General features: G+C 63.1%; 57 protein-coding genes and 1 pseudogene (1 of these 58 running past the window's edge). 30 read left to right on the plus strand and 28 right to left on the minus strand.

The window, feature by feature from the left end; translation table 11 throughout:
• The 5 genes from NKI17_RS08755 to NKI17_RS08775 form a co-directional block, all read right to left on the minus strand.
• A partial coding sequence (locus NKI17_RS08755; RefSeq protein ID WP_352905705.1) for a phosphotransferase occupies positions 1 to 612 on the minus strand: 612 nt, incomplete at its 3' end.
• Between the two features lie 119 nt (positions 613 to 731).
• Positions 732 to 1,181 (minus strand): DNA polymerase III subunit chi, encoded by a 450-nt coding sequence (locus tag NKI17_RS08760; RefSeq protein WP_352569687.1) that lies wholly within the window; start codon positions 1,179 to 1,181, stop codon positions 732 to 734.
• Positions 1,182 to 1,219: 38 nt separating this feature from the next.
• Positions 1,220 to 2,716: a leucyl aminopeptidase gene (locus NKI17_RS08765; RefSeq protein ID WP_352569821.1), complete on the minus strand. Its 1,497-nt coding sequence runs from the start codon at positions 2,714 to 2,716 to the stop codon at positions 1,220 to 1,222.
• Between the two features lie 49 nt (positions 2,717 to 2,765).
• Entirely contained in the window at positions 2,766 to 3,119 is a 354-nt protein-coding gene (locus NKI17_RS08770) for a VOC family protein (RefSeq protein ID WP_502894455.1), read from the minus strand.
• Positions 3,120 to 3,222: 103 nt separating this feature from the next.
• The gene (locus NKI17_RS08775) at positions 3,223 to 4,389 is read right to left on the minus strand and encodes a flavin-containing monooxygenase (protein WP_352569686.1); all 1,167 of its coding nucleotides are present in this window, start codon (positions 4,387 to 4,389) and stop codon (positions 3,223 to 3,225) included.
• Between the two features lie 354 nt (positions 4,390 to 4,743).
• Between NKI17_RS08775 and lptF the strand changes: the two genes are divergently transcribed.
• From lptF to NKI17_RS08810, 7 genes are all read left to right on the plus strand, one after another.
• On the plus strand, positions 4,744 to 5,946 hold the full coding sequence (gene lptF, locus NKI17_RS08780) for an LPS export ABC transporter permease LptF (RefSeq protein WP_352569685.1): 1,203 nt from the start codon (positions 4,744 to 4,746) through the stop codon (positions 5,944 to 5,946).
• Positions 5,943 to 7,028, plus strand: coding sequence for an LPS export ABC transporter permease LptG (gene lptG, locus NKI17_RS08785; RefSeq protein ID WP_023677695.1), 1,086 nt, complete (start codon positions 5,943 to 5,945; stop codon positions 7,026 to 7,028). The genes lptF and lptG overlap by 4 nt, the downstream gene beginning before the upstream one ends.
• Positions 7,028 to 9,445 (plus strand): LPS-assembly protein LptD, encoded by a 2,418-nt coding sequence (locus NKI17_RS08790; RefSeq protein ID WP_352454408.1) that lies wholly within the window; start codon positions 7,028 to 7,030, stop codon positions 9,443 to 9,445. Before lptG ends, NKI17_RS08790 begins: the two co-directional genes overlap by 1 nt.
• Before the next feature lie 116 nt (positions 9,446 to 9,561).
• Positions 9,562 to 10,488 (plus strand): peptidylprolyl isomerase, encoded by a 927-nt coding sequence (locus NKI17_RS08795; RefSeq protein WP_023677697.1) that lies wholly within the window; start codon positions 9,562 to 9,564, stop codon positions 10,486 to 10,488.
• A gap of 12 nt (positions 10,489 to 10,500) precedes the next feature.
• The gene (pdxA, locus tag NKI17_RS08800) at positions 10,501 to 11,520 is read left to right on the plus strand and encodes a 4-hydroxythreonine-4-phosphate dehydrogenase PdxA (protein WP_352569683.1); all 1,020 of its coding nucleotides are present in this window, start codon (positions 10,501 to 10,503) and stop codon (positions 11,518 to 11,520) included.
• A 68-nt stretch (positions 11,521 to 11,588) separates the two neighbouring features.
• Positions 11,589 to 12,428 (plus strand): 16S rRNA (adenine(1518)-N(6)/adenine(1519)-N(6))-dimethyltransferase RsmA, encoded by an 840-nt coding sequence (gene rsmA / locus NKI17_RS08805; protein WP_023677699.1) that lies wholly within the window; start codon positions 11,589 to 11,591, stop codon positions 12,426 to 12,428.
• 75 nt (positions 12,429 to 12,503) lie between these two features.
• A complete protein-coding gene (locus NKI17_RS08810; protein WP_352569682.1) occupies positions 12,504 to 12,797 on the plus strand; it encodes a DUF1330 domain-containing protein in 294 nt (97 codons plus the stop codon).
• On the opposite strand, the gene gmk is transcribed toward NKI17_RS08810, so the two are convergent.
• From gmk to fabD, 7 genes are all read right to left on the minus strand, one after another.
• Complete coding sequence (gene gmk, locus NKI17_RS08815; RefSeq protein WP_023677701.1) at positions 12,798 to 13,454, minus strand: guanylate kinase; 657 nt, start codon at positions 13,452 to 13,454, stop codon at positions 12,798 to 12,800.
• A gap of 33 nt (positions 13,455 to 13,487) precedes the next feature.
• Positions 13,488 to 14,378 carry a YicC/YloC family endoribonuclease gene (locus NKI17_RS08820; RefSeq protein ID WP_352569681.1) on the minus strand — a complete coding sequence of 297 codons (891 nt, stop codon included), beginning with the start codon at positions 14,376 to 14,378 and terminating at the stop codon, positions 13,488 to 13,490.
• A 138-nt stretch (positions 14,379 to 14,516) separates the two neighbouring features.
• Positions 14,517 to 15,737, minus strand: coding sequence for an endolytic transglycosylase MltG (gene mltG / locus NKI17_RS08825; RefSeq protein ID WP_352569680.1), 1,221 nt, complete (start codon positions 15,735 to 15,737; stop codon positions 14,517 to 14,519).
• Between the two features lie 93 nt (positions 15,738 to 15,830).
• Entirely contained in the window at positions 15,831 to 17,093 is a 1,263-nt protein-coding gene (fabF, locus tag NKI17_RS08830; RefSeq protein WP_352467164.1) for a beta-ketoacyl-ACP synthase II, read from the minus strand.
• A 34-nt stretch (positions 17,094 to 17,127) separates the two neighbouring features.
• A complete protein-coding gene (locus tag NKI17_RS08835; protein ID WP_127851501.1) occupies positions 17,128 to 17,364 on the minus strand; it encodes an acyl carrier protein in 237 nt (78 codons plus the stop codon).
• Positions 17,365 to 17,551: 187 nt separating this feature from the next.
• Positions 17,552 to 18,289 carry a 3-oxoacyl-[acyl-carrier-protein] reductase gene (fabG, locus tag NKI17_RS08840; RefSeq protein WP_352453223.1) on the minus strand — a complete coding sequence of 246 codons (738 nt, stop codon included), beginning with the start codon at positions 18,287 to 18,289 and terminating at the stop codon, positions 17,552 to 17,554.
• 60 nt (positions 18,290 to 18,349) lie between these two features.
• Positions 18,350 to 19,315: an ACP S-malonyltransferase gene (gene fabD, locus NKI17_RS08845; protein WP_352454401.1), complete on the minus strand. Its 966-nt coding sequence runs from the start codon at positions 19,313 to 19,315 to the stop codon at positions 18,350 to 18,352.
• A gap of 247 nt (positions 19,316 to 19,562) precedes the next feature.
• On the opposite strand from fabD, the gene NKI17_RS08850 reads away from it, so the two are divergent.
• Entirely contained in the window at positions 19,563 to 21,488 is a 1,926-nt protein-coding gene (locus NKI17_RS08850) for an LTA synthase family protein (protein ID WP_023677707.1), read from the plus strand.
• A 755-nt stretch (positions 21,489 to 22,243) separates the two neighbouring features.
• On the opposite strand, the gene NKI17_RS08855 is transcribed toward NKI17_RS08850, so the two are convergent.
• Positions 22,244 to 23,017, minus strand: coding sequence for a Tad domain-containing protein (locus NKI17_RS08855; RefSeq protein WP_352905869.1), 774 nt, complete (start codon positions 23,015 to 23,017; stop codon positions 22,244 to 22,246).
• On the opposite strand from NKI17_RS08855, the gene NKI17_RS08860 reads away from it, so the two are divergent.
• The 16 genes from NKI17_RS08860 to NKI17_RS08935 all read left to right on the plus strand — a co-directional run bounded on the left by NKI17_RS08860 (position 22,941) and on the right by NKI17_RS08935 (position 36,118).
• Positions 22,941 to 23,129: a hypothetical protein gene (locus NKI17_RS08860; protein WP_352905706.1), complete on the plus strand. Its 189-nt coding sequence runs from the start codon at positions 22,941 to 22,943 to the stop codon at positions 23,127 to 23,129. The genes NKI17_RS08855 and NKI17_RS08860 overlap by 77 nt on opposite strands.
• Before the next feature lie 391 nt (positions 23,130 to 23,520).
• Entirely contained in the window at positions 23,521 to 24,021 is a 501-nt protein-coding gene (gene rpsF, locus NKI17_RS08865; protein WP_352795732.1) for a 30S ribosomal protein S6, read from the plus strand.
• Positions 24,021 to 24,269 (plus strand): 30S ribosomal protein S18, encoded by a 249-nt coding sequence (gene rpsR / locus NKI17_RS08870; RefSeq protein WP_006203718.1) that lies wholly within the window; start codon positions 24,021 to 24,023, stop codon positions 24,267 to 24,269. Before rpsF ends, rpsR begins: the two co-directional genes overlap by 1 nt.
• A gap of 273 nt (positions 24,270 to 24,542) precedes the next feature.
• On the plus strand, positions 24,543 to 25,127 hold the full coding sequence (rplI, locus tag NKI17_RS08875) for a 50S ribosomal protein L9 (protein ID WP_254820243.1): 585 nt from the start codon (positions 24,543 to 24,545) through the stop codon (positions 25,125 to 25,127).
• Between the two features lie 153 nt (positions 25,128 to 25,280).
• Complete coding sequence (locus tag NKI17_RS08880) at positions 25,281 to 26,570, plus strand: cyclopropane fatty acid synthase (RefSeq protein ID WP_352905707.1); 1,290 nt, start codon at positions 25,281 to 25,283, stop codon at positions 26,568 to 26,570.
• Between the two features lie 81 nt (positions 26,571 to 26,651).
• Positions 26,652 to 26,975, plus strand: a complete 324-nt coding sequence (locus tag NKI17_RS08885; protein ID WP_352467171.1) for a YnfA family protein — start codon at positions 26,652 to 26,654, stop codon at positions 26,973 to 26,975.
• Positions 26,976 to 26,978: 3 nt separating this feature from the next.
• The gene (locus NKI17_RS08890) at positions 26,979 to 27,947 is read left to right on the plus strand and encodes a small ribosomal subunit Rsm22 family protein (RefSeq protein WP_352905708.1); all 969 of its coding nucleotides are present in this window, start codon (positions 26,979 to 26,981) and stop codon (positions 27,945 to 27,947) included.
• Between the two features lie 206 nt (positions 27,948 to 28,153).
• Positions 28,154 to 29,644, plus strand: coding sequence for a replicative DNA helicase (locus tag NKI17_RS08895; protein ID WP_023677714.1), 1,491 nt, complete (start codon positions 28,154 to 28,156; stop codon positions 29,642 to 29,644).
• A gap of 21 nt (positions 29,645 to 29,665) precedes the next feature.
• A complete protein-coding gene (locus NKI17_RS08900) occupies positions 29,666 to 30,271 on the plus strand; it encodes a hypothetical protein (protein ID WP_023677715.1) in 606 nt (201 codons plus the stop codon).
• Positions 30,271 to 31,689 (plus strand): DNA repair protein RadA, encoded by a 1,419-nt coding sequence (gene radA / locus NKI17_RS08905; RefSeq protein ID WP_352453216.1) that lies wholly within the window; start codon positions 30,271 to 30,273, stop codon positions 31,687 to 31,689. Before NKI17_RS08900 ends, radA begins: the two co-directional genes overlap by 1 nt.
• A 47-nt stretch (positions 31,690 to 31,736) precedes the next feature.
• A complete protein-coding gene (locus tag NKI17_RS08910) occupies positions 31,737 to 32,408 on the plus strand; it encodes a CvpA family protein (protein ID WP_023677716.1) in 672 nt (223 codons plus the stop codon).
• A gap of 125 nt (positions 32,409 to 32,533) precedes the next feature.
• A complete protein-coding gene (gene purF / locus NKI17_RS08915; protein ID WP_023677717.1) occupies positions 32,534 to 34,003 on the plus strand; it encodes an amidophosphoribosyltransferase in 1,470 nt (489 codons plus the stop codon).
• Between the two features lie 14 nt (positions 34,004 to 34,017).
• Complete coding sequence (locus tag NKI17_RS08920; RefSeq protein WP_352905709.1) at positions 34,018 to 34,293, plus strand: hypothetical protein; 276 nt, start codon at positions 34,018 to 34,020, stop codon at positions 34,291 to 34,293.
• Positions 34,294 to 34,309: 16 nt separating this feature from the next.
• On the plus strand, positions 34,310 to 35,056 hold the full coding sequence (locus NKI17_RS08925; RefSeq protein ID WP_352905710.1) for an SDR family NAD(P)-dependent oxidoreductase: 747 nt from the start codon (positions 34,310 to 34,312) through the stop codon (positions 35,054 to 35,056).
• 80 nt (positions 35,057 to 35,136) lie between these two features.
• Positions 35,137 to 35,766 (plus strand): hypothetical protein, encoded by a 630-nt coding sequence (locus NKI17_RS08930; RefSeq protein ID WP_352637888.1) that lies wholly within the window; start codon positions 35,137 to 35,139, stop codon positions 35,764 to 35,766.
• Positions 35,767 to 35,896: 130 nt separating this feature from the next.
• Positions 35,897 to 36,118, plus strand: a complete 222-nt coding sequence (locus NKI17_RS08935) for a hypothetical protein (protein WP_254820234.1) — start codon at positions 35,897 to 35,899, stop codon at positions 36,116 to 36,118.
• A gap of 154 nt (positions 36,119 to 36,272) precedes the next feature.
• Here the strand turns inward: NKI17_RS08935 and NKI17_RS08940 are convergent, their stop codons facing one another.
• Positions 36,273 to 36,779 (minus strand): OsmC family protein, encoded by a 507-nt coding sequence (locus NKI17_RS08940; protein WP_352905711.1) that lies wholly within the window; start codon positions 36,777 to 36,779, stop codon positions 36,273 to 36,275.
• Positions 36,780 to 37,118: 339 nt separating this feature from the next.
• On the opposite strand from NKI17_RS08940, the pseudogene NKI17_RS08945 reads away from it, so the two are divergent.
• Positions 37,119 to 38,008: pseudogene (locus NKI17_RS08945) on the plus strand (DMT family transporter).
• 196 nt (positions 38,009 to 38,204) lie between these two features.
• Here NKI17_RS08945 and NKI17_RS08950 read toward each other — a convergent pair.
• Positions 38,205 to 39,059, minus strand: a complete 855-nt coding sequence (locus NKI17_RS08950; protein WP_023677724.1) for a LysR substrate-binding domain-containing protein — start codon at positions 39,057 to 39,059, stop codon at positions 38,205 to 38,207.
• A 114-nt stretch (positions 39,060 to 39,173) separates the two neighbouring features.
• Between NKI17_RS08950 and NKI17_RS08955 the strand changes: the two genes are divergently transcribed.
• Complete coding sequence (locus NKI17_RS08955; protein ID WP_023677725.1) at positions 39,174 to 39,581, plus strand: tautomerase family protein; 408 nt, start codon at positions 39,174 to 39,176, stop codon at positions 39,579 to 39,581.
• Positions 39,582 to 39,722: 141 nt separating this feature from the next.
• On the plus strand, positions 39,723 to 41,945 hold the full coding sequence (locus tag NKI17_RS08960; RefSeq protein ID WP_352905712.1) for an AMP-binding protein: 2,223 nt from the start codon (positions 39,723 to 39,725) through the stop codon (positions 41,943 to 41,945).
• A gap of 123 nt (positions 41,946 to 42,068) precedes the next feature.
• Here NKI17_RS08960 and NKI17_RS08965 read toward each other — a convergent pair whose 3' ends face one another.
• The 3 genes from NKI17_RS08965 to NKI17_RS08975 all read right to left on the minus strand — a co-directional run bounded on the left by NKI17_RS08965 (position 42,069) and on the right by NKI17_RS08975 (position 44,098).
• Positions 42,069 to 42,332 carry a hypothetical protein gene (locus NKI17_RS08965; RefSeq protein ID WP_352578953.1) on the minus strand — a complete coding sequence of 88 codons (264 nt, stop codon included), beginning with the start codon at positions 42,330 to 42,332 and terminating at the stop codon, positions 42,069 to 42,071.
• A gap of 248 nt (positions 42,333 to 42,580) precedes the next feature.
• The gene (locus NKI17_RS08970) at positions 42,581 to 43,396 is read right to left on the minus strand and encodes a CDP-alcohol phosphatidyltransferase family protein (RefSeq protein ID WP_023677728.1); all 816 of its coding nucleotides are present in this window, start codon (positions 43,394 to 43,396) and stop codon (positions 42,581 to 42,583) included.
• 3 nt (positions 43,397 to 43,399) lie between these two features.
• On the minus strand, positions 43,400 to 44,098 hold the full coding sequence (locus tag NKI17_RS08975; RefSeq protein ID WP_023677729.1) for a phosphatidylserine decarboxylase: 699 nt from the start codon (positions 44,096 to 44,098) through the stop codon (positions 43,400 to 43,402).
• A 264-nt stretch (positions 44,099 to 44,362) separates the two neighbouring features.
• Between NKI17_RS08975 and NKI17_RS08980 the strand changes: the two genes are divergently transcribed.
• Positions 44,363 to 45,229: an SMP-30/gluconolactonase/LRE family protein gene (locus NKI17_RS08980; protein WP_352905713.1), complete on the plus strand. Its 867-nt coding sequence runs from the start codon at positions 44,363 to 44,365 to the stop codon at positions 45,227 to 45,229.
• A 5-nt stretch (positions 45,230 to 45,234) separates the two neighbouring features.
• On the opposite strand, the gene NKI17_RS08985 is transcribed toward NKI17_RS08980, so the two are convergent.
• From NKI17_RS08985 to NKI17_RS09000, 4 genes are all read right to left on the minus strand, one after another.
• Positions 45,235 to 45,582, minus strand: a complete 348-nt coding sequence (locus tag NKI17_RS08985; RefSeq protein ID WP_352905870.1) for an antibiotic biosynthesis monooxygenase — start codon at positions 45,580 to 45,582, stop codon at positions 45,235 to 45,237.
• An 89-nt stretch (positions 45,583 to 45,671) separates the two neighbouring features.
• Entirely contained in the window at positions 45,672 to 47,558 is a 1,887-nt protein-coding gene (locus NKI17_RS08990; RefSeq protein WP_023677732.1) for an ABCB family ABC transporter ATP-binding protein/permease, read from the minus strand.
• 20 nt (positions 47,559 to 47,578) lie between these two features.
• Positions 47,579 to 47,953 (minus strand): ArsR/SmtB family transcription factor, encoded by a 375-nt coding sequence (locus NKI17_RS08995; protein ID WP_352905714.1) that lies wholly within the window; start codon positions 47,951 to 47,953, stop codon positions 47,579 to 47,581.
• Positions 47,954 to 48,013: 60 nt separating this feature from the next.
• Positions 48,014 to 49,519 (minus strand): LysM peptidoglycan-binding domain-containing protein, encoded by a 1,506-nt coding sequence (locus NKI17_RS09000; RefSeq protein ID WP_352905715.1) that lies wholly within the window; start codon positions 49,517 to 49,519, stop codon positions 48,014 to 48,016.
• A 114-nt stretch (positions 49,520 to 49,633) separates the two neighbouring features.
• Between NKI17_RS09000 and NKI17_RS09005 the strand changes: the two genes are divergently transcribed.
• Entirely contained in the window at positions 49,634 to 50,245 is a 612-nt protein-coding gene (locus NKI17_RS09005) for an LOG family protein (RefSeq protein ID WP_352454388.1), read from the plus strand.
• A gap of 83 nt (positions 50,246 to 50,328) precedes the next feature.
• Here the strand turns inward: NKI17_RS09005 and NKI17_RS09010 are convergent, their stop codons facing one another.
• Entirely contained in the window at positions 50,329 to 51,216 is an 888-nt protein-coding gene (locus tag NKI17_RS09010) for a LysR family transcriptional regulator (RefSeq protein WP_352905716.1), read from the minus strand.
• Positions 51,217 to 51,334: 118 nt separating this feature from the next.
• Between NKI17_RS09010 and NKI17_RS09015 the strand changes: the two genes are divergently transcribed.
• Positions 51,335 to 51,625: a muconolactone Delta-isomerase family protein gene (locus NKI17_RS09015; RefSeq protein WP_352569658.1), complete on the plus strand. Its 291-nt coding sequence runs from the start codon at positions 51,335 to 51,337 to the stop codon at positions 51,623 to 51,625.
• Positions 51,626 to 51,680: 55 nt separating this feature from the next.
• On the opposite strand, the gene rarD is transcribed toward NKI17_RS09015, so the two are convergent.
• From rarD to NKI17_RS09040, 5 genes are all read right to left on the minus strand, one after another.
• Positions 51,681 to 52,613 carry an EamA family transporter RarD gene (rarD, locus tag NKI17_RS09020; protein WP_352569656.1) on the minus strand — a complete coding sequence of 311 codons (933 nt, stop codon included), beginning with the start codon at positions 52,611 to 52,613 and terminating at the stop codon, positions 51,681 to 51,683.
• A gap of 83 nt (positions 52,614 to 52,696) precedes the next feature.
• Positions 52,697 to 54,319, minus strand: coding sequence for a citramalate synthase (gene cimA / locus NKI17_RS09025; RefSeq protein ID WP_198023571.1), 1,623 nt, complete (start codon positions 54,317 to 54,319; stop codon positions 52,697 to 52,699).
• Entirely contained in the window at positions 54,316 to 55,272 is a 957-nt protein-coding gene (gene pip, locus NKI17_RS09030; protein WP_023677740.1) for a prolyl aminopeptidase, read from the minus strand. The genes cimA and pip overlap by 4 nt, the downstream gene beginning before the upstream one ends.
• Positions 55,269 to 55,745, minus strand: coding sequence for a GFA family protein (locus NKI17_RS09035; protein WP_352569652.1), 477 nt, complete (start codon positions 55,743 to 55,745; stop codon positions 55,269 to 55,271). The genes pip and NKI17_RS09035 overlap by 4 nt, the downstream gene beginning before the upstream one ends.
• Positions 55,742 to 55,904, minus strand: the end of a protein-coding gene (locus NKI17_RS09040) for a GFA family protein (RefSeq protein ID WP_023677742.1). 329 nt of this gene lie beyond the right edge of the window; 163 of the gene's 492 nt are visible here — the last part of the coding sequence; its start codon lies beyond the right edge, outside the window; it ends in the stop codon at positions 55,742 to 55,744. Before NKI17_RS09040 ends, NKI17_RS09035 begins: the two co-directional genes overlap by 4 nt.

The following is a 55,904-nucleotide window of genomic DNA, read 5'->3' on the forward strand; positions in this document are numbered from 1 at the left end:
TGTCCCATCTGCCCCCCCCACTTGGCCCCGGCCAACGTCCCGATGGCCCCCGCCCGCCGGCCCTGCCCACCCGCCGCCATGGCCCGTCGCCCACACGGCCTCGGCTGCGGCCTTGTCGATGCGGCCGCCGAGCGCCGAGAGCGCGGCTCGGGTCTCGGCGTCGTAGACCGAAAGCCGGCCACCGCGGTGGAAATTATGCTGCCCTGCCGGTGGCCCATCGGCAGCGTCGATCCGGTAGAGCGCAACCAGAAAGCCGGCCAGCGAACGGGCGAACTCAGTAAGATCGGCAATCAGTCCACCAGCCGCCGGTCTGCCGCCAAGCCAGCGATAGACGGACCAAGGCCATGGATAGCCTTCCCCGGGCGCGCCTTTGGCCAGCGGCACGGGTATCGGCAGAGGCAGGTGAGGCGCCAGGCGAGGCAGCCAGCGATGCTCCTTCTCGACCTGGGCGACATAGGCGGCAGCGCTCGGCAGCCGCACCGACATGCTGTCGCCCAGCCGGAACGTGCGGTTGTCCCAGCCGCCAGGCTCGACCGTCTCTACCGGCAGGTCCGCCCATTTGGGGAACTGCGCGGCAATCAGCCGGCGAACAAGTGCGGCATCTATCGGCATGCCTGGTGTTCGTTCATCGGGCGGCATCGGGCTTACTCAGATCTTTTGAATGGCCGGCGGTCAATCGTTTTGTCGTCGCACTCTTGCGGCGCCAGTGATTCCACTTGGCTGCAAATTCTCTAAGCCTTGCGCTCCCAGCGCCGGTCGGGCGTTTGCTGCCAGTAGGTCACGGTGTGGCCGGCCTCCTTCATTATCGTCCAGTGCGTGCGTGCCGCCTCTAGCTGGGCTGCATCGTGGCCGTCGAACAGGAACACGGCGCGCTGGTAGCCGCCAAGCTCCGGCGGCACCGCCCCATCGACCAGGAAGCGTATCTGCGCCTGGTTCGGATTGTCAGGGCCGACGGTCAGAAGCACCGGCTGCTCGGCGGGATGGGCTTCGCGATCCGTTGCGTGGGCCAGGAACGAATCGTCCCGGAAAGTCCACAGATGCTGGTCCAGCGCGTCGCGCCGTTCCTCGGTGCCGGTCTGCACCACGGCGCGCCAGCCGCGATCGACACTGCGCTCCAGGAGGCCGGGCAGCGCATCCTCCAGCGTCGATTCGGTCAGGTGATAAAACAGAACCTCGGCCATGCGTTCAGTCTACGTTGTCGGAGTCCCGCCCCAGCCGCTCATTGCTCGTAATGATCGCGCACCAGCCGGTCGAGCAGCCTAACGCCGAAGCCGGAAGCCCATGACTGGTTGATCTCGCTGGAAGGCGCGCCCATCGCGGTGCCGGCGATGTCGAGATGCGCCCAGGGCGTGTCCTTGACGAAGCGCTGCAGGAACTGCGCGGCGATAATGGCGCCGCCATGGCGGCCGCCGATGTTCTTCATGTCAGCATTCTTGGAATCGATCAGCTTGTCGTATTCGGCACCGAGCGGCATGCGCCACACCCGCTCCTGCGTCGCCTGTCCGGCCGCCGTCAGCCGGTCCGCCAACTCGTCATTGTTGGAGAACAGGCCGGCATAATGCTGGCCGAGCGCGACCATGATGGCGCCGGTCAGCGTCGCCAGATTGATCATGAATTTCGGCTGGAAGCGGTCGTTGCAGTACCAGAGCGCATCGGCCAGCACCAGGCGGCCCTCGGCGTCGGTATTGAGCACTTCGATAGTCTGGCCCGACATCGAGGTGACAATGTCGCCCGGTCGCTGAGCGTGGCCGTCGACGGCGTTTTCAACCAGCCCGACAATGCCGACGACATTGACCTTCGCCTTGCGCGCGGCCAGCGCGTGCATCAGCCCGGTGACGGCAGCAGCGCCGCCCATGTCGCCCTTCATGTCCTCCATGCCCGACGCCGGCTTGATCGAATTGCCGCCGGTGTCGAAGGTGACGCCCTTGCCGACAAAGGCGACCGGGCTTTCCTTGGCCTTGCCGCCGTCCCACCGCATGACCGCGATGCGGGCGCCACGCGGCGAACCCTGCGCTACGCCCAGCAGCGAACCCATGCCGAGCTTCTTCATCTCCTTCTCGGCCAGGATCTCGACCGTGACGCCGAGCGCCTCCAGTTCGGCGATGCGGGCGGCGAATTCCACCGGTCCCAAAACATTGGCCGGTTCATTGACCAAATCGCGCGCCAGCAAGACGCCGTCGATCACCGCCGCTTCATCGGCGAAGGCCTTCTTTGCAGCTGCCGGATCGGCGGTGTGAATAGTCACCTTGACAGGCTTTTTTGGCTCGCGCTTGTCGTCACCATTGTTCTTTTTGGTCTTGTACTTGTCGAAGGAATAGCTGCGCAGCAGGATGCCCGCTGCAAGCTGAACGGCTTGCCTGCCGCTGACGGCCGCACCGGGAAGATCGAGCACGACGGCCACTTCGGTTGCCTTGCGAAAGGACGCGGCAATCGTGCCGCCGAGCTTCAGCCAGGCGTAATCATCGAGATTGGAGCCCTTGCCGGCACCGACAGCCACCAGCCGCTCGAGCGATGTCCCTTCCGGTGCCAGCACTTCGACCAGGCTGGCGAATTTGCCGGTGAAGTCGGCGACCGGAAAAGCCCGCTCGAGGGTCTTTGCCGGATCGCAAGCCCTGGCGGCATCGCTGAGGCCGCCCTCGTCGGCCACCAGAACGAAAACGCTGCCTTTTTTGGGCGCGGCGAATTTGGCAAAGGCGATCGAGGGTCTCGAATTCATCATGTCCTGCTTTCGGGGAAGTGAGTTGGATTATTGCGAGAAACGTTCGTCAGTGAGCGGCGGGTTGAAACAGCTCGATGACATTGCCCGATGGGTCTTCGAGCAGCGTCTGGGAACCGCCGACGCCCGTTATGATATCGTTGCGAAAGACAAGTCCAGCACTCTTGAGGCGCGCAACCTCTTCTTTCAGGTCCGGCACCACCAACAGGATGCGATTCCAACCTCCCGGCACCGGCTGCCGGCCATCCGGCATCGCCCGTGCACCCGAACTGCCGGGTCCGCTTAGAAGGAGCCGTAAAGCGCCGCGTGTGACGGAAGCAAACGCCGGTCGGGCGTCCTGTTCAACAGCGAAGCCCAGATGTCCACAGTAGAAGTCGATCGAGGCGGCGACATCATCGACCATGTAGCGAATGCTGACTGGCGTCATGACTATTGACCTTTCGGTTCGAGCACGTTTCAACAAGGCGTGTCTATTGCGGGCGGAACAGTCGGCATAGTCCGGCTCATTATCGCTGCTTGACAATCCGCGCCGCTATCGCCCTGGCCTGAATGCGGGCGTTGGCGAAACAACCGCGAATGCTCGGCCGCATGCCGGTAAACCACAGACCGGGCAATTTCGGATCGGCATCGCCGCCGTTGAAAAGCGGAACGCCCTTGCCGTCGAGAACGCCGAGCTTGCCGACCATCTGCTCCAGACCGGTGCGATAGCCGGTCGCCGCAATGACGATATCGGGCGTGATCAACCTGCCGTCATTCAACACGATGCCGTCTTGGGTAAATTCCCGCAATAGTGGCACCACCACGATCGTGCCTGCCTTTATGGCGCGAACCGCGCCGTCATCGGCTGCGATCGCGGTGTAGTCGGCGCTCAGACGGCTCGCACCGCCTATGGGAGCCGGCGGAAGCCCAAATTTCGTCAGGTCGCCGAAAACCAGGCGCTGGGTTGTCGCCATCACCGCATCGGCCAACCGCACCGGCAAGCTCGCCATCAACGGTGAAAGCCTGTGGACGGCGACCTTGCCGATGCGTTTCGGCAGCAGCGACGGGCCGTTGCGGGCCGACAGCCAGATGCTTTGGGCATCTGCATTCGCAAGATGATTGAGTGCATCGAACCCCGAATTGCCGGCTCCGACGACCAGCACCTTTTTGCCGACGTAGTCCTTCGCCTCGCCAAAATCGGCCGAATGGATAATCCGGCCTGCAAAATCCTTCATGCCTTTCCACGCGGGAATAAACGGCTGCCGGTCGCGCCCGGTGGCGACGACGACATGGCGCGCCAGACGACGTCCGGAGTTCGTCCGCACGGTCCAGTGATCGCCGTCGAACGTGATCTCTTCAACGGCAACGCCGAATGCGACCGGCAGACCATGCGCCTGGCTGAAATCGTTCAGATGGCGAATGACGGCCGATTTATGCGGAAAAGCCGGGGTGCCTGCGGGATAGCCGACGCCGGGCAGCGTCGAGAGATCGCGATGCGTATTGAGGTGCAGCCGCTGGTGCCGCCGATGCCAGGGTTCGGCAAGCCGGCTCTCCTTTTCCAGGACGAGCGTCGGTACGCCGGCCTTCATCAAGGCGTGGGCGGCGGCAAGGCCGGCCGCGCCGGCGCCGACCACGATCGCGCCGTCAAAGACGGTTTCCCGACCGGTTTGATCGCGCAATTTTTCCGCTTCCATGCTGGGGCTCGACAGATCCTGACCCGTCTTATCATGTCGCGGCGGTCGCGACCGGCGCGACATTTGGTCGTTTTGCCGCATTTGACAAGACTTTGGCCGAAATCGCTCCCATATGCGATATCGAACCATCCACGATTCGTCGCGGCACGGCCCCGCTTCCCGCCGCAACCTGTTGTTAACCAACAATGTTCGCTCTTTCTTATCCATTGCCGCCGACACTCCGGCCCAGCGGATTTTGCGATCCGGGACAGAACCCAGATCGAACCGCCAAACTGAGCCAGTTGTGCAGCCGGCGCCGGACGACTACCTTGTTCCAAGGCATGATGCCGTTCGAAATCGCCGAGAAAAGCCTTCATGAAGGTCGTTGAACGTTACATCATGCGCCGTGCTTTCGCGGTATTCGCGCTGGCGCTCGTCTGGACGCTGGCGATCGTCTGGACGACTCAGGTGCTCGCCCGCATCGACCTCGTCACCGATAGCGGTCAGTCGGCCCTCACCTTCTTCGAAGTCGCAGCGCTGATCATCCCGACGATCGTTCCGATTGTCGTGCCGTTCGCCCTGGTGGTCGCGGTCGCCCAGATCCTCAGCGTGATGAATTCGGATTCGGAGCTGGCCGTCATCAATGCCGCCGGCGCTTCACGCTGGACCATCGTCAGGCCGATCATGCTTCTGGCACTTGCAGCCAGCGTTTTTTCCTTCGCCGTCGACAATGGCGTCGACCCTTACGCACGCCAGAAGAACCGCGAGTTGATTGCGTCGTCGCGTGCCGATCTGTTGTCGTTGATCATCCAGGAAGGCACCTTCCGTAAGATCGATGACGGCCTGTTCCTGCAGGTTGGCGAACGGCTTCCCGACAACCGTCTCGGCGGCATCTTTGTCGCCGATTCGCGCGAAGAAGGCGTCAATCTCATCTACTACGCCAAGACCGGCAGCATCATCGAACGCGGCGACGAGAAGGTGCTGATGATGAATGACGGCGTCATCCATCGCAAAACCATGACTGGCGACCTCTCGGTGATCCGGTTCACCTCCTACGCCTTCGACTTGTCCGCTTTCATGTCGGCATCATCTGACATCCTGCTCTTGCCGAAGGACCGGACGACCCAGTATCTGCTCAATCCCAGTCCGAACGACAAGATGTACCAGCAAAAGCCGAACAGGTACCTGGCCGAGCTCAACCAGCGTTTTTCCGAGTGGTCCTATTCGCTCGTCTTCGCGCTGATCGCGCTCGCCGTTGCCGGAGATGCGCGCTCGCATCGCGAGGCGCGTGTGCACCCGCTGATCACGGCAATCGCGATCGCACTGTTCGTGCGCTGGCTCGGGTTCTTTGCCGCCGGCAAGGCCGACAAGGTGCCGCAATATGCCTATATGGTCTACGGCGTCCCGATCGTGGCATCGGCGATCGCCATCTGGTTCATCGTGTCCAACCGGACCATGGAACTGCCGGTTGCCTGGGCCGATTGGATAACCAATCTTGCCGGCCGCTTCAGTGACGGCTGGAGCGCCATCAAGCTCCGTTTTGCCAGGCGTGGCGCATCCGGACAGGGGGCCGGCTGATGGGCTGGACTCTGGGTCGGTACTTCTTCTTTCGCTATGTGACGATCACCATCTGGTTCTTCATCGGCCTCTTGGCGCTGGTGTTCCTGATCGATTTCACCGAGCTTTCCGGCCGCACGACCGGCGTGCCGGGCTTCACCTACGCAACTGCGTTCGCCATTTCGGGGCTCAGGATGCCGATGATCATGCTGCAGACGGTGCCGTTCGTCGGCCTGTTCTCGGCGATGGCGACGTTGGTGTCGCTCAACCGCAAATATGAATTGGTCATTGCCCGTTCCGCCGGGGTTTCCGCATGGCAATTCCTGCTGCCGTGCTGCATCGGGGCGCTGCTGTTTGGAGCCTTGTCGGTCGGCGTCATCAATCCGGTAGCCGCGCACGCCTATTCCTGGTCCGAGGAGATCGAGACCCAGCTCCGTTCGGGCAAGTCGAACAGCGTCTCGGCCGATGCTGCGCCCTGGATCAGGCAGAAAACCAACGCCGGCGACACCATCATCGGCGCGCGCGCCATTCTCAATCAAGGCCTGGAGATGGCCGACGCGGTCTTCTTCAGCTTCAGCCCGCAAGGCGACATCATCGAGCGCAAGGATGCGGCGCGCGCCTTTTTGCGGGACGGCTACTGGGAATTGCAGGACGTCAAGGTGTTCCGGGACGGTACCATCCAGTCGTTACCCAGCGATCGGCTGCCGACCAATCTCAAGCCGGAATTCGTGCAAGAGCGGTTGGCGCGCCCTGAGACCATTCCCTTCTACGATCTGCCCGGCAAGATCGAAGTGGCCCGCTCCTTCGGCCTCAAGGCAAATGCCTTCGCCATGCAGTTCAATTCCCTGATTGCGCTGCCCTTCCTGCTTGTCGCGATGACACTGATTGCGGCAACGGTATCAATGCGATTTGCGAGGATGGGGCAGTCGGCAACGATGATTCTGGGTGGCATCGTGGCCGGCTTTCTGCTTTATGTCGTTTCGGTGCTGGTCAAGGCATTCGGCGTAGCGGGATTCGTACCCACGGCCGTAGCGGCTTGGGTGCCGGTTGTCGTGGCTATGTTCTTCGGGGTGACATTCCTGCTATACAAGGAAGACGGCTAGTGAGGGAGGCGGTTTTGCGCAGCCATAGGCACGCCGGTTTGGCACGCCTCTCTGCGGCGAGCGCCTTGGCGTGCCTGCTTGCCAGCGCCGCCCCGGTTGCTCCGGCTTTTGCCCAGGACGTCAGTGAGCTGGCAACGAAGGTTCCGAGCGGCACGCAGATGCTGCTGGCAGCCGATACGCTGGTCTACGACAACGACAAGCAGACCGTGACGGCCGTCGGCGGCGTCCAGATCGACTACGGCGGCAACCGTCTGGTCGCCCAGCGGGTCGAATACAACCGCAACACCAAACGCCTCGTCGCCAGCGGCAATGTCGAACTCGTCAATAGCGACGGCACCAAAATCTATTCGCAGCATGCCGACATCACTGACGATTTCGCCGACGGCTTCGTCAACGCGCTGCGGGTCGAGACCATAGACAAGGCGTATTTCGCCGCCGAAAGCGCGGAGCGCATGGGCGGCGTGCTGACGACGTTCCACAATGGCGTCTACACCGCCTGCGAGCCGTGCGAGGACAAGCCCGACAAAGCGCCGACCTGGCGTATCAAGGCCAGGAAGATCATCTGGAACGGCGAGAAGAAGACGGTTCGCTTCGAGAACTCGAATTTCGAGTTCTTCGGCTTTCCGCTGGCCTATCTGCCGGCTTTCGAGATCGCCGACCCGACGGTCAAGCGCAAGAGCGGCTTCCTGATCCCCGGCGTCGCCTACAAGAGCGATCTCGGCGTCGGTGTTAAAGTCCCCTATTATTTCGCGCTCTCGCCGACCTACGATCTCACTGTCACTGGCAGCGGCTATACCAAGCAAGGTTTCCTTGGTGAGGCCGAGTGGAGGCAGCGCTTCAACAACGGTCAGTACAGCCTGAAGATTGCGGGCATCCGGCAGGAGAATCCCGACGCCTTCATCGACGACAATGGCCACAACGTGAATTCGGGTACCGAAGGCGACCCGAACAGGTTCCGCGGCATGATGGGCACCCAGGGCCAGTTCGCCATCAACCCGCGCTGGGACTTCGGCTGGGACATCCTGCTGCAGAGCGACAAGAATTTCGCGCGCACCTACGACATCGATGGCTTCAACGATAGCGTGCACCGCTCCGAGGTGTACCTGACGGGGCTCAACGATCGCAATTACTTCGATGTGCGCGCCATGCACTTCGACGTTCAGGAAGACACGCTCGCCAGCGATCCGACTGCACGCGCCGCCAAGCAGCCCTGGGTGCTGCCCTCGCTCGACTACGCCTATATCCCCGACATGCCGGTGGCCGGCGGGCAGCTGTCGTTCGACGTCAACGCGCGGGTCATTGACCGCGACAGGCTCGATACGGCTCTTGCAAATTCGGGCATCCCTTCGTCCGTCAACAACGTCCGCGGCATCGACGGTCAATCCGGCCGCCTTACCGCGGAAGCCGAATGGAAGCGCACCTTCACCACCGATGGCGGGCTGCTGCTGACACCGCTCCTCGCGCTGCGCGGCGACGCCGGCTACGTCAACGCCTCCTCGGCCTCGCTCGACGCCATCAACCAGATGGCGACCAATCTCGGCGTCGAGGACGATATGCGTTCATCGCTTGCCCGCTACATGGCGACCGCCGGCCTTGAGATGCGCTGGCCGGTGCTGTTTTCGATGACCAGTTCCAGCCATGTCTTCGAACCGATGGCGCAGGTATTCATGCGTCCGAACGAGCAATATGTCGGCGGGCTGGCGGTCCCCAACGAGGACGCCCAGAGCTTCGTCTTCGACGCCACGACGCTGTTCGAGCGCGACAAATTCTCGGGCTATGACCGCATGGAAGGCGGCACACGCGCCAATGTCGGGCTGCGCTATTCCGGCGCATATGACAATGGCTGGGGCACCAATGCGGTGTTCGGCCAATCCTACCAGCTCGGCGGCCAGAACTCGTTCGGCACGCCGGATCTGGTCAATGTCGGCGCCTATTCAGGTCTTGAAACTGCAACCTCCGACTATGTCGGCCTTGTCGGCTTCAACAGCCCCAGCGGGTTTTCCGGCTCGGTCAGCGGCCGTTTCGACGAGCAAAGCTTCGAGATCCGCCGCGCTGAGGTAAAGGCCGCCTTTTCAGGCCTGCCGGTATCGCTGAGCGCCAAATACGCCTTCATCCAGGCGCAGCCGCTCTATGGCTTCTCGACCGATCGCCATGAGGTTACGCTCGGCGCCTCGACACATCTTGCCGAGAATTGGCGCGTCTTTGGCACCGGCACATATGATCTGGAGCAGAGCGTTCTGGTCAAGGACGGGGTCGGCTTTGCCTATAGTGATTCGTGCTTTACCTATTTGATGACGTTTTCGGAAAGACGTGACCTGAACACCAAGGAAGTATCGCAGAACGTCGGCTTCAACCTGTCGTTCCGCACGCTCGGCGATTTCGGCTCGTCGCAACGCTCCATCGACACCATTCAATAACGGGCAGCGGTCGGCAACAGGGCGCCTGGCGGACGACATTGTTTCGCCGCATAGAGCAGGCACGAATTTTGACGGCCTGAACTGGATAGGTTGGGCCGAATCGGGATGGAATTGGGATGCTTTCGATGAGGAAATACCTCTTTTCGGCAGGGTTCGCGCTGCTGGTGGCGTTCTCGACCACCGCGGTGACGCGGCCAGTTTTCGCCACCGAGATCAAATACGTCGTCAACAATATACCGATAACCACCGGCGACATCCAGCATCGGGCCGCTTTCCTGCGCCTGCAGCACAGAAAGGGCGATGCCGGCCAGGAAATGATCGACCAGACGCTGCGCCTGGCCGAAGCCCGGCGGCTCGGCATCCGCATCAGCGACGCGCAGGTCGATGCCGCTTATCAGCGTTTCGCCACCAGCAACAAGATGCCGCTCAAGCAGCTTGACGGCGCGATGGCGCAATCCGGCGTCACCAAGGAGCATTTCAAGGAGTTTATCCGGGCGCAGATGGCCTGGAACCAGGCGCTGACCGCGCGTTCCCGTTCCGGAGACGGTGGCGGCGCAATGAGCGAGCAGGACCTCGTCAAGCGCATGCTCGAAAAAGGCGGCAGCAAACCGAGCGCCACAGAGTACATGCTGCAGCAGGTCATCTTCGTGGTGCCGGCCGCCGAGCGAACCGCGACGCTGGCCAAGCGCAAACGCGAAGCCGACGCCATGCGCGCCCGCTTCAACGGCTGCAACACCACGCGCGAATTCGCCAAGGGCCTGATCGATGTCACCGTTCGCGATCTCGGCCGGGTGCTGGCGCCGCAATTGCCGGCGGACTGGGCCGAGCAGATAAAGGCTACAAAGGTCGGCGGCGCCACCACGACGCGCGAAACCGACCGCGGTGTCGAATTCATCGGCATCTGCTCGTCGCGCGAAGTGTCAGACGACAAAGCCGCGCAGATGGTGTTCCAGAGTGAAGGTTCGAACGACAAGAACGCCGACGAACTCTCGAAGAAATATGTCGAGGAGTTGCGGAAGAAAGCCCGCATAATCGAGCGCTGAAGCCGAAGCGCCGTGGCTGACGCAGAGCTTCCGCTGGCGTTGAGCGTCGGCGATCCGTCCGGCGTGGGGCCGGACATCGCCATCGCTGCTTGGCAGGCCCGCGATAGCGCTGGCGTTCCGTCTTTTTATCTCCTTACCGATCCGGCAGTGATTGCCGCGCGGGCGCACAGGCTCGGCACCGATATTGCGATTGCCGAGACGACGCCGGCGTTAGCGCCGGTGGTGTTTTCGCGCGCGCTGCCGGTGGTGGCGCTTGCTGCCCGTTTCGTCGACAGTTCCGGCCGCCCGGATCCAGCCAACGCCGCCGGCATCATCGAGGCGATCGACCGCGCCGTTGCCGACTGCCTGGCCGGCCGCGCTGCCGCGGTCGTCACCTGCCCCATTGCCAAGAAGCCGCTCTACGACGCCGGCTTTCGCTTTCCCGGCCACACCGAATATCTGGCGCATCTGGCATCGCTTCACACCGGCACCGAAGTGACACCGGTGATGCTGCTTGCCGGTCCGGACCTGCGCACCGTGCCGGTCACCATCCACATCGCGCTGGCCGAGGTGCCGAAAGCGCTGACGACGGACCTTATCGTCGCCACCGGCCGCATCACCGCCGCCGACCTTGCGAACCGCTTCGGAATTGCCAAGCCACGGCTCGCCATTGCCGGCCTCAACCCGCATGCCGGCGAAGGCGGCACCATGGGCACCGAAGACGAGCGGATCGTGCGCCCGGCGGTCGACCGGCTGAGGCAGGAAGGAATCGACGCCTTCGGGCCGTTGCCGGCCGACACGCTGTTTCATGCTCGCGCCCGCGCCGGCTACGACGTGGCGCTCTGTATGTATCACGACCAGGCGCTGATCCCGGCCAAGGCGCTGGCGTTTGACGAGGCGGTCAACGTCACGCTCGGCCTGCCCTTCGTCCGCACCTCGCCCGACCACGGCACCGCCTTCGACATCGCCGGCAAGGGCATCGCCCGTGCCGGCAGCCTGATTGCAGCGCTGAAACTCGCTCGCGTTCTTGCCGATACCGGGAAAAGGCCGTAGGCCCTGAGCCCAATCAGCCAAATTCGATGGCCCTTAACCCGATGAGCCCGCCTGATGAGCCCAGCCCGATGAGCATAGACGGCCTGCCGCCACTGCGCGAGGTGATCGAGCGCCATGGGCTGCAGGCGAAAAAGGCGCTGGGCCAGAATTTTCTGCTCGACCTTAACCTGACAAGCAAGATTGCGCGAACCGCCGGCGACCTGAGCGACGTTACGGTTATCGAGGTCGGTCCCGGTCCGGGCGGGCTGACTCGTGCCCTGCTCCTCAACGGCGCCCGGCGGGTCGTCGCGATCGAGCGCGACGAGCGCTGCCTGGCGGCCTTGGCCGAGATCGCGAACCACTATCCGGGTCGGCTCGAGATCGTAGCCGGCGATGCGCTGAAAGCTGATTTTGCAGCGCTTGCAAAAGGAGTGCCGGGAAGCGGCGGGTCGGCGAAAATCGTTGCCAACCTGCCCTACAATATCGGCACCGAATTGCTGATCCGCTGGCTGACCGTTACCGAGTGGCCGCCGTTCTACACATCGATGACGCTGATGTTCCAGCGCGAGGTCGCCGAACGCATTGCAGCCAGCCCCGGCAGCGAGGCCTATGGTCGGCTCGGCGTGCTGGCCGGCTGGCGGACGGAGGCGAGGATTGCCTTCGACGTACCGCCGCAGGCGTTCACGCCGCCACCCAAGGTGACGTCCTCGGTGGTGCATCTTGTGCCGCGTGCCAACCCCTTGCCGGCAGAGGTGAAACGGCTCAGCCGCGTCACCGAAGCGGCATTCGGCCAGCGCCGGAAAATGCTGCGGCAGAGCGTGAAAAGCCTCGGCGGCGAGGCACTGCTCACCCGCGCCGGCATCGATCCGACCAGGCGTGCGGAGACGCTCAGCGTCGAGGAATTCGTTCGCCTGACCAACGCGGTGTGATGCCGGGAAGCGTCCGCGTGGAATTTCCGCTCTCATGGCATAGATAGCCGGACAAACCCCGCCCGGAGACAAACAGTGACCGCCTATGTCATTTCCGACGTCACGATCCGTGACGCAGAGGCTATCGAAGCCTATCGCGCCCGCGCGGCTGCCTCCATCGCCCAGCATGGCGGGCGCTATCTGGTACGCGGCGGCGAGGTGGAAAGTTTGGAAGGCGACTGGTCTCCCGGGCCGCTGATCATCGTGGAATTCCCCGACATGGACACGGCGCGGCGTTGGTACCGCTCCGCCGAATATGCCGCGGCATTGGAACTGCGCGACGCCGCGCTCAGCCGCAATCTGATCCTGGTCGCGGGGACAGCGCCTTGATCAATCCGTCTTTTCGTCGAGCAGCCCCGAGACGAAATCGAACAGGCCCGGCCGGCGATCGCGTCTGAGCCGTTCGGCCGTGACGATGCCCCGCACCTCGGCGAAAGCGCGGTCGAGATCGTCGTTGACGATGACGAAATCATATTCCTTCCAGTGCTCGATCTCGTTGCGGGCGTTCTTGAGCCGCGTCTCGATCACCGCTTCCTGGTCCTCGGCGCGACGCTTCAGCCGCGCCTTCAATTCCTTCATCGATGGCGGCAGGATGAATATCGAGACGATGTCGGCGCGCATCTTCTCCTTGAGCTGCTGAGCGCCTTGCCAGTCGATGTCGAACAGCATGTCGCGGCCTTCGGCCAGCGCCTGTTCAGCCGGCTCGCGCGGCGTCGCGTAGCAATTGCCGTGCACCTCCGCCCATTCGAGCAGCGCATCGGAATCGCGCAGCCGCTCGAATTCGCGCATGGTACGGAAGTGGTAATGGACGCCCTCGATCTCGCTGCCGCGGCGTGGCCGCGTGGTGACCGAGACCGACAATTCCAGGCTGGAATCGCTCTCCAGCAGATTGCGCGCAATCGTCGACTTGCCGGCGCCTGACGGCGACGACAAGACCAGCATCAGCCCGCGGCGCCGAATGCGGGAACCCACATCCCTAGCGGTCATGGGGCTTGGCAGTCATGTGGCTTGGCATCGGGATCATTCCAGATTCTGGACCTGTTCGCGAAACTGGTCGACGACCGCCTTCAGTTCCAGCCCGATGGCGGTGACCGCGGCAGCATTCGACTTGGAACACAGCGTATTCGATTCGCGGTTGAATTCCTGTGCCAGGAAATCGAGCTTGCGGCCGATGGCCCCACCGCCGGCGAGCAGTGCCCGCCCCGACACCACGTGCGTCTTCAGCCGGTCGATTTCCTCGCGTATGTCGGCCTTGGTGGCCAGGAACGCCGCTTCCATATGCAGCCGGCTGGCGTCCAGGTTGGCAGACGCGTCCATCAACAGGCGGATCTGCTCGGCGAGCCTTTCGCGGATCGTGGCCGGTTCGCGTGATGGATCGGCCTCGGCCCGCAGCGTCAGCGCCTCGATGGCATCGATATGGCCGGACAGCAGGGAACGAAGTGCCGCACCTTCGCCCTGGCGCGCCTGCTGCAGCCCGTTCAGTGCTGCTTCCAGCGCCGACAGTATTGCGGTATCGAGCGCACTGCGCGCCTCTTCGGTTTCGATGGTTTCGGGAATGTCGAGGACGCCGCGCAGCGCAAGCAGCCCGTCGGCCGCCGCAGGGGCTACTCCGAACTGCTCCTGCAGCCGCTTGGCCAACTCCGCCAGATCCTTCAGGAAAGCCTCGTTGACCACGGGTTGCGCTTGAGCGCCGGCGGCGCGGCCAATGGTCAGCGTCATCTGGAAATTGCCGCGCGCAAAACGCTTTTGCACCGTCTGCCGGACGGCCGGCTCCAGCCGGTCGAAACCTTGCGGCAGCCGCAGCCTGACCTCGACGCTTTTGCCGTTGACGGACTTGGCTTCCCAGGCAATCGAAGTGCCGTCGTGTTCGGCGACACTGCGCGCAAAACCGGTCATGCTCTGCAAGTTCATGTAGCCGTGCGTCCCTTTGCCGAATGCCCCTCAAGCCGGAGCGATTTTCTCCGGACAGGATCATGTGAATTTCAATGCCATAGCAGCCCTTGCACATCCACCCGGACATGCACAGGGCCAACCTGATGGCGTCCGGCCCTACTGGGCGGCGGTGGCGCCCGCATCGTCAACGATGGCTCCCGCCGGCGTGTCGGCTCCGGTATTGGTTGCTCCGGCCTTGGCGGCGTCCTGCGCCTGTTTTTTCAGCAGTGCGCGGTAGCGAGCGACATTCTCGTTATGCTCATCGAGCGTCGAGGCAAAGACGTGCCCGCCGCTGCCGTCGGCGACGAAGTAGAGATCGCTGGTCTTCGACGGATTGGCGACTGCCTCCAGCGCCGCACGGCCGGGATTGGCGATCGGCGTCGGCGGTAAGCCGTTGATCAGATAGGTGTTGTAGGGCGTCGGCTTCTGGATGTCCGACTGATAGATCGGGCGGTCGATGGGTTTGCCCTTGCCGCCGAACAGGCCGTAGATGATGGTCGGGTCCGACTGCAGCCGCATACCCTTGGCCAGCCGGTTGAGGAAGACGGCGGCTACGCGCGAGCGTTCATCGCCCTTGCCGGTCTCCTTCTCGACGATAGAGGCCAGGGTGACAAAATCCTCAACGTTGGCGATCGGCAAATCCGGCGCTCGGCGCTGCCAGACCTCGTCGACCAGCTTCGTCTGGTCGGCCAGAAGCTTGTCGACCATCTGCTGGCGTGTTGCGCCGCGGGTGAAACGCAGCGTGTCGGTGGCGAGGCTGCCCTCAGGTGGAGTGGTCGACGGCATATCGCCGGTCAGCGCGTCCTGCTCGGCAATCCGTTGCAGCGCCTGCGCGACCGTCAGCCCCTCGGGGATAGTCAGCGAATACATCACCGACTTGCCGCTCTTCAGCATTTCCATGATATCGTGCATCGACGCCTGCGGCTTGATCTCGTATTCGCCGGCCTTCAGGGCGGAATCATTGCCGAAGGCGCGCACGCCAAGGCGGAAAATGCGGGCGTCGCTGATCAGCCCTCGCCGCTCAAGCTGGTCGGCGATCTCCTGGACGCCGCTATTCGGCTTGACCAGGAAAGTGTCGCCATTGGCCGACGGGCCGGGCTCGTTGAACTCCTGCTTGCCGAAATACAGCGCAACGCCTGCCGCCAGCACCATCAGCATCACCGAAGAGATGACGAAGTTCATGAACACGACGAACTGGCTGCGCGAGGCACGCGAGCGCTTCGGCGGCGGCGTGCCGGCCTCGGGCCGCAACGCCTCACTGGCCGTCTTCGGCACGATCGGGCCGGGCGTTGCTGCCCGTTGCCCGAATTCCCCGTTATCGGCCGGATTTGTGTTCATAGCGCCCTACCATTTGATCTTGCGACGAATCCCCTCGGGCAGAGTAGGGGCGAATATGGCAAAATTGACGGCAGACGGAAACCGGCAGAGCGGTCAGCCATTGTAGCGCTGGAAGACGAGCGAGGCGTTGGTGCCACCGAAGCCGAAGGAGTTGGACAGCGCCACGTCGATCTGCCGGGCCCGCGGCTTGTGCGGCACCAGGTCGATCGCCGTTTCGCGCTCCGGATTGTCAAGATTGATGGTCGGCGGCGCGATGTTGTCGCGAATGGCGAGGATCGAAAAGATCGCCTCGGCAGCACCAGCCGCGCCCAGCAGGTGGCCAATCGACGATTTGGTCGACGACATCGATATCTTCGAGGCGGCGTTGCCGACCAGCCGCTCGACGGCGCCGAGTTCGATCGTATCGGCCATGGTCGAGGTGCCGTGCGCGTTGATGTAGTCGACATCGGCCGGCGTCAGCTTCGCCCGGTTCAGCGCCGCGGTCATGCAACGGAAAGCGCCGTCGCCGTCTTCGGCAGGCGCGGTGATGTGATAGGCGTCACCGGTCAGACCGTAGCCGGTGACCTCGGCATAGATCTTGGCGCCGCGGGCCTTGGCGTGTTCGAGCTCCTCGAGCACGACAACACCGGCGCCCTCGCCCATGACGAAGCCGTCGCGATCGCGATCATAGGGGCGTGAGGCCGTTTGTGGCGCGTCGTTGCGCTCGGTGGAGAGCGCGCGGCAAGCGGCGAACCCGGCGATCGACAGTCTCGTCACCGGCGCTTCGGCGCCGCCTGCGACCATAACGTCGGCATCGCCCCAGATGATCAGGCGGGCGGCGTCGCCGATGGCGTGCGCACCCGTCGAGCAAGCGGTGACGACGGCATGGTTTGGGCCTTTCAGCCCATGCCGAATCGAGACCTGACCGGAGACGAGGTTGATGATCTGGCCAGGGATGAAGAATGGGCTGATGCGGCGCGGACCGCGTTCCTTGAGGATCATCGCATTCTCGGCGATGCCTTCGATGCCGCCGATGCCCGAACCGATCAGCACGCCGGTGGCGCACTGTTCCTCATGCGTCTTCGGCTGCCAGCCGGAATCCTTGAGTGCCTCGTCGGCGGCCGCGATCCCGTACAGGATGAAGTCGCCGATCTTGCGCAGTTCCTTCGGCTCGAGAACGGCTTCAGGATTGAAAGTGGCATTGGAGCCGTCACCGCGCGGAATGACGTGGGCGACCTTGCAGGCAAGGTCTTCCACCTCGAATTCGGTGATGCGCTTGGCTGCGCTGCGGCCGGTCAGAAGCTCCTTCCAGCTGTGCTCGAAGCCCATGCCGAACGGCGAAAGCAGCCCAAGGCCCGTGACGACGACACGCCTCATCGCAGGTCCTCCCCGGTGATGACTGCAAATAGCGTCAGGCGGAGGCCTTGTCGATGTATTTCACCGCATCGCCAACAGTCAGGATGGTCTCGGCGGCGTCGTCCGGGATTTCGACACCGAACTCTTCTTCGAACGCCATGACAAGTTCGACCGTGTCGAGGCTGTCCGCGCCCAGATCATCGATGAAGCTCGCCTGCTCCGTCACCTTCTCGGCATCGACGCCAAGGTGCTCGATGACGATCTTCTTGACGCGCTCTGCGGTGTCACTCATTTGGGCATCCTCGTCTTTTGGTTGTCTGTCTTCGTTAGCGGGCAGAATGCCGCTAATCAAGCTGAAAGATGGTCCTGCCGGAAACGCAGCGGAACAGGACCGGTTTTTGCCCGAACCGCCGGGTTGCGGGCGGCATTACACGAAAAATCCCGTGCATCCAAGACGGAATGAAGCGTTTTCCCAAGTGTTAGATCATTGCCATGCCGCCATTCACATGAATGGTCTGGCCGGTGACGTAGGCTGCCTCGTTGGAAGCTAGGTAGGCGACGGCAGAGGCGACTTCGGCGCCCGTGCCCATGCGCCGGGTCGGGATCGCCGCCATGATCGCCTCTTTCTGCTTGTCGTTGAGCTTGGCGGTCATCGCCGATTCGATGAAGCCCGGGGCGACGCAGTTGACGGTGATATTGCGGGTGGCGATCTCCTGCGCCAGCGATTTGGAAAAGCCGATCATACCGGCTTTGGAGGCGCAGTAGTTGGTCTGGCCGGGATTGCCGGTGACGCCAACCACTGAAGTGATGTTGATGATGCGGCCATGGCGGCGCCGCATCATCGGATGGGTAAGCTCGCGGGTCAGCCGGAACACGGCGGTCAGGTTGACCTCGAGCACGCTATCCCAGTCGGCGTCAGCCATGCGTACGAACAACCCGTCCTTGGTGATGCCGGCATTGTTGACGAGGATGTCGACGCCTTCGAGGTCGGCCTCCGCCTTCTGGCCGAGCGCCTTGACGTCGTCGCGGTTGGAAAGATTGGCCGGGAAAAGCTTGACCCGGTCGCCCAGTTCGGCGGCCAGCGCCTCCAGTTTCTCGATACGTGTGCCATGCAGGCCGACGATAGCGCCCTGGCCGTGCAGCACGCGGGCGATCGCCTCGCCGATACCTCCCGATGCGCCGGTGACGAGCGCCTTGCGGCCGGTCAATTCGAACATTCTTGCCTCCTGATCTGAGCGAACACCCTTCGCATGGAGCGGGGTCAAATCGCCAGTTGATTATGCAAGCGCCGCCAGCGCCGCCTCGACATCCGCCGCGGATCCGATGGCAGTGGTGGCAATGTCGCGGTTGATGCGGCGGGCCAGCCCCGACAGCACCTTGCCGGCGCCCACTTCGTAAAGCGTCGCAACGCCGTTGCTGCCGAACCACTCCACCGTTTCGCGCCAGCGCACGCGCCCGATCACCTGTTCGACGAGTCGGCGGGCGATCTCGTCGGGATCGCTCGTCGGGGTCACCGTAACATTGGAGACCAGCGGCACGACCGGCGCACTCTTCGTCACGGCGGCCAGCGCCTCCCGCATGATCTCGGCCGCAGGCTTCATCAATGCCGAATGGAAGGGCGCTGAGACCTGCAGCATCAGCGCCCGCTTGGCGCCCTTCTCCGTGCATAGCCTCGCCGCCAGTTCGACCGCTGGCCTGGCGCCGGAGATCACCAGCTGGCCGCCGCCATTGTCATTGGCGATCTGGCAAACCAAGGCTTGTGCGGGATCTTTGGCGGCGCCCTGGGCGGCCTCTGCGCAAGCGGCTTCGACGTCGGCCTGTTCCAGCCCGATGATCGCCGCCATGGCGCCCTCGCCGGCCGGCACAGCCGCCTGCATGGCGTTGCCGCGGATGCGCAACAGCCGGGCGGCGTCGGCGACCGAAACGAAACCTGCGGCCGCAAGTGCCGAATATTCGCCGAGCGAGTGGCCGGCGACATAGGTGACCTTGCCGTTCAGGGAGAAGCCGCGCGCCTCCAGCGCCCGGATTGCGGCAAGCGACACCGCCATCAGCGCCGGCTGGGCGTTGGCGGTCAGCGTCAGCGTCTCTTCCGGGCCTTCCCAGATCAGCTTCGATAGGTTTTCGCCGAGCGCGTCGTCGACTTCCTCGAAGATCCGCCGCGATTCCACAAAGGTATCGGCGAGGTCCTTGCCCATGCCGACAGCCTGGCTGCCCTGCCCCGGAAAGGTGAATGCGATAGCCATCGGCGGCTCCCAGCTGCTGGTTCACGTTGCCTGTGACGCAAGGCGTGCGGCCAAGTCAAGTCCAACCTTGATCGCGTAATATCGGCCGAGTGCCTGTTTCGGCAGGCTTTTTGGCGATCACTCATGATGAAAACCGCTCACGATTTGTTTGCTGGCTCTTCTTATTTCCGCCACAGGCGCTAGGCTTTGCGTGACAGTTCGATGACAATCGAGTGACGCTTTTGTTGCGGGCCGGGGAACTATTGAAGTGGCAAAGACCAAGCAGAGCGCAGCCGAGGCGGCGCCCCAGTTTCTTGAAGGCGATCCGTCGACCGGCTATCTGCCGGCGCGCAAATGGCCTGTCATCCGCTATGGCCTTATCAGCTTGCTGGCTGCGGCCATCCTTGTGTTTGCCATCGAACTGATCGTGCGCGGCAACTTTGCCGGCACCATTGATTTCTTTCTGCAGCCTTTCAAACCCGGCTGGACCACGATCATCATTTTTGCGCTGATCCTCATCGGCCTCGACGCCGTGCTCGGCCGCAGTCATCAGAGCCTGATGATCGTCGCGCCGCTGACATTGTCGCTGGCGTTCGTCGGCCACCAGAAGTCGCTGTATCTCGGCGATCCGCTCTATCCGACCGATTTCCTCTATTCCCGGCAGATTGTGGCACTGATGCCGCTTCTGGTACGCGATCGCCCGGGAACCGCCATTGCCCTGGCGATCGGCATCGTCGGCGGGCTGTCGCTGCTCGTCTATGGCTGGCGGCTATGGCGCCGCCGCGTTCCGGCACTCAGCCACAAGGGCCGCCTTGCCCGGCTGACGCTGACGGTGCCGCTGATCGCCTTCTTCGTCTCCATCATGGACTATGCCACTTTCTCGTGGACACGCGACCGGCTGCAGATCATCCCGATCATGTGGGACCAGAAGGAAAACTATGCCTCGAACGGTTTTGCGCTCGCCTTCGCGCTGAACGTCCCGATGGCGCATGTCTCGGCGCCGCCCGGCTATTCCGGCAAGGCGATCGAAGCGATCGGCAAACCGCAGGTGACGGCTTCGGTACCCGCCGAGAAGCCCGACATCATCGTCGTCATGAGCGAATCCTTCTGGGATCCGACCAAGCTACCCGGCGTCACCATCACGCCCGACCCTATCCCCAATGTGCGGGCACTGCGCACGGGTTACATGTTCTCGCCCGAGTTCGGCGGCATGACGGCCAACATCGAGTTCGAGGCCCTGACCGGCTTTTCCAACGCCTTCCTACCGGCGGGCAGCATTCCCTACCAGCAATATGTGCGGACACCGACTCCCTCGCTGGCGACATTCCTGAAAAGTCAAGGCTACCGGGCGCGCGCTATCCATCCCGGCACTAACTGGTTCTGGAACCGGGGGGCCGTCTATGCCGATTTCGGCTTCAACGACTTCAAGTCCGAGGAGACGTTGCCGCCCATGCAGAAGCGCGGACCGCTCGCGTCGGACGCTGCGATGACCGACGAGATCATCCACGAAGCCGATACCAGCGCCGAGCCGGTCTTCTTTTTCGCCGTCAGCCTGCAGAACCACGGGCCGTATGAGCCGTATCGCTATAACAATCCGACCCACAAGGTGCAGGCGCCGATCAGCCAATGGGCGCGTGAATCGCTGTTGAGCTATGCCGAAGGCTCTTCCGACGCGGACCGCGGCCTCGAGCGGCTGATCGAATGGGCGAAGAAACGCGAGCGGCCGACCGTCATCGCGTTCTTCGGCGACCATCTGCCGCCACTTGGGCCGGTCTACGTCGAGACCGGCTTTCTGAAGGACAATGTTGCGCCGCGCAAGGAGGCGGCCGACCAGATGCTGCTGCACCACCAGACGCCGCTGATCGTCTGGTCGAATCGCAGCGGCCCGGCCGAGGATCTGGGCGCCGTCAGCCCGTCCTTCCTGCCCTACCATATCCTGAAGACAGCCGGCATCAGCCATCCCTATTACACCGGCTTCCTCGGACAGTTGCGAGAGCGCTACCGCGTTATCGACCGCAATTTGCTTTTGGCACCGGGGGGCGACGCCACCCCCGATTGGTCGCGTCAGAAAGAGATCGATCCGGCAATCCGCGACTTCCGTCTACTGCAATACGACATGATGTTCGGCAAGCGCCATGCGGCGCCCGATTTCTTCCCCGAAACCACAGGCAAAGTGGCTGCACACACGAGTTGAGCAGCGGCGGCGGGAGAGCGGCCGACGTCGTTCAGTTCGTCAAGTGCAGCTGCGAAATCGAGCTTCCGATTTTCAGGAAGACGCTTTCGAGCTGACTGACGTCGTTGGTCGGGTAATAATCCAACGGCGACGATGCGCAGGCCTCGTAAAGCTTGCGGTTGGCTGCGGTGTCGGCCTGCAGCAGCACTGTGAATATCTGCACGTCCTGCTTCTTCAATGTGTTGCATACATTGGTTGTCCAATCGTCGACATTGCGCGCAGCCGCGGTCTGGTCGCTGGATCCAAACCGACCCGAGGCCAGGAATCCGTAGGAGCCATAGTCCGACTTCTGTGGCGTATCCTTCGCGCCATAGACAACATTCTCGCCGTCGGTGAGCAGCAGCACCGTTTTGGTCGCGCCTGACGCCCTGAACGGCGCGCCGTCGCTGTAAGGCGGTTCCGGCGAGAGCACCCGCATCCCCCATGACAAGCCTTCCGAAACATTGGTCCCCGAGCCGTTCCATTCGATCATCTCACCGACGGCCTTCCGCAATTTGTCGAAATCATCGGTCAGCGGCACTATCGGCGTCGGACAGGCCCGGTTTGGGCCGATAGTCAGTGGGCCTCTCTTGTCGTTGATCAGCTTCATCGTCGAAACACTGTACTTCGCCATGTCGCTGGTGAGGCCGGGAAGCACGGTGACAACGGTATCGTCGAGATAGGAATTGTTGTAGCCGGTCGCTGAATTGCCGTAGGAGCTGGTTGGATTTTTAGCGTTACCTGGATCGTCCGGCGCGAAATAGGGTACGAACAGGGTGTCCGGTTTGTTTTGGTCGGGCGAAATGTCGGAAACATTGTTGGTTCCGGGCCGCGCTTCGACGCAGCCTCTCCATTCGACGCCCAATTGCTTGAACAGGTCCATATGGTTGACGCGCTTGCCGCCGACCAAGGGGAAATTGGCGCCATTGTTCGGCGATTTGCCGGCCATGTCGATCCAGGCCGGATCGTAGTCCTCGCCCTTGACGTTGACGGCGGTGACGAACGGCACCACCGCGACACGTACGCTGCGCGTCGGCGACTTCGCCGCTTCGAGCATATCGATCAGGGCCGTCGCCGCCGTCCGCAATGCGCCGATGCGATCGTTGCTGGCCATCGACCCGGTATTGTCGAGCACTAGCACGACTTCGAGCTGATTGGTCGATTCGACGGCGCCGGCATCGACGGTGATGCGCTTGTCGTTGCCGAACAGGAAGGCGAAGTTCAAATTGACGTCCGCCATGGCGACAGCCTTTGTCTGGATGTAATTGAGGCCCCTTTCCACGGTAAGCGTCGCTTCGGCGTTCCTCAACTCGCTGTGGCCGGCGACATTGGTCTGGAAGTAGCGGTCGAAGACGTCCTTGCGCGAAGCCTCGATGTCGCCGAGATGCGAAGATGCAAGGTTCGCGGGCATCGAGCGCGTTCTGCAAGCTGACCTTGGCCCTCATCAAGGTGGACACGTCCACAGCAAAGGCGACGGCGGTCAGAACCGCAGGCAGCCCGAACGCCAGCATCAGGGCAAAGTTGCCGCTCTTCGAACGGCAGAATTTGTCGAAAAGCATTTTTGTCCCCAAAACCGCCTTGCTGCCGACCTCGCGCAGACTGTTTGCTTTTGCATCGGCATGATGAACGACGGGTTGCCGCCACGCCCGCCGGTGCTGGAACTTCGCATGGTGGTTAAGGTCCGGTTTCAGGAAATCCGTAAGCCTTGCCATCGAGGCCCGTGGCGCTCTGGGACGGTAGGGCCGTTTGCCCTGTCGTTTGGCCTTGCTTTGCGGTCAAATTCCTGTATAGACGCCCGCAATCTGCCGGTCCTTGCTGGGGGCTGAACGGAGGGCCGGAGGTTTTTCGAAACCTTCGTGTGAAGCCAGAAGCGCTTCCGCCTCCCGTGTCTCCGCTCTCGACCGTCTCGTCATGCTCCTTTCTTCCCCGCCTTCGCAAGGATTGCGGGTCAGAGAAGTTGCAGAGGCTTTTGCCGCCGGGAACCGGGAGAGAAACGAAGAAAGGCACGAACACTATGGCTCTATACGAACATGTGTTTCTTGCCCGGCAGGACCTCTCGCAGCAGCAGGTCGATGCGCTTGTCGAACAGTACAAGGGCGTCATCACCGCGAATGGCGGGTCCGTCGGCCGGGTCGAGAACTGGGGACTGAAGTCCCTCACCTACCGGGTCAACAAGAACCGGAAGGCATATTATACACTCATGGACATCACCTGCCCGCCGGCCGCGCTCAATGAGATGGAGCGCCAGATGGGCCTGTCCGAGGACGTGCTGCGTTTCCTGACCACCAAGGTCGATGCGCATGAGGAAGGTCCGTCGGCAATGATGCAGAAGCGCGAAGAGCGCTCGGAACGCGGCGGCTTCGGCGACCGCGACCGTGGCGATCGTGGCCCGCGCTCATTCGGCGACCGCGATCGCGGTGACCGTGGTGATCGTCCGCCGCGCAGCTTCGGCGATGGCGGTGCCGATCGTGGCCCGCGCCGTCCGCGCGAAGGCTTTGAAGGAGCCGCAGAATAATGGTCGACATCAACCAGATCCCAACCCGGCGCCCCTTCCACCGTCGCCGCAAGACTTGCCCGTTCTCCGGCGCCAACGCGCCGAAGATCGACTACAAGGACGTGCGGCTTCTGCAGCGCTACATCTCCGAGCGCGGCAAGATCGTGCCATCGCGTATCACCGCCGTCAGCCAGAAGAAGCAGCGCGAACTCGCCAAGGCGATCAAGCGCGCCCGCTTCCTCGGCCTGCTGCCCTACGTGGTCCGCTAACACTGATTAGTTGACCATGATCTTATCCGAAAACCGGTTTCCACTTTTCGGGATCATGGTCTAGCCAGCGGGCGGTTCGCCGCCCGCTTTTTCACCGGCCACGACGGGCGTAGCCGGATCGAATACCAAATCCCGGGTTGGATTTCGACAAGAGATCCTAACTGCCGCGACAGGCAGGACAGCGACACAGGCGGCGACGCCCCAGCTTCCTGACCTGTTCCAGACAACTCGGCGCCGATCCTGAGGATAGCGCCCAAGCGAAGGAACAAAACCATGGAAGTCATTCTTCTCGAACGCGTTTCCCGCCTCGGCCAGATGGGCGATACCGTCAAGGTCAAGGACGGGTTCGCCCGCAATTTCCTGCTGCCGCAAGGCAAGGCGCTGCGCGCCAACGAAGCTAACAAGAAGAAGTTCGAGGGACAGCGGGCCCAACTCGAAGCCCGCAACCTGGAGCGCAAGTCCGAAGCCGCGCAGATTGCAGAAAAGCTCGACGGCAAGAGCTTCATCGCCGTGCGCTCGGCCGGCGAAACCGGTCAGCTTTATGGTTCGGTCTCGACGCGCGACATCGCCGAGCTGGTGACGGCGGAAGGTTTTTCGGTCAACCGCAACCAGATCCTGCTCAACCAGCCAATCAAGACCATCGGCGTCACCAATGTGGCGATCGCACTGCACCCGGAAGTCGAGGTTACCATCACGCTCAACATTGCCCGCACGGCCGACGAAGCCGAGCGCCAGGCCAAGGGCGAAACACTGACCACCGCCGAAGCCATCTACGGCGAGGACATCAACGATAATGCGCGGCCGGAAAACTTCTTCGATCCGAATGCGGAGTTCGAAGGCGGCGAAGACAACGGCTGATCGTCATTCGTCGGCATTCGCCGGCTAATCGCTATTCTGGACCAATGCCCGGGCCTCGTACCCGGGCATTTTTATGCCAAATGGAACTTTTCGAACCCCTATATCTTGATGCAGAATAGGACAGCATGTCTGGCCGAGAGGGGACAATTGGTCATGAATATTCTGCTGAAACGCGTTCTCGACCGCCTGGTCCGCATAGGCAATCTCAAGGTGACAGGGCCGCAAGGCTCGATGGTGACTTTCGGTGACGGCAGCGGCGAGCCGGTGCACATGCACATCAAGACAAGGCATGCCGAGCGCGCAATAACCTTCGATCCGATGCTGGCGGTGCCGGAAGCCTACATGGACGGTGAACTCGACATTCTCGAGGGCGGCGTGCTGGGGGTGATGCGAATTGCCTTCCAGAACATGGGCAGCGGCGGTATCGATGCCACCTGGTCGAAGGCGATCGAAGGTCTGCGCCACGCCTTCCGGCGCCTGCAGCAGATCAACACGGCGTCGCGGGCGCGCCGCAACGTGCAGCGCCATTACGATCTGTCGGGCGACCTCTACCGCCTCTTCCTCGATGAGGACATGCAATATTCCTGCGCCTATTTCGAGCAGCCGGATATGACGCTCGACGAGGCACAATCAGCCAAGAAGCGCCACATTGCCGCCAAGCTCAGGCTGAAGGCCGGCCAGACGGTTCTTGATATCGGCTCTGGCTGGGGTGGGCTTGGGCTCTATCTAGCCAAGGCGTTCGACGTCGACGTGCAAGGCGTGACGCTGTCGACCGAGCAGCACGGCGTCGCCACCGACCGCGCCCATGCGCAAGGCCTGCAAAACCGGGTGCATTTCGACATCAAGGACTATCGCGAGCTCAATGAGCGTTTCGACCGCATCGTCTCCGTCGGCATGTTCGAGCATGTCGGGGTCAATCATTTCCGCACCTTCTTCGACAAGTCGGCGACGCTGCTGAAGCCGGACGGCGTCATGCTGCTGCACACGATCGGCCGCTCCGGCGTGCCGTGGGCAACCAGCGCCTTCATCCGCAAGTACATCTTCCCGGGCGGCTACATCCCGTCGCTATCCGAAGTGATGCCGGCCATCGAAAAATCGGGGCTCGTCGTCACCGATATCGAGGTTCTGCGGCTGCATTATGCCGAGACACTGAAGCATTGGGGCGAGCGCTTCGCGGCCAACCGCGACAAGGCCAAGGCGATTTATGACGAGCGCTTCTGCCGCATGTGGGAGTTCTATCTTGCCGCCTCGGAAGCCGCCTTCCGCTGGCAGGATCTGGTGATCTTCCAGATTCAGATCGCCAAGAAGAACGATATGCTGCCGATGACGCGCGACTACATGGCCAGTTGCGAGAAGGCGCTGGAGATGCGCGATCTTGGACGTCGCGAAAAGGCTCCGGTGGCCAAGCCCACTCGCCGCCGCAAGGTGGCGGATCCGGAGTAGACTGCCGGCATCACGCCATTGCCGCTTGCCATTGCCGGCCGGCACGCTGAAAAGGGTCCCGTCAACGCGGGACCTTTTTTCATGACCTACCTGCTCTACGTCGCCGCCGCACTTGCCGAGATCGCCGGCTGCTTTTCGTTCTGGGCGTGGTGGCGGCTGGACAAGTCGCCGCTGTGGTTGGCGCCCGGTCTCGTCTCGCTCGTGCTATTCGCGTGGCTGCTGGCGCTGGTCGACACCAGCGCGGCGGGCCGGGCCTATGCCGCCTATGGCGGCATCTACATTGCCGCCTCGCTGGCCTGGTTGTGGCTGGCGGAAGGCGTGCACCCCGACCGCTGGGATCTTGCCGGTGCCGCGATCTGCATCGTTGGCGCCTCGGTCATTCTGCTCGCACCTCGGACTGCCTAAGCGATGGAACTGCCCATCCCGCTTAGACAAGGCGTCGACCGCCTTCTCGAACAGGTGCCGTTGCCGATGCTTAAGCAAGCGGCAAAGACGCTGTCGGACCGCTACCGCGCCGAGTTGCGCGACGGTCGCCTGCACATGGCCGAAGACATGGCGGTGAAGGCCTATCTGGCAACGCGGCTACCGGCGACCTATGCGGCCGTTCGCGCCAGCCTCGATGCGGTGGGCGAGTCTCGGCCCGACTATGCTCCGAAGACCTTGCTCGATGTCGGCGCCGGCCCTGGCACGGTGCTTTGGGCCACAATCAATCTCTGGCCCGATCTCGAACAGGCGGTGCTACTCGAGGCCGGCGCCGCGGTACGAAGGGTCGGCGAAGCACTTGCCGCGGATGCGATCACGGCCAGGACCGCCTGGCGGACCGGCGACATCACCATCGACCTGGTCGATCTGGAGCCGGCCGAGCTGGTGACTTCAGCCTATGTGCTGGATGAGATCGCGCCGGCATCGCTGGCAAAACTCGTCGACCGGCTCTGGCAGCTGACCGCAGACACGCTGCTGGTGGTCGAGCCGGGCACGCCGGCCGGCTGGCAGCGTATTCTTGCCGTGCGGCGGCAGCTGATCGAGGCGGGCGCGCACGTGCTTGCGCCCTGCCCGCATGAGGCGCCCTGTCCGCTCGTCGCCCCCGACTGGTGCCATTTCGCCCGCCGCGTCGCCCGCTCGCGCCTACACCGTCTGGCCAAGGATGCCGAGGTGCCGTGGGAGGACGAGAAATTCATCTTTGCCGCGGCCTCCCGCCATCCGGCCGCTCCGCCTCGAGCGCGAGTGATCGCACCGCCGAAGTCGGGCTCCGGCAAGGTCTTGCTGAAGCTTTGCGAACAGGATGGGGGTGCTGCCGAGCGACTGTTCACCAAGCGCGACGGCGAGACGTTCAAGGCCACGCGGCGACTGGATTGGGGTGATGCCTTGCCGGAATGACCGGCAGCTATTTTCCTGTTTTGTTCTCGCCTGAGAACGGCTAGGCTCGCCATCTTGATTCGAGTCAATCGAGATTCTTTCCACCGAAAGATCCTGGCTGTGAATCGCGGGCATCAAAGTTGGTTGGTTGGGGACTGATGCAGATAAGTCATCACCGACTTGTCTCGTTCTGATATCGAGAGACGGGGATCAGGACCGGGGACATCATGGCAGAGGCAGCACGAAAATTCGGCGTGGCGGAAACACCGCTCTATCGCGAGGCGCCGAACAATATCGAGGCCGAGCAGGCGCTGCTCGGCGCCATACTGGTCAACAACGATGCCTTCTATCGCGTCTCCGACTTCCTGAAGCCCGGCCATTTCTACGAGCCGCTGCATAGAAAGATCTTCGAGGTCGCGGCCGAGCTCATCCGCATGGGCAAGATCGCGACGCCGATCACGCTGAAGACCTTCCTGCCGGCCGACGAGAAGGTCGGCGACATGACGGTGGCGCAATATGTCGTGCGGTTGGCGGTCGAGGCCGTCACCGTCGTCAACGCCACCGACTATGGCCGCGCCATCTACGATCTGGCGACGCGGCGCGCGCTAATCACTGTCGGCGAGGACATGGTCAACATCGCCTATGACGCGCCGGTCGACATGTCGCCCTCCGACCAGATCGAGGATGCCGAGCGGCGCCTGTTCGAATTGGCCGAAACCGGCCGCTACGATGGCGGCTTCGAGAGCTTCACCGATGCCGTCAAGACCGCCGTCGACATGGCCAATGCGGCTTATATGCGCGACGGGCATTTGTCGGGCGTTGCTACCGGCTTGCGCGATCTCGACCGCCGCATGGGCGGCCTGCAGTCGTCCGACCTGATCATCATTGCCGGCCGCCCCGGCATGGGCAAGACCTCGCTCGCCACCAATATCGCCTTCAACATCGCCGAGGCCTATGTCCCGGCGCAGCAGGCGGACGGCTCGTTCAAGGCGGCCAATGGCGGCGTCGTCGGCTTCTTTTCGCTCGAAATGTCATCCGAACAGCTGGCCACCCGCATTATTTCCGAACAGACGGAAATCCCGTCGTCGAAAATCCGGCGCGGCGAGATCAGCGAGATGGATTTCGAAAAGCTGGTCGCCTGCTCGCAGACAATGCAGAAAATCCCGCTGTTCATCGACCAGACCGGCGGCATTTCCATCGCTCAGCTGTCGGCCCGCGCGCGTCGCCTGAAGCGCCAGCGCGGCCTCGACGTCATCGTTATCGACTATATCCAGCTGATGCAGGGATCGAGCGCGAAATCGTCGCAAAACCGCGTCCAGGAAATCACCGAGATCACCACCGGCCTCAAGGCACTAGCCAAGGAGCTGGCGGTGCCGATCATCGCGCTGTCGCAGCTGTCGCGCCAGGTCGAGAGCCGTGACGACAAGCGCCCGCAGCTTTCGGATCTGCGCGAATCGGGCTCCATCGAGCAGGACGCCGACGTAGTGCTGTTCGTCTACCGCGAGGAATATTATCTGAAGAACCGTGAGCCGAAGCCGGGCACCGACGAATACATCAAGTGGGAACACGAGATGAACGAGATGCGCGGCAAGGCCGAGGTAATCGTCGCCAAGCAGCGCCACGGCCCAACGGGATCGGTTAGCCTCGCCTTCCAGGGCGAGTTCACCCGCTTCTCGGACCTCGCCGAGGAGCATCATTTGCCGGATCGGTTCGAGTAGGCATTGTCGCGGAGCAGCCGATTGGACTTTAGCGATATCTACCAAAGGATAAAATTCGAAGAGTATGACATCTCCGAGGATGAACGCGCGCAACTCACTGAATATTTGAGATCTGCCGGGTCAATTTCTCGCACGGAATCGCACGCCGGTTTGCTGGTGTTCTGCTACTCGAGCGAACCGACGCCCGAGAACGTTGAATTGGTGAGGAAATTCCTTGCCAAGCATGTCGAAGACTATACGCGAAGCGCGGCAGTGACCGGCCTCTATCGGATTTGGAAGCTGGGAACGACTCGCGACATCGATGATCTTCTGGGCCTTTTGGCACTTTGGTCAGGGGACTCTCGGCAGAGTACGTCTGTCGCTGCGATCGGGTGTGCATTCCTTCTCATGCATCGGCTTCAGGACCGCCGCCTCTCGTTAGCGCTCAGGCGATTGTTCGAAACGCTGCATGAAGAAGTCAGGCGAGACAATGATTTGGCGGTAAATTTGTTCATCTATGCATGTTGGTCGGCATACGACAATTGGGCTCAGAGCAACGGCCAGCGCCGCACTCATTTCGATACAGTCGAAAATGCTTTGCCGATTTACTGGGATCGTTCCAAATACCTCTTGGAACCAATAAACTGATGGCCAAGTCCCGTATCCAGTTCATCTGTCAGAATTGCGGATCGGTGCATCAGCGCTGGGCCGGCAAATGCGATGCCTGCGGCGAGTGGAACACGCTGGTCGAGGAAGGCACGTCAGGCGGCATAGGTTCCGGCCCGGCCAATACGCGCAATGCACGCAAGGGCCGCGCGGTGGTGCTGACCAGCCTCTCCGGCGACATCGAGGACGCGCCGCGCATCGTCTCCGGCATCGGCGAACTCGACCGCGCCACCGGCGGCGGCTTCGTGCGCGGCTCGGCGCTGCTGGTCGGCGGCGATCCCGGCATCGGCAAGTCGACGCTGCTCACCCAGGCCGCGGCCGCGCTGGCGGCAAAGGGCCACCGCATCGTCTATGTCTCGGGCGAAGAGGCGGTCGCGCAGATCAGGCTGCGCGCCCAGCGGCTCGGCGTCGCCGACACCCCGGTCGAGCTCGCCGCCGAAACCAATGTCGAGGACATCCTCGCCACCATCGCCGATGGCAAGCGGCCGGATCTGGTCATTCTCGATTCGATCCAGACGCTGTGGACCGATATGGCCGATTCGGCGCCCGGCACGGTGACCCAGGTGCGTGCCGCCGCCCAGGCGATGATCCGCTACGCAAAATCCACAGGGGCAGCGATCGTTCTGGTCGGCCACGTCACCAAGGAGGGCCAGATCGCCGGCCCACGGGTTGTCGAGCACATGGTCGACGCGGTGCTCTATTTCGAGGGCGAAGGCGGCCACCACTACCGCATCCTGCGCACGGTCAAGAATCGCTTCGGGCCAACCGATGAGATCGGTGTCTTCGAAATGTCGGACAAGGGCTTGCGGGAAGTCGCCAACCCGTCCGAGCTTTTCCTCGGTGAGCGCCATGCGAAGTCGCCGGGTGCTGCGGTTTTCGCCGGCATGGAAGGCACACGGCCGGTGCTGGTCGAGATCCAGGCGCTGGTGGCGCCATCGACGCTGGGCACACCGCGCCGCGCCGTCGTCGGCTGGGACGGTGCCCGGCTGTCGATGATCCTGGCGGTTCTGGAAGCCCATTGCGGCGTCCGTTTCGGCACGCACGACGTCTATCTCAACGTTGCCGGCGGCTACCGCATTTCGGAGCCGGCGGCCGACCTGGCAGTGGCGGCGGCACTGGTTTCCTCGCTCACCGGTCTTGCCCTTCCCGCCGATTGCGTCTATTTCGGCGAAATCAGCCTTTCGGGTGCGGTGAGGCCGGTTGCGCATGCGCAGCAGCGCCTCAAGGAAGCCGAAAAGCTGGGTTTCGGACGCGCGGTTCTGCCCTTGGGCAGCGAGGAACTTGTTGGTGGTAATGGGGTCGGGGGGATCGGAGCCGGCGCTTTCCAGCCCACCGAGCTTGCCGATCTCGTGGCGCGCATAGCCGGCTCTCGGCGCAGCCGCGCCGACGAGCAAGAGTGATGCGGCTCGTCGAGTCGTGAAAAAGAGATCGGAGTGGGGCGAAAAACATGCCGATTACGCTGCTTGACGGAATTCTCGTCGGCTTCACCCTGGTCTCGGCGATGCTCGCAATGGTTCGCGGCTTTTCGCGCGAGATCCTGTCGATCATCTCCTGGGCAGCCGCCGCGGCCGCCGCCTTCTTCTTCTACAAGCCGGTGCTGCCTTACATTCAGCCCTATGTCGACAACGAAAAGGCCGCCATGGCGGCGGCCGCCGGTATCGTCTTCATTGTCGCGCTGATCGTCGTTTCGGTCATCACCATGAAGCTCGCCGACTGGATCATCGATTCCAGGATCGGCGCGCTCGATCGTACACTTGGCTTCCTCTATGGCGCGGCGCGCGGCATCCTGGTCGTCGCTGTCGCGCTGCTTTTCTTCAATTGGCTGGCCGGCGCCAAGGCTCCAGGCTGGATTGCCAACGCCAAGTCAAAGCCGTTGCTCGAATCGATCGGAGCCAAGCTCGAAAGCCTGCTGCCCGAGGATCCGGAAAACGCCATCCTCAACAAGCTCAATCCGAATCAGCCGGCCACCGAGACGCCTCTGGCCCCCGACGCGCCTGCAGCGGAAGCCCCTGCCGCCGGCGACGACGCCACTGCTCCGGCACCCGACGACAGCGATGCGCCGCCGGCCGACAATGCGCCCGCGACGCCGGCACCTGCAAACCCGGCGCCGGCAAACTGATTTCGACAGACTTGCGAGGCTCAAGACTGTCGATCATGTGAACGCCGCACGACGTGCGTTGCTTTCGATGCGCTATGACCTTATATGGCGACTTTAGCGGAGCTTGAGCCCCAATGGCAGCCTCAGTGGCAGACGCAGACGACGTGCTTTCCGCCGAAGCCGACGACCATTTCCACGACGAATGCGGCGTGTTCGGCATTTTCGGCCGGCAGGACGCCGCAGCCATCGTAACGCTCGGTCTGCATGCGTTGCAGCATCGAGGCCAGGAAGCGGCCGGCATCGTTTCCTATGACGGCACCCAATTCCATGTCGAACGCCATGTCGGCCTGATCGGCGACACCTTTACTAAGCAGCGTGTCATCGACAGCCTGCAGGGCAACCGTGCCATCGGCCACACACGCTATGCCACCACCGGCGGCGCCGGTCTGCGCAATATCCAGCCTTTCTTCGCCGAACTTGCCGATGGCGGCTTTGCCGTCGCCCATAACGGCAATCTCACCAACGCCATGACCGTTCAGCGCGCCCTGCAGAAGCAAGGCGCCATCTTCTCTTCCACCTCCGACACCGAAACGCTCCTGCACCTGGTTGCCACCAGCAAAGAGCGCGACCTGAATTCGCGCTTCATCGATGCGGTGCGCCAAGTCGAAGGCGCCTTCTCGCTGGTGGCGATGACGTCCAAGAAGATGATCGGGTGCCGCGACCCGCTCGGCATCCGCCCGCTGGTGCTCGGCGATCTCGACGGCGCCTGGATTCTCGCCTCCGAGACCTGCGCGCTCGATATTATCGGTGCGCGTTTCGTGCGCGACCTGAAGCCCGGCGAAATGGTCGTCGTCACCAGCAAGGGCATCGAAAGCCTGTTCCCGTTCGAGCCGCAGAAGACCCGCTTCTGCATCTTCGAATATGTCTATTTCGCGCGGCCGGATTCGTCGGTCGAAGGCCGCAACGTCTATGAAGTGCGCAAGCGCATCGGCGCCGAGCTGGCGCAGGAAAGTCCGGTCGAGGCCGACATCGTCGTGCCGGTGCCGGATTCGGGCACGCCGGCGGCGATCGGCTTTTCGCAGGCCGCGGGCATTCCGTTCGAGCTCGGCATCATCCGCAATCACTATGTTGGCCGCACCTTCATCCAGCCCGGCGATTCGATCCGCCACATGGGTGTCAAGCTCAAGCACAACGCCAACCGCCGCATGATCGAAGGCAAGCGCGTGGTGCTGGTGGACGATTCGATCGTGCGCGGCACCACCAGCCAGAAGATCGTCCAGATGGTGCGCGATGCCGGCGCCAAGGAAGTGCATATGCGCATCGCTTCGCCGCCGACGCGCGCCTCCTGCTTTTACGGCGTCGACACACCGGAAAAGTCGAAGCTGCTGGCGTCGCGCATGTCGGTGGAGGAGATGGCCGAGTTCATCCGCGTCGATTCGCTCGGCTTCCTGTCGATCGACGGGCTCTACCGCGCCGTCGGCGAGGCCGGCCGCGACAACGAGCAGCCGCAATTCTGCGACGCCTGCTTCACCGGCCAGTATCCGACCCGGCTTGCCGACTTCGAAGGCTCCGACAATGTGCGCACGCTGTCGCTGTTAGCGGCCGGCGGGTCTTAGCAGACGCTGCTTCAATGCTGAAGCTGTTCTGGCTGGATTTTGAAGCAGGACGCCGCCACGGTTTTCCGATGGGCGTCGGCATCACCGCAGAAGACGAAACGGATGCGGTAGATCTCGCCAAAACACGGTTGTTTGCCAGCGGAAAATTTCCAACCGCCTACAGGATCGAGATCATCCCGATCTGGACACCCTGGACCAGAACCATGTCAGGCCGAATATCGGCCATTACCTGCGTCGGGGAATCTGGTTTCCGACCGGTTATGATAGTAGCTGGTCTCCGTAACCTTTGATCTTCAGAGTGACCTCATGATTTCTGCCCTTGACTTCTCCGGCCGCGTCGCGGTCGTCACCGGCGCCTCGCGCGGTATCGGCTATTTCATCGCCAGGGAGCTTGCCGCGGCCGGTGCGCATGTGATTGCGGTTGCTCGCACCGTCGGCGGGTTGGAAGAACTCGACGACCAGATCAAGGCAGGTGGCGGACAGGCGACGCTGGTACCGCTCGATCTTGCCGACATGGCGGGGATCGACCGGCTGGGCGGCGCCATCCACGAGCGCTGGGGCAAGCTCGACATACTGGTCGCCAACGCCGCTGTGCTCGGCGTCATCGCCCCGATCGGCCATGTCGAGGCCAAGACCTTCGAGAAGGTGATGACCATCAACGTCACCGCAACATGGCGGCTGATCCGCTCGGTCGACCCGCTGCTCAGGCTTTCCGATGCCGGCCGTGCTATCGTGCTGAGCTCCAGCCTTGCCCACTCCGCACGCGCCTTCTGGGCGCCTTATGCGGCGTCGAAGGCGGCGGTCGAGGCCATGACGCGTTCATGGGCGCATGAGACCGAAAACCTGCCGCTCAGGGTCAATGCCGCCGATCCCGGGGCAACGCGCACCGCGATGCGGGCGCAGGCCGTACCCGGCGAGGATCCTGAAACACTGCCGCACCCTTCGGAGATCGCCAAGCGTATCGTGCCGCTGGCCAGCCCTACGCTCAAGGAGACCGGGCTGATCTTCCAGGCCAAGCACAATCGCTTTGTCGCCTATCGGCAGCCGGAGTAGCCACACATCGCATTTTGCCGGAAGAATTGCGCCGGCACCACCGTTGTTCGGGTGCCACAATTCGAGAAACGGAGGACCATATGCGGAGACTGCTTCTCTTGACTGCCACCGCGCTGCTTGCAGTGATCGGCGCCGCGTCGTCGCAGGAAGCAACGATGAGCTTTTTCGTCACCAGCGTCGGCTCCGGCAAAGGCGCCGATCTCGGCGGTCTCGACGGCGCCGACGCCCATTGTAGTTCACTGGCCGAAGCCGCGGGCGTTACCGGCAAGACATGGCGCGCCTATCTCTCGACCAGCGATACCGATGCACGCGACCGTATCGGCAAAGGCCCGTGGTTCAACGCCAAGGGCGGCAAGATCGCCGATGATGTCGCTTCCCTGCATAGCGATGCCAACGCCATCACCAAACAGACGGCACTCGACGAAAAGGGCCAAATGGTCAACGGCCGCGGCGACACGCCCAACCGGCACGACGTGTTGACCGGCTCCAAGCCGGATGGCACGAAAATAGCCGACCAGACCTGCGGCGACTGGACGCTGAGCGGAGCAGAAGGTGTGGCGATGATGGGTCATCACGATCGTACCGGCCTCGATGATTCGGCAGCCGCCAAATCGTGGAATTCCTCGCATGCGTCACGCGGTGGCTGCAGCCAGGAAGCGCTGAAGGGCACCGGCGGCGACGGCCTGTTCTATTGTTTTGCGGTGAACTGAACCAAAACGACCCGACATCACGTGGCTGTGATGCCGTGGCTTAACGCCGCGCTTTGGCCCAGCTTTCGCCGCTGGGCCGGAGTTGCTAGGATCGTGCGACTCCCAAAACAAGCAGAGCGAGGAAATACTCATGGCGGCACCGAGCGTAGCGTTAGTCTGGTATCTGGTGATCGCCGGCCCGCAAGGCGGCATGGTCGTGCTGCCCAGCACATTCGACACCCGCGAACAGTGCGCCTTCGCCATAACCGAATACCAGAAGCAACCGACGCCGGCCGGCTGGTCGGTGCAGTGCGTGCCGAGCGCCTCGCCCTTCGCCGACGAGGGCGACGCCGAGGAGCCGTCGGCGCAGTAGGACAGCGTGATCTCCCCCCTTGAGGGGGAGATGGCCGACAGGCCAGAGGGGGGTTGGTCCGACCGGGCTCGGCCTGCTGCAGCGGTTGGCGCTTCACGCGAGACAACCCCCCTCTCGCCATCGGCGACATCTCCCCCTCAAAGGGGGGAGATCGTCAGCGTCGCGCGCTTACCGTCAGCTCCGGCTTCTGGCTGATGGTCTGGAACACGACGCAGTAGCGCTCGGTCAGCTTGAGCAGCGCATCGATGCGCTCCTGGGGCTCGTCGGTGTCGAGGCCAAATGTCAGCCGGATGGCGCGGAAGCCGACCGGCGCATCCTTTGCCACGCCAAGCGTGCCGCGAAAGTCTAGGTCGCCTTCGGCTTCCACCGTGGCGGCCCCAAGCTTGAATTCCAGCGCCGTCGCTACAGCCTTCAGCGTGACGCCGGCGCAAGCCACCAGTGCCTCCAGCAGCATGTCGCCGGAGCAGAGTTCGAGCCCGGTGCCGCCGGTCGCCGGATGCAGCCCGGCAATGGCGATCGCCCTGCCTGTCTCGACCTTGCAGGCGATCGATTGGCCGTCGATCGAGCCTTTGGCGCGGAGAGTAATCAGCGCGCGCGAGGCGTCGTCGCGATAGGCCACCTTCAGCGGCGCCTGCATGGCCTTCAATGCAATCGCGTCCATTTCGTTTCTCTCCCATAGTTGCCTGGCTTCGCTGCCTAACGGCGATGCCGCCTGCCCAAACGCAAGTCTCCACTGGCGTAGCGCTTGGCAGGGTTTCGCCCGTATAGTCTAACGATACGGCGAGCATCCAACGCCTTCACACCGTCTCTCGCAACACATTCGTAAGGCCGCCGGACATATGGCCGACATCGCCATCGTGGAAACCCGCGAACGGGTTCTTGCCGGAATCCTGTTCACCGGGGCTGCCTACTTGCTGTTTTCGATGCAGGACGCCTCAAGCTGACACTATGGTGTCAGGAAGGGGCAGCGTAGGCTGGTGAGATGACGGGATCGCTGGACATGCCATGCACAGTGGAAAGCGCCCGCGAGCGTACCCTCGGCATCATCCTGGTCTCGGCATCGGCGGCCGTCTTCGGCCTCACCGGCGTGCTGACCAAATCGATCCATGCCGACCCGCTGACCATTACCTGCTGGCGCGGCTTCGTCGGCTCGATCCTGATCAGCCTCTATGTCCTATGGCGCCGCCAGCGCTCCGGCGGTCGCGACAGCTTGCGGCTCGGCTGGCGAGGCTGGCTGCTGGCGATCGAGGGCGCGCTCGCGAGCATCGCCTTTATCTCGGCGTTCAAGTTCACCTTTGTCGCCAATGTCGCGATCATCTATGCCACGGCCCCGTTCGTCACCGCGCTGCTGGCCCTCCTGTTGGTCCGCGAGCCGTTCCGGCTGCAGACGCTTGCCGCCGCTGCTGTGTCACTATGCGGTGTGGCAATCATGGTCTGGTCCGGCTTCGGCACCGGCCATTGTTCGGCGACGGGCTGGCGCTGCTGATGACGATCGGGAGCGCGCTCTACATGATCATGGTGCGCGCCTTCCGCGACACGCCGGTGGTGTGGGCGGGTGCGGTGTCGGCATTCCTTCTGTTCGTGCTCGGCTGGTTCGTCGCCGATCCGCTGGCTGTCTCGGCCAGGGACGCTGTGCTTCTAGCCACCTTCGGCGCCTCATTCGCGCTGGCTTCGATCCTGTGGACGGAGGGCACCCGGCTTATTCCGGCGGCCGAGTCCGGATTGCTGGGTTCAGCTGAAGTGCCATTCGCGATCCTGTTTGCCTTCCTGTTCCTGGCGGAGATCCCGCCGGCAGCCAGCATGGTCGGTGGCGCCATCGTGCTTTGCGCGGTGTTCGCTCACGCCGGCCGCGACTGGCTGATGGCCAGGCAGCGCGCAGCGGATGCATGACCAATCCTCGCCGCGTCCGAGCGCGAGTTGGTGGTCCGATCACGAGAAATCCGGTCCTGAAAATTAATTTGAAAAGTCATGGAACCATCATAGGGCTCAGGCATTATGGCTGCGACGGGCCACCCCAAGTCCCCCCAAACCCCTCGGCCCGTCCTACTTAGAAGCCGACCGCAAGGTCGGCTTTTTCTTTGCTGGCTCAATTGGCCAAGGCCAGGTTGCCGCTGAACAACGCTGCCAGATCCTGCGCCGGCCGGTCGGCATCCTCACGCAAGCGGACGGCGAATTCGGCGACCGGCACCGGCGGCAGATCAAGATCGCGCGGCGCCTCGACGATGCCGGAATGCGCGAAGCGCGCCGTCCTCAACGTCAAGGCGATGCCGGCGTGCACCGCCGTGCGCAGGCCGGCGAGGCTGGCACTGCCGGCAGCAATGCGGTAGCGACGGCTGGCCGCATCGAGTGCACTGGTCGCCGCTTCGCGAAACCCGCAATGGGGATCGAGCAGCGCCAAGGGCAGTTCGTCGTGGCGAGTGGCCAACCCGTTCTGTGAGCAAAGCCAGATCATTGGTTCCTTGAGCACACCGACTTCGTCCCGTGTCGGCACCTGCCGCATGGCAATGGCCAGATCAAGGGTGCCGGCCTGCAAAGCCTGCGCCAGTTCGGCGGAACGGCCGACGCGCAGTTCGATCCTGACGCGCGGATGGCTGACAGCAAAAGCCCTGAGAAGCTGCGGCAAGCCGCTGTCGGCGAAATCCTGCGTGGTGCCGATGGCGACGCGCCCGTCGGCGTGCGCGCCTTTGAGGGCCAGCCACGCCTCGCGGTGCGCGGCAAGGATGCGACGCGCGTGAACGATCAGATCCTCGCCTGCCGACGTCAGGCCGCGCCCTCGCCCCTGCGGCACCAGCAGCGGTTCGCCGACAACATCCTCCAGCCGCTGCATCTGCGCGGTCACTGCGGACGGCGAGCGACCGACGATCGACGCGGCCCGCGCCAGGGAACCGCCGTCGACGAAAGCGAGGAAAGTCTTGAGGAGGTCGGGATCGAACATCTGCATAATTCGACACTATCAAAGTGTTTATCAAAAACAATTCGATTTTTTTGATCAAAGGACGATGGCATGATTTTCTCGACGGCGAAGAGGCGCCGCTTGAAACCGAGGAGAAGAAATATGCCGATCATCAATGTCAGCGTTACCGGCAAGCCCGATGCCGCTTTGTCCGCCGCCATTGCCAAGGAAGTGACCGAACTGACGGCCACGCATCTGCGCAAGGACGCGACGATCACAGCTGTTGCCATTTCCTATCACGACCCCGAGCACTGGTTCGCCGGCGGCAAGTCGCTGGCCGAGCATGGCACCAACACGGCCTGGCTCGACATCAAGGTTGTCGACGGCACCAACACCAAGCTCGAACTGGAGGCGTATCTGCAGGCAATTTTCGCGGCATTCGGCCGGCTGCTGGGTAAGGTGCATGAGGAAAGCTACGCCCTCGTGCATGAAGTGCCTGCAGCCGCCTATGGCTTTGGCGGCAAGACGCAGGAATTCCGGTTCATCAGCGGAAGGATGAAAGCGGCGTAGCTGCGATAGGCAGCCGAGCCGAATCAAACATAGAAGAGAAGGAAAAATGGAGCCGCATTGACGTTGATCCAACTTCGGCTAGGTTCTCACCCGAAGCGGCCACTGAAGAGCCGTGACGTGAGATCGTTGGGAGATGCGGCGATGATCCTGACACTGGCGCTGCTTGCGGGTCTTGTCGCGGCCTGGCTGCTGATCGGCGTGGTGGAGAAGTTCCGCCTCGGCCTGCGTTTGAGCCAGGCGCTGCTCTACGTGCCGTTCAAGCTCGCCTACCGGATCAGCGACGAGCGCATCAAGATTGCGCGCAGGTCGGTGGCCCCGGTCATCTATGTCATCTGGCATCAGTCACGCATCGAGCCGGCGCTGATGCTGTCGCTGCTGCCGGAGGACACGCTGCACATCCTCGACCAGGCTTCGGCCAGATCGCCGTGGCTGGAGCCGTGGCGCGAGCTCGGCCGCACCATCGCCTTCAACGCCGAGCATGTCTTCGTCAGCCGCAGATTGGTGCGGGTGCTGAAGGGCAAGGGCCGGCTCGCCGTTTACCTGCCGGATGCGGTCGAGCCAGACGTCAAGTCGTTTCGGTTGTTTCGCGCCATCACCCGTATCGCCATGCAGGCCGACGCCCGTATCGTGCCGGTCTTCGTTGCCGGCGCACGCAGCCTGCCGGCCTCGCTGACGCCGGCGGACAAGGCGCCGCGCCATTGGTTTCCGCAGCTGTCGATCAGCGCGCTGGAGCCGATGACCATCGCCGAGCTGGTGGCGCGGAACCCAGATCAGGCCTCCAACACCAATGCGCTGTTTGATCGCTTCGCCGAGGCCAGGCTTTTCGGCAGTGATCTCGACCGAGGGCTGTTCCTCGCCATGCGCGATGCGGCCGACCGTGTTGGCGCTTCGCACCCAATAATCGAGGACGTCATTGGCGGTGCCCTGAGCTACCGGAAAGTGTTCATCGGCGCCAGGGTTTTGGGCCGACGGTTCGAGGCAATAACAGCGCCGGGCGAAGCGGTTGGGCTGCTCCTGCCCAACGCCAATGGCGTCGTGCTGTCGTTCGTCGGACTTTTGTCGGCTGCGCGGGTGGCAGCAATGATCAACTATACTGCCGGCCCGGCCAGCGTCACCGCCGCCGTCCGCACGGCGATGATCCGAACCGTGGTCTCCTCACGCGCCTTTGTCGAAAAGGCCAACCTCGCCGACATCGTCGAGGCGGTGGAAAAGGGCGGGGCGAAACTGCTGTGGCTGGAGGATGTCCGCGCAAGCGTGACCGTGCTGGACAAGGCCGCAGCCGGCTTGCTGTGGCGCTGGCCGTTGCAGCGCCAGGATGCAGCCAAGCCGGCGGTGATCCTGTTCACCTCCGGCTCGGAAGGCACGCCCAAGGCCGTGGTGCTGTCGCACCGGAACCTTCTTGCCAATACGATGCAGGCGGAAGCTCGCATCACCATCTCGCCGGCCGATATCCTGCTCAACGTGCTGCCGGTGTTCCACTCGTTCGGGCTGACCGGCGGCACCATCCTGCCGCTGGTCACCGGAGTAAAGCTGTTCCTCTACCCGTCACCGCTCCACTACAAACTTATTCCGGAGGTGGCGCGCAAGGTCCGGCCGACGGTGATGTTCGGCACCGACACGTTCCTCGCCAACTATGCCCGCACCGCCAAGGACGGCGATTTTTCCAGCCTGCGCTTCGTCGTGGCCGGTGCCGAGGCGGTGAAGCCGGAGACGCGCCGGGTTTACCGCGAGCGCTTCCAGGCCGAGATCATCGAAGGTTTTGGCTTGACCGAGGCCGCACCAGTGGTTGCCGTCAACACCGCCATCCACGGCCGCGATGGAACGGTCGGGCGGCTGCTGCCGGCCATGCGCATGAAACTCGAACCGGTCGAAGGCATCAGCGACGCCGGCCGGCTGTGGCTCGACGGGCCGAACCTGATGATGGGCTACATGACCGGCGACCGGCCTGGCGAGCTGCAGCCGCTCGAAGGCTGGCACGACACCGGCGATATCATTTCGGTCGATCGCGAAGGCTTCATCACCATTCGCGGCCGCGCCAAGCGCTTCGCCAAGATAGCCGGCGAGATGGTATCGCTTGGTGCGGTCGAGATGCTGGTGCAGTCGCTGTGGCCGGAAGAGCATCACGCCGTGGTAGCGGTGCCGGACAAGCGGCGCGGCGAGCGCCTCGTTCTGGTCACCACCGCCGACAATGCCGATCCCCACGAATTGCGCGAATTCGGCAAAAAAGCCGGCGCGGCCGAACTGATGGTGCCGAACGACATCGTCAAGGTCGAGGAGATCCCTGTACTGGGCTCCGGCAAGACCGACTATGTCTCGACTAGAAAGCTGGCACTCGAGAGGCTGGGACTGAGCGCAGCCGCCTGAGGTTTGCTGTCGAGAACTCTAAAGCGCGGCGCGTTCGACCGGCCTTGTGCGCGACGCGCATTAGATTCTTGCTTTTATGCATGCCGTTATCGCAAAACCGCTGCACACTTTTGCGCGAATGCATTAGAAGACCACCACCGACAACAGCAGAATGGCGCCGACGGCCATCATCAGCAGGCCCGGCCAGTTCTGCGACAGGCCGAGAAAACGGAGCCCGCGCCGCCGCGGCTCCAGGGTCGGACCTGGTGTTGCGAGATTAGGCGTCGGACTGTCCGGCGCGGTGGAGACAGCGGCCGGTTCACTAAGCCGCCCGCGCATGATGGCTGCTACCGCCATATAGACGAGGCCGGCGACAGTCAGTAACACGCCGATGAGGATGACAGCCATTTCTCCTCGTTTCCGATGGCTCTGCGCCCGATGCGGCAGCTTGCGCGACGTAGACGACGTACCACGAGCAGCCGCTCAGACGGACCTACCAAACACAAACGGTCTAGCCGCCCAGCAAGTTCCGAAAACGGGTTTTTGAGGTGCATTCCACAGCGCCGCGCGCTGTGTGAGCCGGTCCTGAGTCTAAACGGACGATCCTTTTCGGAATCATGCACTGCCAGGCGCAACGCGAACTGGCATCAAATCTGTCAACCAATATCCGAGGACGGCACCTTCTCGCCTTCGCGCTTGGCGCGTCTCGAATAGGCGCGCACGCTGAACGGCAAGAAGACCAGATAGCCGGCAACCGAGGCCGTCAGCGTATACCAGGGATAGGTCATCAAAAGCAGGACGTAGAGGACGACTGCGAGGATGATCGGCAGCACCCTGTCGCCCGGTATCCTGACGCTCTTGCCGGAATAGACGGGCAGTCTGCTGACCAGCAGGAACGCCACCAATATTGTAAAGCCGGTGGCAATGAAGGCTGCCAGGCGGCTGGGTTCAAGCCCAAGCCTGAGGAAGAACAGATAGAGCGGCAGCATCACCAGCACCGCACCCGCCGGCGCCGGCACGCCGACGAAATATTCGGTCTGCCACTGCGGACGGTCGAGCTCTTCGTCGAGCACGTTGAAACGGGCAAGCCTCATCCCACAGGCGATGGTGAACAGCAGCGCGGCGATCCAGCCCGGCGAACCTGCCCTGTCGAGCAGAAAGGCATAGAGCACCAGCGCCGGTGCCACGCCGAAATTGACGATATCGGCCAGCGAATCCATCTGGGCGCCGAATTTGGAAGTCGCCTTCAGCATTCGCGCCAGACGGCCGTCGATACCATCGAGGAAGGCCGCGAGCAGCACCATCACCACCGCTGGCTCGAAGCGGCCCTCGAAGCCGAAGCGAATACCGGACAGGCCGGCGCAGATGGCGAGCACCGTGACCAGATTGGGCAGCACCATGCGCATCGGGATTTCGCGAATGCGCGGGCCACCGCCGCCATGCGCCTCGAATTTCTTGAACGGCGGGGCCACCGGTCAGGAGATCCGCACGAGCGGCGTTGCCGCAACGCCGCCGAATTCCGCCAGCACCGTCTCACCGCCAACCGCGGTCTGGCCGACGGCGACGCGCGGCGTCGCGGTCGAGGGCAGGAATACATCGACGCGCGAGCCAAAGCGGATCAGCCCGAAGCGCTCGCCGGTGCCGATGGCGCCGCCGGGCTCGGCCCAGCAGACGATGCGCCGCGCCACCAGGCCGGCAATCTGTACCGCGGCGACCGTTCCATTGGGGCTTTCGATGACCAGCCCGTTGCGCTCGTTCTCGGTGCTTGCCTTGTCGAGTTCGGCGTTGAGGAATTTTCCTGGCCGATGCTCGATCCTGGAAATGCGGCCGCGCACCGGGGAGCGGTTCACGTGGCAGGAAAAGACGTTCATGAACACCGAGATGCGGGTCATTTCACCGCCGCCGAGGCCAAGCTCGCGCGGCGGCACGGCCGGGCCAACCGCCGAGACGATGCCGTCGGCCGGGCTGACAACCAGCCGGTCATCGATCGGCGTGACACGCTCGGGATCGCGGAAGAAATAGGCGCACCAGGCCGTCAGGATGAGACCGATCCAGAACAGGGTCGAGGAGAAGTAGCCAAGAAAGAGCGTCGCCGCGCCGAACGCAGCGATAAAGGGATAACCCTCGCGATGGATCGGAACGAACGCATTCTTGATCGTGTCAACGAGGCTCATGGGATGAGGGCAACCTTGGTTCCAAGTCCGGCCTCAATAGCGGAAACACCCCGCGGTCGCAACGCGACAATGAGAGCGCTCGGGGGGTGGCGGTCGCCGCCGTTTCAGGATGCCGTTAGCAGCATCCGGACTGCCGAAGCGATCAACCGGAAATGTTCATTGCGATTGTCGGAACGCAGCACTCTCGCCCGTCCTTGGCAAGACAGCGCCTCTCATCGGCCTTTCGGCCATGACGATTTGCGCAAACCCGGAGGTTCTCGGCCCATGCAGAAATCAGCAGCTAGGCAAGTGCAAGTGGTGATGAACGGCTTGGCCTTCGGCGAGTCACCGCGCTGGCACGATGGCCGGCTGTGGTTCTGCAACTGGGGCACAGGCCAGATCATCGCCGTTGACGCCCTAGGCAACAGCGAGATCGCGCTCACCGTGCCGGCCACCCTGCCCTATTCCATTGACTGGCTGCCGGACGGGCGCCTGCTTGTCGTCTCCGGCTGCGAAGGGCTGATCCTCAGGCAGGAGGCAGACGGGAGGCTGGTCACCCATGCCGATCTGAGACACCTGTCGAAGAGTCCGTGGAACGAGATCGTGGTCGACGGGCGCGGCAACATATACGTCAATGGCGGTGGGCCTGCTCCGGGTCCCGGCCAGCATTTCGGCCCCGGCGCCATCGTGCTGGTCGCGCCTGACGGCTCGGTTCAGCAGGTGGCTGATAACCTCGCCTTCGCCAATGGCATGGCGGTGACGCCTGACAACAAGACGCTGGTCGTTGCCGAGTCCCACGCAAACCGGCTGACCGCCTTCGACATCGCTGCCGATGGTGGCCTTTCCAACCGGAGGGTCTGGGCCAATCTCGGCAACGGTTTTCCCGATGGCATCTGCCTAGATGCCGAAGGTGCGGCGTGGTACGCCGACGTTCCCAACCGGCATTGCGTGCGGGTGTGCGAGGGCGGTGCAATGCTCGAAAGCGTCGACGTCGATCGCGGCTGTTTTGCCTGCATGCTCGGCGGCAGCAAGGGAAAAACGCTGTTCATCGTCGCAGCCGAATGGCGCGGCTTCGAACATATGATCAGCGATGCCCGTACCGGCCAAGTGCTCAGCGTCGACGCTACTGCGCCGGGCGCCGGCTGGCCGTAGAGAGCTTACATCCCGGGAATCCGCTGATAGTTGGCAATATCGGCCTTGACGCCAAGTCGCGCGATGGTCTCCTGAGGATTGAAGCCGCTGCGCTCATGCGCGGCCTTGATGATCGGCACGACCTTGTCGACGGCGGCCTGCCCTTCCCATTCGACAATGGTCACGAGGTTGAACTCGCCCGGCCCCGAGAATTGCTCAAGCAGGAAATCCTGGACGAACCCTTGCTGCTGGCGCAGCAAATCATGCGTCATCCGGACCTTGGCAAGAATCTCCTCGCGGGCGTTGGCCGGAACGACAAACTTGTCCACCCGGAATACACTGCCGCCACTAACTGCCTGATTTGTCCCATTCATATCGATTGCCTCCGTTTTTGAACGACGCATCTTGCTGCGATCCAAAACGGCCTACGATCTCAACTTAAGTTGAGGTCAAGCACGAATTTTCAGCTCACCTCCGAGGTGCGGCGGCGGACGACGACGCCGAACTCGTCGCTTTCGCGGGCGATGCGCAGCCGCTCCTCGGCCTCGCTTGCCTCGCGCTGGCGGTCCCACATCGATGCATAAAGGCCGCGCTTGGCTATCAAGGCGACATGGGTGCCGCGCTCGGCGATCTGGCCATCCTGCAGGACGATGATCTCGTCGGCCGAAATCACTGTGGACAGCCGATGGGCGATGACGAGGGTGGTGCGGCCCTGGCTGACCAGGTCGAGTGCCGCCTGGATCTCCTGCTCGGTGTGGCTGTCCAGCGCCGAGGTCGCCTCGTCGAGCATCAGGATCGGCGGTGCCTTCAAAATGGTGCGGGCAATCGCCACCCGCTGCTTCTCGCCGCCGGACAGTTTTAATCCGCGCTCGCCGACCATTGAGCGATAGCCGTCGGGCAGCCGCTCGATGAATGGTCCGATCTGGGCCAGTTCTGCCGCCTTGCGCACATCCTCCTCGCTGGCGCCGACGCGGCCGTAGCGGATGTTGTAGGCGATGGTGTCGTTAAACAGCACCGTGTCCTGCGGCACCATGCCGATGGCAGCGCGCAAGCTCTCCTGCGTCACATCGCGAATGTCCTGGCCGTCGATCAGAATCTTGCCGCGCTGGATGTCGTAGAAGCGAAACAAAAGCCGCGAAATGGTCGACTTGCCGGCTCCGGAGGGGCCGACGATGGCCACCGTCTTGCCGGCTGGCACCTCGAAGCTGATGCCCTTCAGGATCTTGCGGTTGGGGTCGTAGGAAAAATGTACGTCGCGGAACTCGACCCTGCCGGCATCGACGACCAGCGGCTTGGCGCCCGGCCGATCGACGATCTCACGCTTGACGTCGAGCAGATCGAACATGTTTTCGATGTCGGTCAGGCCCTGGCGAATTTCGCGGTAGATCATGCCGATGAAATTCAGCGGCACCGAAAGCTGCATGAGCATGGCGTTGACGAAGACGAAATCGCCGACGCTCTGTGTGCCCGCCTTCACCTCGAGCGCCGACATCACCATGACGACGGTCATGCCGATACCGAAGATCACACCTTGGCCGAAGTTCAGCCAGCCAAGCGAGGTCCAGGTCCTGGTCGCCGCCAACTCATAGCGCGCCGTGGACCGGTCGAACCGCTCGGCCTCCATGGCTTCATTATTGAAATATTTGACTGTTTCGTAGTTGAGCAGCGAGTCGATCGCCTTCGTGCTGGCTTCATTGTCGCTTTCGTTCATCTCACGGCGGATCGAAATACGCCAATCGCTCGCCCTGACGGTGAACCAGACATAGAGCCAGACCGTGACCGCGATCACCAAGACGTATAGCCAGCCATAGGTGACGGCGAAGATGCCGGCGGTGAGCGCGAATTCGACGATTGTCGGCGCCGTCGCCAGCATGGTGAAGCGGACGATCGTCTCGATGCCCTTGGTGCCGCGCTCGATGACGCGCGACAGTCCGCCGGTGCGCCGTTCGAGGTGGAAGCGCAGCGACAGTTCGTGCATGTGCACGAAGGTGCGGAAGGCGAGCCGGCGCACCGCATGCTGGCCGACCCGTGCAAACAGGGCGTCGCGCAACTGGTTGAAGCCGAGCTGCACCAGCCGCACGGCATTGTAGGCGACGACCAGCATGACCGGCGCCAGCAGCAGGGCCGGCAGCGGCGGCGGCGATTTGCTATCGCCGGCCAGTGCGTCGGTCGCCCATTTGAAGAAATAGGGTCCGGCCACCAGGGTCAGCTTGGCGACAACCAGCAGTACGGTTGCCCACACCACGCGCGCCCTCAGGTCGGCGCGGTCGGCCGGCCACATATAGGGCCAGAGATTGCGCAACGTTCTGAAGGTCGAGCCGGAATCTGCGGAAACGGTTTTCTCGGCCATTCTTGTTTACCTTTATGATTTTAGCGGCCGGAGCAGCAGGAATCGACCAGCGCGGCCAGCGATGCCGAAACATCGGCGAGCGCGGCGCGGTCGAGCTCATAGCGCGAGCGCTGGCGGTCAGGCTCGAAGCGGATCAGCCCGGCCTCGACCAGGATCTTCAAATGCTGGGAAACGGTGGACTGCGCCAGGTCGAGATGCTCGACGACCTCGCGACAGCAGCAGGAACGGCTTGCGGAAAGGTGTTTGAGAATTTCGATCCGCGCTGGATGCGAAAGGGCCGCGAGCCGGACAGCGACAGCGCGGCTATCCGGCGTGCAGTTGGCCGGCGTGCAGTTGGCCGGCGCGCGTTCATCTGCCGCGCGGCTTCGCTCCGTTACGAGGGGGGATTCGGTCATCGTCCATCGGCGATAAACGATGACTGGCGCTGCCGCAAGCTATCCTGATGGGCAGAACGGCTACTCGGTCTTGACTGGCGCCGTCGTCATCTGGTCGCCCATTGCCTTGAGATCGGCGGGCTCGCCTTCCTTCGATTTCTCCGGCACCTTGAACACCTGCCCCGGCCAGATGCGGTTCGGATTGCTGATCTGGTCCTGGTTGGCGAGATAGATGGTCGAGTAGCGCATGCCCTGGCCATAGACCCGCCGCGAAATCCGCCACAGCGTGTCATGGCGGCGGATGATGACTGCGCCATCGGCATGTTCGAGCTTTGGCGCCACGGTCTCGGGAGTTTCGCCCGGAGGCGTTGCGACAGCCATTTCGGCCGGGGCCTCGGTTGTAGGAGTGGGGGCAGTTGCGGGCGTTTCGGCGGCCGTTGCCGGTGCGGCTTCGGTCGCCGGAGCATTCGGCTCGGCTTGTTTTACCCCGGCAGGCTTCTGCTCGGCCGGCGCCACGGCCGCAACCGCCTCACCTGGCTCGCGCTCGAACGGCACAGCCGCACGGGCCACCACCGTCACGCCGTCGGCGTCGAGCGCATCGACGTGGATGGTGTAGGTGCCGACCGGGATGTCGCGTGTCGCTTCGACCAGGAAGTGGCGGTCGGGCGAGGTCTTCGCGTCACCGAGCAGGATATCGTTGGCATAGGCACGCACCTTGCGGCCGGGATCGGCGAGGCCGGCAACGAAAATCTTGCTGCCGTCGATTTCGACAGCTTCGACGACGATCTTCGGCTCCACCGCGGGAGTAGCGGGCGCTGCCGGTGTGGCGGGTGCTGCCGGAGCCGGCGCGCCTTCAACAGCGGCCGGCGCGGCAGGAGCAGGCGCTGCTGGAACATCAGCCGCCGGGGCGGCTGGCGCCGGCGCTGCGGCAGCCGGCAATTCGGTGCCGGTGGCGGGTGGCTGAACGGCCGCCTGTTCGCCGACAGGCGGCGAGGCGTCAGATCTCGCCTGAGGGGCCGGAACAGTGAGCAGTTCGGACGGCTTGCCCGGCTCCTCGACCATTGCCAGCACCTGGCCGGTGGAATTCTGGGGGATCGAAACGACGGCGGTCTGCGCCGAGGCGGTCACGACATTGCCAGCCGTAGAGCGCAGCGTGATCGTATAGTCGCCGGGCTTCAGCGGATCGTCGAGAATAATGGCAAAGGCGCCGTCAGGGCCGGCGACCGTCGAGCCGAGCACAGCCGAACCGTTAAGAATCTCTACCTTGGCGTTGGGCGCCGCATTGCCGGCGACGACGATCGAGCCGTTGCTTTCGACGCGCACGATGTCGAAGGTCGGCACGATTGCACCTGCTGTGGCCGGCGCGGCGGGCGCTGCGGCATCGGTGGACGCGGCGGGCGCAGGCGGCAGGCGGCCCTCGGTCGCCGGAGTGGCCGGTTTCGAAGCCGGCGGCGTCAGCGCCGCGACCTCCGCAGGCCGGGTAGAATTGAGATACGGGTCGAGCGCGCCCGATACATAGGCGGTTCCCGCCGCGGCGACAGAGCCGCCAGCCGCGAACAAAAACGCCTTCAATGGATTAATTGCCATGTTTCCCTGCCCCTTAGCCACCTAATTTCGGTCTAGCCTGTTTTACCAAAGCCGACAAGAAAAAGCCCGCCCCAGGGCTTGACCATGCCAATAGTCCCTATCACCAATCATAACATGAACACGATTCGATCTGTCTGCGTCTATTGCGGCTCGTCCCCGGGCCGAGATGAAACCTATATCAAGGCCGGACACCTGCTTGGCCGCTCGATCGCCAAGTCCGGCCTGCGTCTGATTTATGGCGGCGGCACTAAAGGTATCATGGGTGCCGTCGCTGAAGGGGCATTAAAGGCCGGTGGCAAGGTAACCGGCATAATTCCGCGTTTTCTGATCAACAGGGAGGCGACCGAAACCGCGCTTAACCGGCTCGACGAGCTCGTCGTCACCGACAACATGCACCAGCGCAAGCACAGGATGTTCGAGAAATCCGACGCCTTTGTGGCGTTGCCCGGCGGCATCGGCACCGTCGAGGAGATCGTCGAGATCATGACTTGGGCACAGCTCGGCCATCACCGCAAGCCGATCGTCTTCGGCAACGTCGGCGGGTTCTGGGATCCGATGCTGGCGTTGCTCGACCACATGGCAACGGAGGGCTTCATCCACACGGCGCAACGGGTCAAGCCGCTGGTGGTCGAGGATCCGGAAGCAATCGTCGCCGCTATCATGGTGGCGGGATCCTCCGTCGATGCACCGACGGAGGGCGTGCAGTCGGTGATTGATAAGATGTAGAGTGAATGGTGAATGGTGAATGGTGAATGGTGAAGACTTTCCAAACCGGCGCCTGTCTATTCACTATTCACTATTCACTCTATTCACTCCTTCCCTACTGCCTTCCTCAAGTCTCCGATGACCGCACGCTTGTCCTGACGCCGCCAGACGAGATGGATCGAGACGGTGCGTTCGAACCACGGCAGATCGCGAAACACGATCTGAGGCGGGGCGGCACTCCGCAGGCTGGCCTGCACCGTCGCCAGCCCAAGCCCGGCGCTGACCAAGCCCAACGACGTCAGCGGATCGGTCGTCTCATAGGCAATGTCGGGCAGGAAGCCCGACTTCGCGCAGGCGGCGAGAAATTGGCTGCGGTTGGTGTCGTCAGGCTGGCGCACCACCGTGATCCAGGTGCGTCCGTCCAGTTGCTGCGGCAGTATCTCCGCGATTTCGGCCAATGAATCGCCTTCCGGCATCGCCAGAACCAGCGGCTCGCGCATGATGAGCATGGCGGCGATGTCGGGATCGTCGGCAGAAGGAGGCGTGTAGACAAGGCCCAGATCGAGCGATCGTTCGCGCAGCGCTTCGATCTGGGCGGCGGAACGCTGACCCTTCAGTTGAAGATGAAATTCGGGCCGGTCGCGGCGAAACTGGCGCAGCATCCGAGCGACAAGCCCGGCATGGACCGCACCTTCCACATAACCGATGGCGAGACGGCCGACCGTACCGCTGGCGAGATTGCGGCCGAGCTCCTCCAGCCGTCCTGCATGGGCCAGCAGCGCACGCGCCTCGGCAAGAAAAGCGCGGCCCTCGGCATTGAGATGAACACGCTGCCTCGCCCTCTCGAACAGTGCGACGCCCAGCTGCTCCTCCAGCTGAATGATCTGACGGCTGAGCGGCGACTGCGAGATGTGCAGCAATTCGGCGGCACGCCCGACGTTGCCGGTTTCGGCCACCGTGATGAAATAGCGGAGCTGGCGCAGGTCGAACATTGTTGCTTCGATGCTCAAGTCCCGTGAGGTCTCAAATTTAGCCTAATCAGTCTTGGACTGTCTGGCCAGCAGAAGCGAATATTTCCGCCATTCCAACGGCCAACATCAGGAGATTCCGATGCAGTTCTTTGCCCTTCTTGCGCGCAACACCGAAAAGTTCACCGACGCCGATTTCGCGCCGCTGCTGCCTGGCGAGGCCGAGCAGCGCCGCACGCTCTATGCCGAAGGCGCCGTGCGTCAGGTGTGGAATCGGGGCGACATTCCCGGCAGCGGCATGATGTTCGAAGCCGGCAGCGATGTCGATGTGCGCCACCATCTTGCAACTTTACCGCTGGTCAAGGCCGGCATGATGGATATTGCCGCCGTCGTGCCGCTGCAGCCATATCCCGGCTTCGGGCCGAAGCGCTGAGCGCTCGTGAAAGACGCGGCTGCCGGCATTAAGACCGGCCAGCCGCCTTTCTTCGTTACGCGGCTCGAGCTGATGCGGAAACGGTCTTGCGCGCCGAAGAAAACATCGACCAGGAGTACATCGCCAGTGCCGCCCAGATCAGCCCGAAGGCTATGGCCTGAACACTGCCGAAGGGTTCGCCGAAAATCAGCACCGCGATCAAAAAGACGATCGTCGGCGCGATATATTGCATGATGCCGATGGTGGAGAGGCGCAGCAGCCTGGCGCCGAACGCAAACAACAGCAGAGGCACGGCGGTGACCGGACCGCAGCCGATCAGCAAGGCGGTGTCGTTCAGCGAGCTGGAGACGAAATGATCCTGTCCTGTGGCGATCAGGAAGATGATGTAGCCGAGTGCCGGCACCGACAGCAGCAGCACTTCAAGCAGGAAGCCCTGGCTCGGGCCGATTGGCAGCGTCTTGCGGAAGAAGCCATAGGCGGCAAAGGAAAAGGCTAGCACCAGCGACACCCAGGGCAGTTTGCCGGCGTCGATGGTCAGCACCGCGACCGCGATTGCCGCCAGCACCACCGCCGCGATCTGCAGGCGGTCGAGCCGCTCGCCGAGGAGCAGCGCGCCGACAACGACGCTGACCAGCGGGTTGATGTAGTAGCCGAGCGCGGTCTCGATGGTGCGGTCGACCGCGATCGCCCAGACATAGATGCCCCAGTTGACCGAGATCAGCGCCGCCGTCAGCACCGCCATCGAAATGATGCGCGGTGAACGAACTGCCGCTTTGAAATCGGCAGTGCGGCCGGCCCAGACCAGGACAGCGGCCGCGATCGGCACCGACCAGACGATGCGGTGGGCAATGACTTCGGCCAGCGGCAGATGCGCGACAGCCTTCATGTAGAAGGGCAGCAGCCCCCAAAGCAGGTAGGCGCCGAGCGCCAGCAGGAAGCCGCGACGAGCTTTGGTATCGGCCTCGATTTGAAGTGCTTGGGTAGCCATGGCCCAAGGCTATGCGCCAGCGGCTTGCCCAAAACCATCGCAAATTGCTGATGGATCAATGGAGTCTCGCTGATGGTTCAACGCTATTCCGCCGCCGCCAATCCCGCCATGTCGCGGTTCTTCATCAGCTTGTAGACGATCGAATCCATCAGCGCCTGGAACGAAGCATCGATGATGTTTTCGGAGACACCGACTGTCCACCAGCGCGCACCGGTGCCGTCATGCGATTCGATCAGCACGCGGGTGATCGCCTCGGTGCCGCCATTGAGGATACGCACCTTGAAGTCGGCCAGTTCGAGATCGGCGATCTCGCTCTGGAATTTGCCGAGATCCTTGCGCAGCGCAATGTCGAGCGCGTTGACCGGGCCATGGCCTTCGGCGACCGACATCTTCTCCTCGCCCTCGACCAGCACTTTCACGATCGCCTCCGAGACCGTCTTCAGCTGGCCGTTGGCGTCGAAGCGGCGCTCGACCATGCAGCGGAACGAGGTGACGCGGAAGAATTCCGGCAGGCCATGCAGCATCTTGCGCGCCAGAAGCTCGAAGCTGGCGTCGGCGCCTTCGTACGCGTAGCCCTCCGCCTCACGTTCCTTGACTACAGCGATCAGCGCATCGAGGCGATGGTCATCCCGGGGCATGTCGATGCCGCGCCGCTTCAGCTCGGCGAGGAAATTGGCCTTGCCACCTTGGTCCGAAACCATGACGCGGCGGCGGTTGCCGACAGTCTCTGGCGGCACATGCTCGTAGGTCGCCGGCTCCTTGGCCAGCGCCGAGGCATGGATGCCGGCCTTGGTGGCGAAAGCGGAGGCGCCGACATAGGGCGCTTGCGCTTCGGGCGCGCGGTTCAGCAACTCGTCGAAGGCGCGGGACAGGCGCGATATACCGGTCAACGCTTCTGCCGAAATGCCTGTAGCAAAGCGGCCCGAAAAGGCCGGCTTCAACGCCAATGTCGGCACGATCGAGATCAGGTTGGCGTTGCCGCAGCGCTCGCCGATGCCGTTCAGCGTGCCCTGGATCTGGCGCACGCCGGCCTCCACGGCGGCAAGCGAATTCGCCACCGCCTGGCCGGTGTCGTCATGGGCGTGGATGCCGAGATGATCGCCCGGTATGCCGGCGGCGATCACCTTTTCGACGATGGCGCGCACCTCGGAGGGCTGCGTGCCGCCATTGGTGTCGCACAGCACCACCCAGCGCGCGCCGGCATCGTAGGCCGTCCTGGCGCAGGCCAGCGCATAATCTGGATTGGCCTTGAAGCCGTCGAAGAAATGCTCGCAGTCGACCATCGCCTCCTTGCCGGCAGTGAGCGCCGCCTCGACCGAGGCCTTGATCGCCTCGAGGTTCTCCTCATTGGTGCAGCCGAGCGCGACGCGGACATGGTAGTCCCAACTCTTGGCGACGAAGCAGATGGCGTCCGACTTCGACTGGACCAGCGCGCCAAGCCCAGGATCGTTCGAGATCGACACTCCTGCCCGTTTGGTCATGCCAAAGGCAACGAACTTGGCATCGGCCGTGCGGCGCTCGGCAAAGAAGGCGGTGTCGGTTGGATTGGCGCCGGGGTAGCCGCCCTCGACGTAGTCGATGCCGAACTCGTCGAGCAGCTTGGCGATGGCGATCTTGTCCTCGACGGAGAAGTCGACACCCGGCGTCTGCTGACCATCGCGCAGCGTGGTGTCGAACAGATAAAGGCGCTCGCGAGCCATGGTCATTTCCCGGCAAACATGTCCGTTGCGCGGATCAGCCTGTCGAGGATGCCCGGCTCCGAATAGGCGTGGCCGGCGCCTTCGATCAGATGGAAATCCGCTTGCGGCCACGCCTTGTGCAGCGCCCAGGCGTAGCGCGCCGGGCACGGCATGTCGTAGCGGCCGTGAACGATGGTACCCGGGATATCCTTAAGCTTCCATGCATCGCGCAGCAGCTGTCCCTCTTCCAGCCAGCCGGCATGGACGAAATAGTGGTTCTCGATGCGGGCGAAAGCCAGGGCATAATCATCCTGGCCGAAGGGACCGCTGGTTTCCGGTTCCGGCAGCAGCGTGATCGTCTCGCCTTCCCACAGGCTCCAGGCGCGGGCGGCCTCGACCTGCGCCACAGGATCGCTGCCGACCAGCCGTTTGCGGTAGGCGGCCATCATGTCGCCGCGCTCGGCCTCCGGGATCGGCGCCAGAAACCGCTCCCACTTGTCGGGGAACATCTCCGACACGCCGAACTGGTAGTACCATTCGAGTTCGGCGCGGGTCAGCGTGTAGATGCCGCGCACGACCAGTTCGCTGACCCGCTCGGGGTGGGTCTCGGCATAGGCCAGCGCCAGCGTCGAACCCCACGAACCGCCGAACACCAGCCATTTGTCGAAGCCGCACATTTTTCGCAGGCGCTCGATGTCGGCGACCAGGTGCCAGGTGGTGTTGGCTTCAAGCGAGGCATTGGGCGTCGATTTTCCGCAGCCGCGCTGGTCGAACAGGATGACATCGTACAGCTTCGGATCGAACAGCCGCCGGTGCTTTGGCGAAATGGTGCCGCCCGGCCCGCCATGCAGGAAGACAGCCGGCTTGGCCCCTCTGGTGCCGGAGCGCTCCCAATAGACCTGATGGCCATCGCCAACGTCGAGCATGCCGGACTCGAAAGCCTCGATCTCGGGATAGAGGGTACGGAATTCGCTGCTCATAATTTCAGGCCCTGCTGCGGCCAGTTGGCCGTCTCGTGATCGGGATGCTGGAAGGAGATGATGGATTCCTGTCGCGCGTAGAAATCCGGGTCGTCATGGATCGGCGCGTCGAAGATCGTCTCGACCCAAGGCAGCCTGGCGGCGTAGTTAACCTGGATCTGCGGCGCCAGATCGGAACGGTCGTCGAAGGCGCCGATGGCGATCTCCAGCGCGCCGGGCTGGCGGTAGGTCAGCGGTGTGCCGCAGCGGGCGCAGAAGCCGCGATCGATGTTGACCGACGACTGAAAGTAACTCGGCTCCTCGCGCACCCATTCGACCCCGTCGCTCGGCACTGTCACCAGCGCGCCGAAAAACGACCCGAACTGTTTCTGGCACATGCGGCAATGACAAATGGACGAGCGGCCGAGCGCCCCGTGGATGCGGAAGCGCACGGCGCCGCACTGGCAGCCGCCGGTACGAACGGTTTCGGTCATGATTTTTCCTCCGGCGGCCATTGTTCGGTGTCGTGGTCGGGATGTTGGTAGGAGACGAGATCGGCGAGATAGGAGGCCGACGAGACGTCGGCCATCGTTTCCTCACCTGGCAATTCGTGGACGTGATCCACGTACGGGAGCTTGGCTTCTACACCCCAT

The organism is Mesorhizobium sp. M0816 (assembly GCF_040320005.1).
Classification (GTDB): Bacteria; Pseudomonadota; Alphaproteobacteria; order Rhizobiales; family Rhizobiaceae; genus Mesorhizobium.

Coding starts and splice junctions, on each gene's coding strand:
- NKI17_RS08760 (WP_352569687.1), bottom strand. CDS start 1,181: ATGGCCGAGGTTCTGTTTTATCACCTGACCGAATCGACGCTGGAGGAT.
- NKI17_RS08765 (WP_352569821.1), bottom strand. CDS start 2,716: ATGAATTCGAGACCCTCGATCGCCTTTGCCAAATTCGCCGCGCCCAAA.
- NKI17_RS08770 (WP_502894455.1), bottom strand. CDS start 3,119: ATGGTCGATGATGTCGCCGCCTCGATCGACTTCTACTGTGGACATCTG.
- NKI17_RS08775 (WP_352569686.1), bottom strand. CDS start 4,389: ATGGAAGCGGAAAAATTGCGCGATCAAACCGGTCGGGAAACCGTCTTT.
- lptF (WP_352569685.1), top strand. CDS start 4,744: ATGAAGGTCGTTGAACGTTACATCATGCGCCGTGCTTTCGCGGTATTC.
- NKI17_RS08795 (WP_023677697.1), top strand. CDS start 9,562: ATGCTTTCGATGAGGAAATACCTCTTTTCGGCAGGGTTCGCGCTGCTG.
- rsmA (WP_023677699.1), top strand. CDS start 11,589: ATGAGCATAGACGGCCTGCCGCCACTGCGCGAGGTGATCGAGCGCCAT.
- gmk (WP_023677701.1), bottom strand. CDS start 13,454: ATGACCGCTAGGGATGTGGGTTCCCGCATTCGGCGCCGCGGGCTGATG.
- NKI17_RS08820 (WP_352569681.1), bottom strand. CDS start 14,378: ATGAACTTGCAGAGCATGACCGGTTTTGCGCGCAGTGTCGCCGAACAC.
- mltG (WP_352569680.1), bottom strand. CDS start 15,737: ATGAACACAAATCCGGCCGATAACGGGGAATTCGGGCAACGGGCAGCA.
- fabF (WP_352467164.1), bottom strand. CDS start 17,093: ATGAGGCGTGTCGTCGTCACGGGCCTTGGGCTGCTTTCGCCGTTCGGC.
- NKI17_RS08835 (WP_127851501.1), bottom strand. CDS start 17,364: ATGAGTGACACCGCAGAGCGCGTCAAGAAGATCGTCATCGAGCACCTT.
- fabG (WP_352453223.1), bottom strand. CDS start 18,289: ATGTTCGAATTGACCGGCCGCAAGGCGCTCGTCACCGGCGCATCGGGA.
- fabD (WP_352454401.1), bottom strand. CDS start 19,315: ATGGCTATCGCATTCACCTTTCCGGGGCAGGGCAGCCAGGCTGTCGGC.
- NKI17_RS08855 (WP_352905869.1), bottom strand. CDS start 23,017: ATGCTGGCGTTCGGGCTGCCTGCGGTTCTGACCGCCGTCGCCTTTGCT.
- rpsF (WP_352795732.1), top strand. CDS start 23,521: ATGGCTCTATACGAACATGTGTTTCTTGCCCGGCAGGACCTCTCGCAG.
- rpsR (WP_006203718.1), top strand. CDS start 24,021: ATGGTCGACATCAACCAGATCCCAACCCGGCGCCCCTTCCACCGTCGC.
- rplI (WP_254820243.1), top strand. CDS start 24,543: ATGGAAGTCATTCTTCTCGAACGCGTTTCCCGCCTCGGCCAGATGGGC.
- NKI17_RS08880 (WP_352905707.1), top strand. CDS start 25,281: ATGAATATTCTGCTGAAACGCGTTCTCGACCGCCTGGTCCGCATAGGC.
- NKI17_RS08885 (WP_352467171.1), top strand. CDS start 26,652: ATGACCTACCTGCTCTACGTCGCCGCCGCACTTGCCGAGATCGCCGGC.
- NKI17_RS08890 (WP_352905708.1), top strand. CDS start 26,979: ATGGAACTGCCCATCCCGCTTAGACAAGGCGTCGACCGCCTTCTCGAA.
- NKI17_RS08895 (WP_023677714.1), top strand. CDS start 28,154: ATGGCAGAGGCAGCACGAAAATTCGGCGTGGCGGAAACACCGCTCTAT.
- radA (WP_352453216.1), top strand. CDS start 30,271: ATGGCCAAGTCCCGTATCCAGTTCATCTGTCAGAATTGCGGATCGGTG.
- NKI17_RS08910 (WP_023677716.1), top strand. CDS start 31,737: ATGCCGATTACGCTGCTTGACGGAATTCTCGTCGGCTTCACCCTGGTC.
- NKI17_RS08920 (WP_352905709.1), top strand. CDS start 34,018: ATGCTGAAGCTGTTCTGGCTGGATTTTGAAGCAGGACGCCGCCACGGT.
- NKI17_RS08925 (WP_352905710.1), top strand. CDS start 34,310: ATGATTTCTGCCCTTGACTTCTCCGGCCGCGTCGCGGTCGTCACCGGC.
- NKI17_RS08930 (WP_352637888.1), top strand. CDS start 35,137: ATGCGGAGACTGCTTCTCTTGACTGCCACCGCGCTGCTTGCAGTGATC.
- NKI17_RS08935 (WP_254820234.1), top strand. CDS start 35,897: ATGGCGGCACCGAGCGTAGCGTTAGTCTGGTATCTGGTGATCGCCGGC.
- NKI17_RS08940 (WP_352905711.1), bottom strand. CDS start 36,779: ATGGACGCGATTGCATTGAAGGCCATGCAGGCGCCGCTGAAGGTGGCC.
- NKI17_RS08950 (WP_023677724.1), bottom strand. CDS start 39,059: ATGCAGATGTTCGATCCCGACCTCCTCAAGACTTTCCTCGCTTTCGTC.
- NKI17_RS08955 (WP_023677725.1), top strand. CDS start 39,174: ATGCCGATCATCAATGTCAGCGTTACCGGCAAGCCCGATGCCGCTTTG.
- NKI17_RS08960 (WP_352905712.1), top strand. CDS start 39,723: ATGATCCTGACACTGGCGCTGCTTGCGGGTCTTGTCGCGGCCTGGCTG.
- NKI17_RS08965 (WP_352578953.1), bottom strand. CDS start 42,332: ATGGCTGTCATCCTCATCGGCGTGTTACTGACTGTCGCCGGCCTCGTC.
- NKI17_RS08975 (WP_023677729.1), bottom strand. CDS start 44,098: ATGAGCCTCGTTGACACGATCAAGAATGCGTTCGTTCCGATCCATCGC.
- NKI17_RS08980 (WP_352905713.1), top strand. CDS start 44,363: ATGCAGAAATCAGCAGCTAGGCAAGTGCAAGTGGTGATGAACGGCTTG.
- NKI17_RS08985 (WP_352905870.1), bottom strand. CDS start 45,582: ATGAATGGGACAAATCAGGCAGTTAGTGGCGGCAGTGTATTCCGGGTG.
- NKI17_RS08990 (WP_023677732.1), bottom strand. CDS start 47,558: ATGGCCGAGAAAACCGTTTCCGCAGATTCCGGCTCGACCTTCAGAACG.
- NKI17_RS08995 (WP_352905714.1), bottom strand. CDS start 47,953: ATGACCGAATCCCCCCTCGTAACGGAGCGAAGCCGCGCGGCAGATGAA.
- NKI17_RS09000 (WP_352905715.1), bottom strand. CDS start 49,519: ATGGCAATTAATCCATTGAAGGCGTTTTTGTTCGCGGCTGGCGGCTCT.
- NKI17_RS09005 (WP_352454388.1), top strand. CDS start 49,634: ATGAACACGATTCGATCTGTCTGCGTCTATTGCGGCTCGTCCCCGGGC.
- NKI17_RS09010 (WP_352905716.1), bottom strand. CDS start 51,216: ATGTTCGACCTGCGCCAGCTCCGCTATTTCATCACGGTGGCCGAAACC.
- NKI17_RS09015 (WP_352569658.1), top strand. CDS start 51,335: ATGCAGTTCTTTGCCCTTCTTGCGCGCAACACCGAAAAGTTCACCGAC.
- rarD (WP_352569656.1), bottom strand. CDS start 52,613: ATGGCTACCCAAGCACTTCAAATCGAGGCCGATACCAAAGCTCGTCGC.
- cimA (WP_198023571.1), bottom strand. CDS start 54,319: ATGACCATGGCTCGCGAGCGCCTTTATCTGTTCGACACCACGCTGCGC.
- pip (WP_023677740.1), bottom strand. CDS start 55,272: ATGAGCAGCGAATTCCGTACCCTCTATCCCGAGATCGAGGCTTTCGAG.
- NKI17_RS09035 (WP_352569652.1), bottom strand. CDS start 55,745: ATGACCGAAACCGTTCGTACCGGCGGCTGCCAGTGCGGCGCCGTGCGC.